This is a genomic window from Citrobacter sp. UYEF32 (genome assembly GCF_040546205.1).
Taxonomy (GTDB): domain Bacteria; phylum Pseudomonadota; class Gammaproteobacteria; order Enterobacterales; family Enterobacteriaceae; genus Phytobacter; species Phytobacter diazotrophicus.
Map to the genome: position 1 here is coordinate 56,435 of NZ_JBEPNI010000011.1, position 57,671 is coordinate 114,105.

Below are 57,671 nucleotides of genomic sequence, written 5' to 3' on the forward strand. Positions count from 1 at the left end.
TACCTCAATAAGATTTACCTCGGTTATCGTGCTTATGGTGTGGGTGCGGCGGCACAGGTCTACTTTGGCAAACCCGTCGACCAGCTCACCCTGAGTGAGATGGCGGTCATTGCCGGGTTGCCCAAAGCGCCATCCACCTTTAACCCGCTCTATTCGCTTGATCGCGCAACGGCTCGCCGTAATGTGGTACTGGCCCGTATGCTGAGCGAGGGCTATATCAGCCAGACGCAGTATGACCAGGCGCGCGGCGAAGCCATTGATGCGGATTACCATGCGCCGGAAATTGCCTTCTCGGCGCCGTACCTCTCAGAAATGGTGCGTCAGGAGATGGTGAATCGCTACGGCGATAAAGCATACGAAGACGGTTATCGTGTTTACACCACCATCACCCGTAAAGTGCAGTTGGCGGCGCAGGATGCCGTGCGCAATAACGTGATGGACTACGATATGCGCCACGGTTATCGCGGCCCGTCGAATGTGCTGTGGAAACCGGGCGAAAGCGCGTGGGACAGTAAAAAAATCACCGACACCCTAAAAGCGTTGCCGACCTACGGGCCGCTGGAGCCTGCTGTCGTGACGGCCGCCAATGCGCAAGAAGCCACCGCGATGCTGGGCGACGGGACCTCCGTATCACTGCATATGGACGGAATGCGCTGGGCACGCCCTTATCGTTCCGACACCGCACAGGGCCCAACCCCACGCAAAGTGACCGATGTGGTGCTGGCAGGTCAGCAGATTTGGGTGCGCATGGTAAATGAAGGCTGGTGGCTGGCCCAGGTGCCGGATGTTAACTCTGCCCTGGTCTCCATCAACCCGCACGATGGCGCCGTGCTGGCGCTGGTTGGCGGCTTTGATTTCAATCAGAGCAAATTTAACCGCGCCACCCAGGCGCTGCGTCAGGTTGGCTCTAACATCAAACCATTCCTTTATACCGCGGCGATGGACAAAGGCCTGACGCTGGCCAGTATTCTGAACGATGTGCCTATCTCCCGTTGGGATGCAGGGGCGGGTTCCGACTGGCGTCCGAAAAACTCGCCAGATGAGTATGCCGGGCCAATTCGCCTGCGTCAGGGGCTGGGGCAGTCGAAGAACGTGGTGATGGTACGCGCTATGCGTGCAATGGGGGTCGATTACGCCGCCGAGTATTTACAGCGATTCGGTTTCCCGGCACAAAACATCGTGCACACGGAGTCGCTGGCGCTGGGCTCCGCGTCGTTCACGCCCATGCAGGTAGCACGCGGCTATTCAGTCATGGCGAACGGCGGTTTCCTCATCGATCCGTACTTCATTACCAAAATTGAAAACGATCAGGGTAATGTTCTGTTCGAAGCCCGGCCAAAGGTCGCCTGCGCGGAGTGTAATATCCCGGTAATTTATGGGGATACACCGAAGTCAGACGTGCTGGAAAACAAAGATATGGAAAACGTCGCTATCTCTCAGGAGCAGCAGAATCCTTCCATACCGATGCCGCAACTGGAGCAAGCCAATCAGGATCTGGTGGTGAAGAGCGGTGGTCAGGAGTATGCACCGCACGTGATCAGTACGCCGCTATCGTTTTTAATCAAGAGCGCGCTTAACAGTAACATCTTCGGTGAACCAGGCTGGCAAGGCACAGGCTGGCGCGCAGGTCGCGATCTCAAACGTAATGATATCGGTGGGAAAACCGGGACCACCAACAGCTCGAAAGATGCCTGGTTCTCCGGTTATGGTCCGGGCGTTGTGACGTCGGTCTGGATCGGTTTTGATGATCACCGTCGCGATCTGGGACGCACCTCCGCGTCGGGCGCTATCAAAGATCAGATCTCGGGTTACGAAGGCGGCGCGAAGAGTGCGCAGCCAGCATGGGATGCTTACATGCAGGTTGTTCTCAATGGCGTACCGGAGCAACCGCTCACGCCACCGCCAGGTATAGTGACGGTAAATATCGACCGGAGTACAGGGCAACTGGCAAGTGGAGGCAGCAGCCGTCAGGAGTATTTTATTGACGGGACGCAGCCGACACAGCAGGCCGTGCACGAAGTGGGAACCACCATTATTGATAATGGCGAGACGCACGAATTGTTCTGATAAAAGCCTGCCAGGGCTCCCCGGATGGAACGCAAAAATGTTTTATCCGGGCGGGCCGCAGTTCTGACAGACATAAAAAAAGCGCTTACGCGCTTTTTTTATAACCTGCCCTGCCCTTTAAGCCACTCTCTTAATAAGAACAGCGCGCTTACATTGCGGGCCTCATTGAAATCAGGCTCTTCCAGCAAGTCCATTAAATGGGCCAGTGGCCAACGCACCTGCGGTAACGGCTCAGGCTCATCACCGGGCAGCGACTCCGGGTATAAATCCTCAGCGACCATGATATTCATTTTGCTGGAGAAATAAGACGGAGCCATGCTAAGTTTTTTCAGGAACGTTAATTCCTTCGCGCCAAAACCCACCTCTTCTTTAAGCTCGCGGTTGGCCGCCTCATACATATTTTCACCGGGATCGATCAATCCCTTGGAAAACCCCAGCTCATAAGATTCGGTACCCACAGCATATTCGCGAATGAGAATGATATGATCGTCTACAATAGGCACAATCATCACCGCTTCGCGTGACGAGGGACGCATACGTTCATAGACACGACGTACGCCGTTGCTGAATTCCAGGTCCACACTTTCGACGTTAAAAAGTCGTGAAGACGCGACGGTTTCAACGTTAAGAATGGTGGGTTTTTGCAATGATTCGCTCATTATTATCGGTCTTTCCAGAGATTACTGGCATTATTGTGCGACATGCGACACTGTTTCGGCAATGTTCTTCGCGCCTCATTTACATTCCTGTAACTTAGCAGAAGCTATTTCCCAAATAAACCTAAAAGTCAAGAGGTTGAAATAAAACTAAGAATTTGCTGATATTCGCTCTATTGCGGCTTTGCTACTATTTTGCATGTTGTCAGGCGCTCACCTATTAGACTAACGATTTGCCCGATAACGCTCCAGCCATATTCATTGAATTTACGGGAAAGGGTGCAACTGACTACACCTGCTAGTAAAAGTAAGATGGGGAAAGCATGAGCACCATTTTGATTTATTTCGCTGCTATGCTGGCCTGCGTATGCCTTGTTGGGTGGTTTTACAGAGCGCGATCGCAAAGACGATACCGCCTGCCACATCTGCAAGCTTTCGCTGGCGCGACAACCCGCAAATTAACTCCTGATGAGCGCAGCGCTGTTGAAAGCTATCTGGAATCGCTCTCCCGTACCCGTCAGGTACCGGGCCCGACCGGTGCGACGGCTGCCCCGATCTCCCTCACCCTCAACGCGCAAAGTAATACCGTCATCAGCGTCACCCGTGCGATCACCCGCTACGGGATTACGACCGATGCCCCGAACAAATGGCGCTACTATCTCGATTCTGTCGAAGTCCATCTGCCGCCGTTCTGGGAGCAGTATATCAATGACGAAAACAGCGTTGAGCTTATCCGTACCGACACTCTGCCGCTGGTCATTTCGCTAAATGGCCACGCCCTGAATGAATTCCGTCCGGAAGAACACAGCCTGGTGCCAGAACAGATTCCCTCGTCGCACTCAGCTATCCGCGGCGAAGAGACGGAGCAAATTGAGCTACTTAATATTCGCCATGAAACGGTGGAAGAGTATGCGCTGAGCCGCCCGGACGGTATGCGCGAAGCCTTACTGATTTCAACATCGTTTTTACTGTTCTTTTTCTGCCTGGTCACCCCGGACGTGTTTGTCCCGTGGCTTGCCGGTGGCGGAATTATGCTGCTTGCGGCCGGGCTCTGGGGCATCTTTGCACCGCCCGCGCAAACTGCGCTGCGCGAAATCCACTGCCTGCGCGGCACGCCCAAACGGTGGGGGCTTTTTGGTGAGAACAATCAGGAACAGATCAACAATATCTCGTTAGGCATTATTGATCTTATCTACCCAAAACACTGGCAACCTTTTATCGCCCAGGACCTGGGGCAACAAAGCGATATTGATATCTATCTCGATCGTCACGTGGTTCGACAGGGGCGCTTTTTATCGCTGCATGATGAGGTCAAGAACTTCCCCCTCCAGCATTGGGTGCGCAGCGCCGTGATTTCAGCCGGAGCGCTGCTGGTTCTGATTATGCTGCTGATGTGGGTTCCGCTGGATATGCCCATCAAGTTTACCCTTTCATGGATTAAAGGGGCGCAGACCATCGAAGCCACGAAAGTTAGTCAACTTGAAGAAGCAGGGCTGCGTATTGGTGACTCGCTAAAGATTCACGGCACCGGCATGTGTAGCATCCATTCGTCAAGCAACTGGAGTGCTCGCCAAAGTTCGCCTTTTGCGCCGTTCGACTGTTCACAAATTATCTGGAACGACGCGCCGCCGCTGCCCTTGCCGGAATCAGAAACCGTCACCAAAGCGACGGCACTGGTGGAAGCCGTCAACCGCCAGTTGCATCCGAAACAGGATGACGGCTCTCGCGTGAGCCCGGCGCTGCGTACGGCAATCCAAAAATCAGGCATGGTCTTACTGGATGATTTTTCTGAGATTGTGCTGAAAACGCAGGATCTCTGTTCAGCAGAGGATGATTGCCTGCGGCTTAAAAACGCGCTGGTTAATCTGGGGAACAGTAAAGACTGGGATACGCTGACGTCACGCGCCAGTGCGGGAAAACTCACCGGCGTGAATGTGTTGCTGCGCCCGGTCAGCGCAGAATCGCTGGATAACCTGGTCACCACCTCCACCGCGCCCTTTATTTTGCGCGAAACAACCCGCGCGGCACAGGCGCTTAACAGCCCGGCACCAGGCGGCTTCCTGATTGTGAGTGAAGAAGGAAGCGAGCTGGTAGATCAGCCCTACCCTGGTGTCGCGTTGTATGACTATCCGGCCGCCGAACAGTGGGCAGAGTTCCAACGCCTGGCGGGAATGCTGATGCAAACCCCTTTTACCGCCGAGGGCATCATCACCAATATTTCGACTGACGCCAACGGCACTCGTCATATCAGCCTGCACCGTATGCCAAATAGCACAACCGGGCTCTGGCGCTACGTCAGCACCGCGCTGCTGCTTCTGGCAATGATCGTCTGCTGCGTTTATAACGGCGTCCAGGCGCTGCGCCGCTACCATCGAAACCGCACGCGTCTGGCTGAAATTCAGCAATACTACGAAAACTGCCTGAACCCCGGGCTTATCCCCGCACCCGATAGCCTGACCTGATAAATGTCATGCGCGCCGGGTATGTTAACCTGTCGCGCATCGTTATTTCTGGCTGGAGTTTCTTATGCATTTTGATATCGACTGGCAGAACGTGGATACCGTTCTGCTGGACATGGACGGTACGCTGCTCGATCTCGCCTTTGATAATTATTTCTGGCAAAAACTGGTGCCGGAGACGTTTGGCGCAAAGCAGGGCATTTCACCCGCAGAGGCTCAGGCCATTCTTCGTCAGGAATATCATGCCGTTCAGCATACGCTAAACTGGTATTGTCTGGATTACTGGAGCGAACGCTTAGGGCTGGATATCTGCGCTATGACAACACAGCAGGGGCCGCGCGCCGTACTGCGTGAAGATACAGTCCCTTTTCTTGATGCGCTGCAAAAAAGTGGTAAGCGGCGCATTCTGTTGACCAATGCGCATCCGCATAATCTCGCGGTGAAACTTGAGCACACCGGTCTGGCATCACACCTTGATTTATTACTTTCCACCCACACATTTGGTTATCCGAAAGAGGATCAGCGTTTGTGGCAAGCCGTGGCGCAAGAGACCGGCTTAAACGCCGAAAGAACGCTGTTCATTGATGACAGTGAACCCATTCTGGATGCCGCCGCAAAATTTGGCATTCGTTACTGCCTGGGCGTAACCAACCCGGATTCAGGTCTGGCGGAGAAAAGCTATTTACGTCATCCTGGCATGAACGATTATCGCCACCTGATTCCCTCGCTGAGCGTGAAGGAGGGGTAATGAAAGAACAGTCAGCACCTGATGTTCGCCTCGATAAATGGCTGTGGGCCGCGCGTTTCTATAAAACACGCGCCTTAGCCCGCGAGATGATCGAAGGCGGCAAAGTGCATTACAACGGTCAGCGCAGCAAGCCGAGTAAAATCGTCGAACTGAATGCCACGCTGACGCTCAGGCAGGGCAATGACGAACGTACGGTGATTATTAAAGCTATTACCGAACAACGCCGCCCCGCCGCAGAAGCCGTCGAAATGTATGAAGAGACTGCGGAAAGCGTAGCGAAGCGCGAAAAAATGGCGCTGGCACGGAAGATGAATGCGCTTACAATGCCGCACCCCGATCGCCGTCCGGATAAAAAAGAACGCCGCGACCTGATGAAATTTAAATACGGTGACAGCGAGTAACGCGCACCCGCAAGAGAGAAAACTATGGCTCAACATGACCAATTACACCGTTACCTGTTCGAGAACTATGCCGTACGCGGTGAACTGGTAACCGTCTCCGAAACCTGGAAGCAGATCCTGGAAAACCATAGCTATCCGCAGCCAGTGAAAAACATTCTCGGCGAGTTGCTGGTCGCGACCAGCCTGCTGACTGCCACCCTGAAATTTGCGGGCGATATTACCGTTCAGCTACAGGGTGATGGCCCAATGAGCCTGGCCGTCATCAACGGTAACAACCGTCAACAGATGCGTGGTGTCGCGCGCGTACAGGGCGACATTGCTGACGATGCCGATCTGAAAACGCTGGTTGGCAATGGCTATCTGGTCATTACCATTACGCCAGAAGAAGGTGAACGTTATCAGGGCGTCGTCGGTCTGGAAGGCGATACGCTGGCAGCGTGTCTGGAAGATTATTTCCTGCGTTCCGAACAACTGCCGACCCGCTTGTTCATCCGTACAGGCGATGTGGAGGGTGCACCGGCTGCAGGCGGTATGCTACTGCAGGTTTTACCCGCACAGGATACCCAGGCGGTGGATTTTGAACACCTGGCAACGCTGACTGAAACGATCAAAGCAGAAGAGCTGCTTACGCTTCCGGCGCAGGATGTTCTGTGGCGTTTGTACCACGAAGAAGAAGTCACCCTGTACGACCCGCAGGATGTGGAATTCAAATGCACCTGCTCTCGTGAGCGCTGTGCTGGCGCATTAAAAACCCTGCCAGATGAAGAAGTTGACAGCATTATTGCCGAAGAGGGCGAGATCGACATGCATTGCGATTACTGCGGTAATCACTATCTGTTTAACGCCATGGATATCGCTGAAATCCGTAACAACGCCTCGCCTGCCGATCCGCAGGTCCACTAAGACCTTCCTTAATCGTCAGCAAAAGCGCCACCTGAACGGTGGCGCTTTTGCATAGCACGTCACGTTTCCGTTAAAATGTTTTCTGAAAGTCTTACGTAATTTACTTTCATGAAAGCGATTACAGTCACAAAGCTGCCGTTAAAAATATCGCTTTACGTCGCTTTAGTGACATTTTCTCGATTATTCTGGCTATTATTGCCAGAAACTGTGTCGCCACGTGACCCATGTCACAGCGTTTTCCGCGTTCCAGGGCTTGTCGAGATACGTAAATCTATGAGCCCCGTCGCGGTCAGGGAATGAGCAACAACCCTACAATTTCAGGCAGTACATATTGGCTAAGGAGTAGTGACATGCGCGTTAACGTTTTAACCCCGCAAGATCTCAAGGCTTATGGTATCAACGATGTTCAGGATATCGTCTATAACCCCGACTACGATACGCTGTATCAGGAAGAGCTCCGTCCAGACCTGGAAGGATACGAGCGCGGAGTATTGACGAATTCTGGTGCTGTCGCCGTCGACACCGGTATTTTCACCGGCCGTTCGCCGAAAGATAAGTATATTGTCCGTGATGACACCACCCGAGACACCGTCTGGTGGTCTGATAAAGGCAAAGGCAAGAACGACAACAAACCGCTCTCGCCCGAAGTCTGGCAACACTTGAAAGGGCTGGTGACGCAACAACTCTCCGGTAAACGTCTGTTTATTATCGACGCCTTTTGTGGCGCCAACGCGGATACCCGTCTCTCCGTTCGTTTCATCACAGAAGTCGCCTGGCAGGCGCACTTTGTGAAGAACATGTTTATCCGTCCGACAAACGAAGAACTCGCTGAGTTTAAACCTGATTTTATTGTCATGAACGGGGCGAAATGCACAAACCCGTTATGGAAAGAACAGGGATTGAATTCAGAAAACTTCGTTGCGTTCAACCTGACCGAACGCATTCAGTTGATTGGTGGTACCTGGTACGGCGGCGAAATGAAAAAAGGGATGTTCTCGATGATGAACTACCTGCTGCCGCTGAAAGGCATCGCATCGATGCACTGCTCGGCAAACGTCGGCGAGAAAGGCGATGTCGCCGTTTTCTTTGGCCTGTCAGGCACCGGGAAAACCACCCTTTCTACCGATCCAAAACGCCGCCTGATTGGCGATGACGAGCATGGCTGGGACGACGACGGCGTCTTCAACTTCGAAGGGGGTTGCTACGCAAAAACCATCCGACTGTCAGAGGAAGCGGAACCGGATATTTTCCACGCCATCCGTCGGGATGCTCTGCTGGAAAACGTGAGCGTACGCGCCGACGGCAGCATCGATTATGACGATGCCTCGAAAACAGAAAATACCCGAGTGTCGTACCCGATCTACCACATCGACAACATCGTTAAGCCCGTTTCAAAAGCCGGGCATGCAACAAAAGTTATCTTCCTGACCGCAGACGCATTCGGCGTGCTGCCGCCTGTTTCCCGCCTTACCGCAAGCCAGACGCAGTATCACTTCTTGTCAGGCTTTACGGCTAAACTGGCGGGCACGGAACGTGGCGTAACGGAGCCTACGCCCACCTTCTCCGCCTGCTTTGGCGCAGCATTCCTGTCGCTGCACCCTACGCAGTACGCAGAGGTGCTGGTGAAACGTATGCAGGCCGTCGGTGCGCAGGCATACCTGGTGAACACTGGCTGGAACGGGACCGGCAAACGCATCTCCATTAAAGATACGCGCGCGATTATCGATGCGATTCTGAATGGTGAACTGGATAACGCCGAGACCTTCACCCTGCCGATGTTTAACCTGGCTATCCCCACAACATTGCCCGGCGTGGAGACAAAAATCCTCGACCCACGTAATACTTACGCATCGCCGGAGCAGTGGCAGGAGAAAGCAACGCAACTGGCTAAACTGTTCGTCAGTAACTTTGAGAAGTATACGGATACCCCTGCGGGTGCCGCACTGGTGAGCGCCGGACCGAAGCTGTAACTTTCCAACGCAAGCCAAACAAAACCCGCCTTCAATTCACTGAAGGCGGGTTTTCTGTTAGTTCTCTTTGCCCGGCGTGTTCAGGCGAGTAATGGGAATCGGCAGCCAGGCACGGATCGACAAGCCTCCCCGCTCACTGGTACCAAGCTCAAGCAAACCGTTGTGGTTATCGACAATACGCTGAACAATCGCCAGCCCAAGACCCGTACCGCTGGTGCTACGCGCACTGTCGCCACGGACAAACGGCTGGAACAGATGTTTGCGCTGCTCCGGCTTGATGCCAGGGCCGTCATCCTCCACCTGGAACCAGGCGCGATTAAGCTCCGTACCGCTACTGACCTTGATCCAGCCATTACCGTAACGGGCAGCGTTCACCACCATATTGGCAACGGCACGCTTAATCGAAAGCGGGTGCATACGAACCAGAATTTCGCTGTCATTAAGCGCCGTATCAATTTCACGCTCATAGCCACTCTCGGCCGCTACCACTTCGCCCAGGACCGCGTTTAATTCGGCAATTTCCATCGGCATCTCCTGCCCGGTTCGCAGGTAGTCGATAAACTGCTCGATGATGGCGTTGCACTCTTCGATATCTTTATTGATCGATTCCGCAAGGTAGCCATCTTCTTCGGCCATCATCTCTGTGGCCAGACGAATACGCGTCAACGGCGTACGCAAATCGTGGCTCACCCCGGCCATCAGCAGGGTACGGTCATCCGCCAGTTGCTTGACCCCTGACGCCATCTGGTTAAACGCGCGCGTCACAGAACGCACTTCGGAGGCACCGTATTCACGCAGCGGCGGCGGAATATGTCCTTTGCCCACTTTTAGCGCGGCATGTTCCAGGTCGACCAGCGGTCGGTTCTGTATTCGGATAAACAGCCATGCGCCCCCTATCGCCAAAAGCATAATAGCCAGCGTGTAGCGGAACAGCGGGGAGAAATCGCCCTGATGAATTTCCGTCAACGGCACGCGTACCCAAATATTGGGCGACAGCCACGTTTTCAACCAGACAACCGGCGAACTCTTGTTAACCTCAACGCGCACTTCCGTTGGGCCACCCAGTTGCTGCGCCATCTGCTGGCTTAAAAATTCATAGTGCTGTGCCCAACGCAGGCCTGCGTCTTCTGCGGCTTCATTGGAATAGAGTGAGATACCGAGTTCGCGATAAATTTCACGGCGAAACGCCGGAGGAACCACCAGTTGTGTACCGTCCTCCAGTTGCAGTTTATCGGTCATCAACATACGAACTTCGTAGGCGAGAACCTTATTAAACTGCTGGAGGCTGGGCAAAATCGCGAAATTCAGCACCACGAGGTAGGTCGTCACAAGGCTGACAAACAGCAATGTGACGATCAACAACAGCGTGCGGGCAAAAGAACTGCGCGGTGAGAAGCGCATTCGCCTCATGCTTTAGAACCGTCCGGCACAAAGACGTAGCCCAGACCCCAAACGGTCTGAATGTAACGTGGGTGAGCCGGATCCTCTTCCACCATGCGACGCAGGCGGGAGATTTGCACGTCGATAGAACGCTCCATCGCGGAGTATTCACGACCACGCGCCAGGTTCATCAGCTTATCGCGCGACAGCGGCTCACGCGGATGGCTCACCAGCGCTTTCAGCACGGCGAACTCACCGCTGGTCAGCGGCATCGGCTCATCTTCGCGGAACATCTCGCGGGTACCGAGGTTCAGCTTGAACTTACCAAATGCGATAACCGCTTCTTCCTGCGAAGGCGCACCAGGCAGTTCATTTGCCTGACGACGCAGTACCGCACGGATACGCGCCAGCAGTTCACGCGGGTTAAACGGTTTTGGAATGTAGTCATCAGCACCGATTTCGAGGCCAACGATACGGTCAACTTCTTCCCCTTTCGCCGTCACCATAATGATCGGCATCGGGTTACTCTGGCTACGCAGGCGGCGACAGATGGACAGGCCATCTTCACCCGGCAGCATTAAGTCGAGAACCATCAAGTGGAATGATTCGCGGGTCAACAGGCGGTCCATTTGCTCCGCGTTAGCGACGCTACGAACCTGGAAGCCCTGCTCGGTAAGATAACGCTCAAGAAGCGCGCGCAGGCGCATATCGTCATCCACTACCAGAATCTTATAATTCTCTTGCATTGTTTTTACTCCCAAAGGTTCCGACAATTATGAATACGTATTCTAAAAAAGTGCGCGTCGAGGACCAGCTAAATCTGGTATAAATTCTAGTCGAAATTGTTACAAAGCATATTTAACAGTAGCTTATATGCACATTGCATCACAGAAATGATGATTAATCCGCACCTTAAGGGGCGGTGATTTGTAAAGAAATCAGAGAAAAAAGAAGGCCACGAAATGAAAACGCCCCTGATCACCCGAGAAGGCTACGACAAGCTGAAACAGGAACTGGATTTTCTCTGGCGTCAGGAGCGCCCGGAAGTCACCAAGAAAGTCACCTGGGCGGCGAGCCTCGGCGATCGCAGTGAAAATGCCGACTACCAGTACAATAAAAAGCGCCTGCGTGAAATAGACCGCCGCGTTCGCTATCTGACAAAGTGCCTGGAAAACCTGAAAATTGTCGATTACTCACCGCAACAGGAAGGCAAAGTCTTCTTCGGCGCGTGGGTGGAAATCGAAAATGACGATGGCAACACATTACGTTTTCGCATTGTCGGTTACGACGAAATTTTTGGTCGCAAAGACTACATCTCTATCGACTCGCCAATGGCGCGCGCGCTGCTGAAAAAAGAGGTCGGCGATGTCGCAGTGGTGCAAACGCCCGCCGGGGAAGCCACCTGGTACGTTAATGAAATCGAGTATGTAAAGTAACGCACCAGGAACTATCCGTTAGCCCCCGGCGCGACTGGCATTTTTCTGTCTCAGTCCGTATAACTATCCCCTGATTTTGTTCAGAAGATGATATTGAAATGATGAATGATTCGCTCTGCCGCATTATTGCGGGTGAACTTCAGGCCAGATCCGAACAGGTAGAAGCTGCCGTTCGCCTGCTTGATGAAGGGAACACCGTGCCGTTTATCGCGCGTTATCGTAAAGAAGTCACCGGCGGTCTGGATGACACGCAGCTGCGTAATCTGGAAACCCGCCTGGGATATTTGCGCGAACTCGAAGAACGCCGCCAGGCCATCCTGAAGTCGATTGGCGAGCAGGGTAAGCTCACCGATGAATTGAGCAAAGCCATCAACGGTACGCTCAGTAAAACCGAACTCGAAGATTTATATTTACCATACAAACCCAAGCGCCGCACCCGTGGGCAAATCGCCATTGAAGCAGGCCTTGAGCCGCTGGCGGATTTGCTGTGGAACGAGCCTTCACACGACCCGGAAAACGAAGCCGCAAAATACATTGATGCCGACAAAGGCGTTGCCGACACCAAAGCAGCGCTGGATGGCGCTCGCTACATCCTGATGGAGCGCTTTGCCGAAGATGCGCAGTTGCTGGCGAAAGTGCGTGATTACCTGTGGAAAAACGCCCATCTAGTCGCCACCGTAGTGAGCGGTAAAGAAGAGGAAGGCGCAAAATTCCGCGATTATTTCGATCACCATGAGCCGATTTCCACCGTGCCGTCACATCGCGCGCTGGCCATGTTCCGCGGCCGCAACGAAGGGGTATTGCAGCTCTCACTGAATGCCGATCCGCAGTTTGATGAGCCGCCAAAAGAGAGCCATTGCGAGCAAATTATTCAGGATCACCTCGGCCTGCGGCTGAATAATGCGCCGGCAGACAGTTGGCGCAAAGGTGTTGTCAGTTGGACATGGCGTATTAAGGTGCTGATGCACCTGGAAACCGAACTGATGGGTACCGTGCGTGAACGTGCGGAAGATGAAGCGATCAACGTCTTCGCCCGTAACCTGCATGACCTGCTGATGGCCGCACCCGCTGGCCTGCGCGCAACGATGGGTCTCGATCCGGGTCTGCGTACCGGTGTGAAAGTCGCCGTTGTCGACGGCACGGGTAAGCTGGTCGCCACTGACACCATTTACCCACACACCGGCCAGGCAGCAAAAGCTGCCGTGGTGGTCGCCGCGCTGTGCGAAAAACACAACGTTGAACTGGTCGCTATCGGCAACGGAACGGCATCGCGTGAAACCGAACGTTTCTTCCTGGACGTGCAGAAACAGTTCCCGAAAGTCACCGCACAGAAAGTGATCGTCAGCGAGGCCGGGGCGTCGGTCTATTCCGCCTCTGAGCTGGCGGCACAGGAGTTCCCGGATCTGGACGTTTCGCTGCGCGGCGCGGTTTCTATCGCCCGTCGTCTGCAGGACCCGCTGGCCGAACTGGTGAAAATCGATCCGAAATCTATCGGGGTTGGTCAGTATCAGCATGACGTCAGCCAGACCCAGCTTGCCCGTAAACTGGATGCGGTGGTGGAAGACTGCGTAAACGCCGTCGGCGTGGACCTGAACACCGCGTCTGTTCCCCTGCTGACTCGCGTTGCCGGTTTAACCCGCATGATGGCGCAGAATATTGTCGCCTGGCGTGATGAGAATGGTCAGTTCCAGAATCGCCAGCAACTATTAAAAGTCAGCCGACTGGGGCCAAAAGCCTTTGAGCAGTGCGCGGGCTTCCTGCGTATCAACCATGGTGATAACCCGCTGGATGCCTCTACCGTGCACCCGGAAGCGTACCCGGTTGTGGAACGTATTCTGGCGGCGACAGAGCAGTCTCTGCGCGATCTGATGGGCAACAGTAGCGGTCTTAAGTCACTGAAAGCGTCCGACTTTACCGACGAGCGCTTCGGGGTACCGACCGTTACTGACATCATCAAAGAGCTGGAAAAACCAGGCCGTGACCCGCGCCCGGAGTTCAAAACCGCCCAGTTTGCTGACGGTGTTGAAACGATGAATGACCTGCTGCCTGGCATGGTGCTTGAAGGTGCGGTGACCAACGTTACCAACTTCGGTGCGTTTGTGGATATCGGCGTGCATCAGGATGGCCTGGTACATATCTCTTCGCTTGCCGATAAATTTGTTGAAGATCCGCATACCGTCGTGAAAGCGGGGGATATCGTCAAAGTAAAAGTGCTGGAAGTGGACCTGCAGCGCAAACGTATTGCGCTGACCATGCGCCTTGATGAGCAGCCGGGAGACAGCAATTCACGGCGTGGTAATGGTGGCGCTCGCGAGGCAGGCAACCGCCCTGCCGCCCGTCCGGCGAAACCACGCGGGCGCGAGTCGCAGCCTGCTGGCAACAGCGCCATGATGGATGCGCTGGCGGCCGCCATGGGCAAAAAACGTTAAACCCTTCGCCCTCTCCTTCGGGAGAGGGTACTCCCCTTTCCATCTGTTCAAATCTAAACAAAGAGGTGTATTGCGTTATTTCTTACCTGCCAGTAACTCTTTGAATAATCTCTGGATTAATTTTCAAAATTATTAACTAATTTTATATTGGTTATATTTTAGTTAATAAAACCGCCTCATAACTCTTTATTATTTAAACTTTATTCTTATTATTAATTTAACCTTAAGTCCGGGTAATAAATTAAATATCCCTTCACTGTTTCTTATTTGTTATTGCAAACGGGAAAGGCAAAACAACATAAATTTTGAGCCATATCAACAATGGCTCGGATTGTGGTTCCGCTTTGCGCAATATCGCGGTTTAATAGTGATGATAAAAACTATTCTCATTATCATTGTATGAGTGGAGTGACACTCATTGCTGTGCTGGCTAACTAACTGGTTTCATGCGCTTTACTGGCGCATGGTGGGAATGTTGTTTGCGATACAGATAAGTAGGTCCTATGCAATTCTCTCCTGACAGTGCGTGGAAAATAACGGGGTTCTCTCGCGAAATTAGCCCTGCGTGGCGCCAGAAACTCCTCTCATTAGGCATGTTGCCCGGTTCATCATTTAATGTCGTGCGCGTAGCCCCCCTTGGTGATCCTATTCACATTGAAACCCGGCGCGTTAATCTGGTCTTGCGTAAGAAAGATCTCGCGTTTCTGGAACTGGAAGCCGTTTCCCGCTAATGGCCCGGCCATGAAAGAGAGAAAAGAACAATGAAAAAATTGACCGTGGGATTAATTGGTAATCCTAATTCCGGCAAGACCACATTATTCAATCAGTTAACTGGTGCGCGCCAGCGCGTGGGGAACTGGGCGGGTGTCACGGTTGAGCGCAAAGAGGGGCAATTCTCTACCACCGACCATCAGGTTACGCTGGTCGATTTGCCCGGTACCTACTCCCTGACCACTATCTCGTCACAGACTTCACTGGATGAGCAAATTGCCTGTCACTACATTCTGAGCGGCGATGCGGACATCCTGATTAACGTCGTGGATGCCTCAAACCTCGAGCGCAACCTCTATCTCACGTTGCAGTTGCTGGAACTTGGCATTCCCTGCGTGGTGGCGCTGAATATGCTGGATATTGCCGAGAAGCAAAAAGTCCGCATTGATATCGACGCCCTCTCCGCTCGCCTCGGCTGCCCGGTTGTTCCGCTGGTGTCCACCCGTGGTCGCGGTATCGACGCGTTAAAAATCGCGCTTGATCGCCATCAGAAAAATAAACAAATCGAGCTTGTTCACTATGCCCAGCCGCTGTCGCGTGAAGCCGATGAGCTGGCGCAAGGCATGGCCGCGGACATGCCCATCCAACAACGTCGCTGGCTGGGCCTGCAAATGCTGGAAGGCGATATCTACAGCCGCGCTTACGCTGGTGATGCCGCCCACAAGCTGGATATTTCACTGGCACGCCTGCAGGATGAAATCGACGATCCCGCACTGCACATTGCCGATGCCCGTTATCAAACCATTGCCGCCATTTGCGAGGCGGTCAGTAACACCCTGACGGCGGAATCCAGCCAGTTTACGGCAGCCGTTGACCGAATCATTCTGAACCGCTTCCTTGGCTTACCGATTTTCCTGTTTGTGATGTACCTGATGTTCCTGCTCGCCATTAACATCGGTGGTGCGTTACAGCCGATTTTTGATGCGGGTTCAGTGGCGATTTTCGTCCACGGTATCCAGTGGCTGGGCTATACGCTGCATTTCCCGGAATGGCTGACCGTTTTCCTGGCTCAGGGGCTGGGCGGTGGTATCAACACGGTGCTACCGCTGGTACCGCAAATCGGCATGATGTACCTGTTCCTCTCATTCCTTGAAGACTCCGGCTATATGGCACGTGCGGCCTTCGTCATGGACCGTTTGATGCAGGCGCTGGGGCTGCCGGGTAAATCCTTCGTGCCGCTGATTGTCGGCTTTGGCTGCAATGTTCCCTCAGTGATGGGGGCCAGGACCCTGGATGCGCCGCGTGAACGTCTGATGACCATGATGATGGCACCGTTTATGTCCTGCGGCGCGCGTCTGGCCATTTTCGCTGTCTTCGCATCGGCCTTCTTCGGCCAGCAGGGGGCGTTACTGGTCTTTTCGCTATACGTGCTGGGCATTGTGATGGCAATCCTTACCGGCCTGATGCTTAAACACACCATCATGCGTGGCGAAGCGTCACCGTTCATTATGGAACTACCGGTCTACCACGTGCCACACCTGAAAAGTCTGGTGTTGCAGACCTGGCAGCGTCTGAAAGGCTTTGTGCTGCGGGCCGGTAAAGTCATTGTGATCGTGAGCATTTTCCTCAGTGCTCTCAATAGTTTCTCTTTGAGCGGTAAAACGGTCGATAACATTAACGATTCTGCGCTGGCGTCAGTAAGCCGCGTCTTTACCCCCATACTGGAACCGATTGGCGTGCACGGTGACCACTGGCAGGCGACCGTTGGCCTGGTGACGGGGGCAATGGCGAAAGAAGTGGTGGTCGGGACGCTCAACTCACTCTATACCGCCGAACACATTCAGAAAGCGGAATTCAATCCCGCAGAATACAGTCTCGGCGATGAACTGATCGCCGCACTCGACGAGACCTGGAGCAGCCTGAAAAACACCTTCAGTCTGAGCGTACTGGCCAACCCTATTGAAGCCAGCAAGGGCGACGGTGAGATGGCAGAAGGCACTATGGGCGTGATGAGTGAGAAATTCGGCAGCGCCGCTGCGGCCTACAGCTACCTGATTTTCGTTCTGCTCTATACGCCGTGCATATCCGTAATGGGCGCCATTGCCCGTGAATCGAGCCGTGGCTGGATGGGGTTCTCCGTGCTGTGGGGGCTGAATATCGCCTATTCACTTGCCACGCTGTTCTATCAGGCCGTGAGTTTTGATGAGCACCCGGTTTACAGCCTCACCTGTATTCTCGCGGTGATCTTATTCAATGTCATCGTGATTGGCGGTCTGCGTCGCGCCAGAAGTCGCGTGGATGTGAATCTCCTGGCCAGCCGCAAAACCGTCGCCAGTTGTTGTGAAAGCCCGGCGGGCGATTGCCACTAAGGACACGAAACATGGCATCGTTAATTGAGGTTCGCGATATGCTTGCTTTACAGGGCCGGATGGAAATCAACCAGCTCTGTAACGCGCTGCATCTCTCCCGGCCAATGGCCGATGCCATGCTGACGCGCATGGAAGCCATGGGCAAAGCAGTACGGATTCAGGAAGAGGCGGACAGCTGTCTGAGCGGCGAGTGCAAACAATGCCCGGAAGGAAAATCGGCCTGCCAGCGTGAATGGTGGTCACTGACAGGATGCTGATAGCGGGTCAGGCGACCCGCTCATAACATTACTTATAGACATCCGCCGTGGCATGGATGTCTTTTTCATTCTTCTCGCCGCTGGTCACAACGAAATATTTGCCGCCCAGCTCATCCGCTTTTTTCGACAGCTCTTTTTTCGCGTCCATGGGTGCCGAGGTATCAGACGTGGTAATCGTCCCCACTTTTGTCAGATTCATACCCGCGACCTTATCTTTTTCGAGTTCCTGCGCTGCCATAACGCCAAACGACAGGGAGCCAATCACCAGAGATGCAACAATACCTGTAACAAGTTTCATAGACTTGATTCTCCTCGGTTTTTTTAGATTGTGATGCTGTGGTAAAGAAAGATAAGCCAACCGCAGCAACGCTCTGAGTATTGTCGTGAAACGGCATTTTTTCCAGGTGGCACAATAATTACACCGTGAAACTATTAAATTCTGTCAATGCTCTGCTGAAATCGTCCGGGTGAGAAATAAAAGGCGCATGGGCAGCTTTAGGAAATATCAGCGACTGGCTTTGTGGCCAGCGCGCATCCAGCGTGGCAACAATTTTGCGCGGCACCAGCCCATCTAATCGCCCGTAAAGCCGCAAGAAGGGAATCTCCAGCCCTGACAGCGCGTCGCGCAGATCTTCTGTTTTGAGGATCTCCAGCCCACCGTTCAGCACCTCTGTTGAGGGCATCGGTAACGACAATACCGCCTGCTTGAGCTGACGTGCATCCTGACGGGCTGTCTCCGTACCCATCGTCTGCAGAGCGAGAAAGCGCTCGACCGTACGTTGAAAATCCTCGCTGAGCTGTCGCTGGAAACCGGCCAGCACATCCGGTTTGATGCCAGGCCATTCATCCTGCGCGCCAAAACAAGGGGATGATGCAACCGTCACCAGGCCGCTGACGCGCTCAGGGGCAAGAAGCGCAACCTTGCTTGCGACAAGCCCGCCGAGGCTCCAGCCCAGCCAGACGGCGCGCTGCGGCGCCTGCGCCAACACACACTCCGCCATCTCTTGCAATGTCATTGCCGAAAATCCGCTACTGCGCCCATAACCCGGAAGGTCCACCAGATGCAGTGTAAATTGCGAGCGTAGTTGCGGCACAATGCAATCCCAAACCTGCGCGTTCAGCCCCCATCCGTGCAACAGCACAAGATGGCAATTTCCTTCGCCTTTGGTTTCCCACCAGATGTTGTTCATCAGTTATCGTTCTCTTTCATAAAACAGGGAGGGTGAACATGCTAACAGCGCCGGGCTTGTGCTGGCTATGTCGAATGCCGCTGGCGGTAGCGCACTGGGGCTTGTGTTCCTGCTGCACCAGGGCGGTAGTTGCCCCCCTGTCCGTTTGTCCAGTCTGTGGTTTGCCTGCCGCGAGCCGTACACTGCCTTGCGGCAGATGCCTGCAAAAACCGCCGCCGTGGCAACGTCTGGTGGCGGTCAGCGATTACGCATTGCCATTGAGTATGCTGGTGCATCAGTTCAAATTCGTGCGACGACCGGAAATGGCAAATGCGCTGGCCCGGCTGCTGGTACTGGCAGTCATCAACGCACGCAGAACAACACAGTGGCAGAAACCCGATATGCTTATCAGCGTACCGCTTTATCGGCATCGCCAGTGGCGCAGAGGATATAACCAAAGTGATCTGCTCTGTCGTGCGCTTGCCCACTGGTTATGCTGTCGTTATGAACCGAGCGCCATTGTCCGCATTCGGGCAACGTCCATTCAGCATCATCTCAGCGCCCGGCTACGCAAACGCAACCTGAAAAATGCCTTTCGCCTTGAATTGCCCGTCCAGGGACTCCATATGGTTATCGTGGATGATGTCGTTACGACCGGCAGCACCGTCGCGGAAATAAGTCGGTTGCTCCTGCGCAACGGCGCGGCGTCTGTTCAGGTATGGTGCCTTTGTCGAACCTTGTAGACCCTCGATGATGGGCGTATTATAACCAAGTAAAATAGTCAACTATTAGGCCATTGCTATGATCCGTATCTCTGATGCTGCGCAAGCGCATTTTGCTAAACTGCTGGCAAATCAGGAAGAAGGGACACAAATCCGTGTATTTGTGATTAACCCAGGCACGCCAAACGCTGAATGCGGCGTCTCTTATTGTCCGCCAGATGCAGTGGAAGCAACTGACACCGCCCTGAAATTTGAACAACTGACCGCCTATGTCGATGAGTTAAGTGCACCGTACCTGGAAGATGCGGAAATTGATTTTGTCACCGATCAGTTGGGTTCCCAGCTCACCCTGAAAGCACCAAACGCGAAGATGCGTAAAGTGTCCGAAGACGCGCCGCTGATGGAACGTGTTGAGTATCTGCTGCAATCGCAGATCAACCCGCAACTGGCAGGCCACGGCGGCCGCGTCACGCTGATGGAAATTACGGATGAAGGCTATGCCATCCTCCAGTTTGGCGGTGGTTGTAACGGCTGTTCAATGGTGGATGTAACGCTGAAAGAAGGGATCGAAAAGCAGTTGCTTAACGAATTCCCGGAACTGAAAGGTGTACGTGATCTTACCGAACACCAGCGCGGCGAGCACTCCTACTACTAAGCCGACTTTTATCTGATGCTCTCCCGATGCGGGAGAGCATGTTACCTGTATCTTTCCCCGCTATCTCGCGCCTCTTTTTTGCACTCATTTCCAGCCTGGAATATGACAGGCATCTCACTTCGTAAATTTTGACCCGCCGGGTGATTCTCTTTTCATGAATGTTACCCGTATCATCTGTGCCAGTACCAAAAATATAAAAACATCCAGCTATCCTTTTAAAAAGTGGATGTAAGGCATATCGGTACTCCAGCGCTTCGTTTTTACAGGGCTAAAACCTGCAATAACCGCTGAAAAACTGACGTTACCCATAACAAATTAAGGCCAGGTAAATCATGCCATTAGTCATCGTTGCTATCGGTGTAGTCTTGTTGTTGTTATTAATGATCCGCTTCAAATTGAACGGATTTATCGCTCTGATCCTGGTGGCACTCGCCGTCGGTATGATGCAGGGCATGCCTCTGGACGCAGTTATCAAATCTATCAAAGCCGGTGTAGGCGGAACGCTGGGCAGCCTTGCGCTGATCATGGGCTTCGGCGCCATGTTGGGTAAACTGCTGGCAGACTGCGGCGGCGCACAACGCATCGCCACAACGCTGATTGCAAAATTTGGCGAAAAACACATTCAGTGGGCCGTCGTACTGACCGGCTTTACCGTGGGTTTTGCGCTGTTCTATGAAGTGGGCTTCGTCCTGTTGCTGCCGCTGGTTTTCACTATCGCTGCCGCAGCCCGTATCCCGCTACTGTATGTGGGTGTCCCGATGGCGGCCGCGCTTTCCGTTACTCACGGTTTCCTGCCTCCACACCCTGGCCCGACCGCAATCGCTACCATTTTCCATGCAGACATGGGTAAAACGCTGCTCTACGGTACGCTGCTCGGTATCCCGACAGTGATTCTGGCCGGCCCGGTCTATGCTCGCTTCCTGAAAGGCATCGACAAGCCGATTCCTGAAGGGCTGTACAACAAGAAAACCTTTACCGAAGAAGAAATGCCGGGCTTTGGCGTCAGCGTCTGGACCTCTCTGGTACCGGTGGTACTGATGGCGCTGCGTGCGGTTGCAGAGATGCTGCTGCCGAAAGGCCATGCGATTCTGCCTTACGCTGAGTTCTTCGGCGATCCGGTGATGGCGACCCTCATTGCGGTACTGATTGCCGTCTTCACCTTCGGCCTGAACCGTGGTCGTTCCATGGACGACATCAACGAAACGCTGACCAGCTCAATCAAAATCATTGCCATGATGCTGTTGATCATCGGCGGTGGCGGCGCATTCAAACAGGTTCTGGTTGATAGCGGCGTGGATAAATACATCGCTTCGCTGATGCATGAAACCAACATCTCGCCAATCTTTATGGCGTGGTCAATTGCCGCTGTACTGCGTATCGCGCTGGGTTCTGCAACCGTTGCAGCCATTACCGCAGGCGGGATTGTTGCGCCGCTGATTGCCACCACTGGCGTGAGCCCTGAGCTGATGGTTATCGCGGTTGGTTCCGGTAGCGTGATTTTCTCTCACGTGAACGATCCAGGCTTCTGGTTGTTCAAGGAGTACTTCAACCTGACCATCGGGGAAACCATGAAGTCCTGGTCCGCACTGGAGACCATTATCTCTGTCTGCGGTCTGGTTGGCTGTCTGCTGCTGGGAATGGTGGTGTAAGTTCTACCGTCCAACTGGTTGTTAAAAAGAGAACCCGCCGAGTGGCGGGTTCTTTGTATTTACTTCTTCCCTGCCGCTTTCCGGCGTTTATCCAGGTCTTTAATCAGCTTGTTGACGTTCTCATCGGCAAACATTTTTTCCAGTGACACGGCGAGCTTACGCCGCCAGTTTTTGTACTGGTAGCTGGTGCCCGGAATGTTCACCGGTCCGGCCATATCCAGCCAGTCTTCCGGCTGCAGCCCAAGCAACGCACTATTGCTGTCAGCGATATAGCGTTGCATACCACGATTAAGTACCGCACTCATTGGCATACGTGAGGCTTTATGCCCTACCCGTTTTGGCAAACAACCATGGGCGTGGAGCGCATCCAGCAGCCCCTGTTTTGCCAGTTCGCGATCGAGATACAGCCCACGCAGCACCACTTCATCCGGGTACAGACCCAGCGTTTTACCGAGCGTCAGGTCACCACTTTCCCAGTATCCCCGCAGCGTCGGCAAATCATGAGTGGTCGCCACCGCCATTGACTGTGCCGGGTAAGCTTTAGGAGCACGGTAGCGCTTCTCGTGGTCATTTTCAAAATAGAGGACTTTGTAGGAGTAAACGCCGCTGTCGCGCAGCTTGCTGACGATCTCCACCGGCACCGTCCCCAAATCTTCGCCAATGACCATGCACTGATGACGCTGACTTTCCAGTGCAAGGATCGACAACAGGTCGTCCACCGGGTACTGCACATACGCCCCGTGATCTGCCGTTTCGCCATAGGGGATCCACCACAGGCGCAGCATCGACATCACATGATCGATACGCAGCGCGCCACAGCTTTTCATATTGGCGCGCAGCAGCTCAATAAAGGGTTCGTAAGCGCGCGCGGCAATAATGTGCGGGTCCATCGGCGGCAATCCCCAGTTTTGCCCCAGCGGGCCGAGAATATCCGGCGGTGCCCCCACAGAGGCTTTCAAGCAGTACAACTCACGATCGCACCAGGTTTCCGAACCGCCTTCGGCAACGCCCACGGCGAGATCCCGGTACAACCCAATAGGCATATTGTGGCCCTGGCTCTCCTGCCAGCACTCGGCAAATTGCGTATACGCCAGCCACTGCAACCACAGGTAAAAGTTCACTTCATCGGCATGGCTTTCGCAAAAGGCTTTAACCGCCGGGCTGTCGGTTGACTGAAAATCTTCCGGCCAGGCAGGCCAGCCCCAACGTAGCGGATCTTCTTTCACCTGGTTGGCATGTAGCGCATCAAATGCCGCCTGCCAGTACAGACTTTCCCCCTCTTCCTTCACGAAGGCGTGAAACGCAGCGCGCAAATCGTCATCATCTTTACGCTGTGAAAACTGCACCCAGGCCAGGCGTAATGCCGCCAGTTTGAGGGCGGTCACACCTGCGTAATCGACAAACTCCGCGTCGCGAGCGGCATCCAGCGCCTTGCGCGTCGTAGGGAGTTTCCACCACGCCTGCGCCTCTTTGCTCAACTGAAAATCTTCTACCGCATTAACATCGATATAAATGATATTCAGCCAGCGGCGAGATGAAGGGCTGTAGGGGCTGGCGCTTTCCGGGTTGGCCGGATAGAGGGCGTGAATAGGGTTCAGGCCGATGAACGCGCCACCGCGCTGCCCCACCTCGCCCAGCATGACTTTCAGATCGCCAAAATCGCCGATCCCCCAGTTACGCTCAGAACGCAAGGTATAAAGCTGTACACACGCCCCCCAGAGTTTTTTCCCTTCCAGCAGCGCCTGCGGTTCATAGCAGCGCTTTGGGGTAACAATTAAGCGACAATGCCAGCTCTGCTCACTTTGCCGCAGCGTCAGGGTGTGATACCCCTGCGGTAACTTCGTTGGCAGGGTGAGGTTTTTCCCTGCGTCGACCAGGCCTTTATGCTGCTGACCGTCTTCGGTGGTGATTATCCAGTTGAAAGTACCGTTTCCCTCAATCGGCAATGACTTCTTCTTTCCCTGGGTGTGCACCAGCACATTCGGGACCGGCGTTACCGCGACAGATGTCGCGGTAACAGCGTGCATAGCGTCAAGCAAACGTCGTTTGGTTTCCGCACCAATAGACTGTGGTTTGCCATGCGCATTGATGTAATCCGGGCTAATTCCCGCCGCCAGTGCGGCATTATCAAGACGTTTGCTCACTATGGCGTTTCCTTAGCGTTTTGCCTGCCAGATACGTGTTTGGTAATCACGGATCGAACGATCCGAACTGAACATGCCGCAACGTGCGGTATTCAATATTGTAGCCCTCGTCCAGGCTTCTTCATCGCGATAGAGCGTATCAACCCGTTTTTGCGCTTCAACGTAGGCGGCGAAATCCGCCAGAACCAGATAGGGATCGCCGCCCTGCTTACCGATGCTGTGCAGCATCTGGTCGAACGCATGCTTGTCGCCCTCGCTGTATTTGCCGCTCTCAAGTTCTTTGAGCACCGCATCCAACAGCTTGTCTTTCTTACGCCATTTCACCGGATCGTAGCCTTTGGCTTTCAACGCCTTCACCTCTTCCACGGTATGACCGAAGATGAAGATGTTCTCATCGCCAACCTGCTCGGCAATCTCCACGTTGGCACCGTCAAGGGTTCCGACGGTGAGCGCACCGTTCAGCGCCAGCTTCATATTGCCGGTACCCGAGGCCTCTTTACCTGCGGTAGAAATTTGTTCAGACACATCTGCCGCCGGGATAAGACGTTCCGCCGCCGAAACGCAATAATCCGGCAGGAAAACCACTTTCAGCTTATCGCCCACCGTCTTATCGTTATTGATTACAGCAGCCACTTTATTGATGGCGTAAATGATATTTTTCGCAAGGTAGTAGCCCGGCGCGGCTTTCGCACCGAAGAGGAATACGCGTGGTACGCGGTCTGCCTGCGGATTTTCACGAATCTCTTTATACAGCGCCACAATATGCAGCAGGTTCAGATGCTGGCGTTTATATTCATGCAGGCGTTTGATTTGAATATCAAACAGCGCATGCGGATTGATCTCAATGCCAGTACGCGCTTTGACGAACGCCGCAAGCTGCACCTTATTTTCCTGTTTGATAGCGCGATATTGCGCGCGGAATTTCGCGTCGTCGGCAAATTTCTCCAGATTAATAAGCTGGTCGAGATCGTTCGCCCACTCATTTTTCAGCGACTTATCCAGTAATGCCGCCAGCGCCGGGTTGCACTGTTTAATCCAGCGACGCGGCGTAATACCATTAGTGACATTGTGGAATTTCGTCGGCCACAGTTGGTGATATTCCGGGAACAGATCTTTGACGACTAAATCTGAGTGCAGTGCCGCAACGCCGTTCACCGCAAAGCCGCCAACGACACACATATTGGCCATCCGCACCTGTTTGTTGTGCACCACCGCCAGTTTCGCCCACACGTCCTCATCGCCAGGCCAGGTTTGCTCAACCAGTACCTTAAAGCGATCGTTAATCTGTTTGATGATTTGCATATGGCGCGGCAGCAGCGCTTTTACCAGTTTTTCATCCCAGCACTCCAGCGCTTCCGGCATCAGCGTATGGTTGGTGTAGGCGAAGGTTTTGCTGGTAATAGCCCAGGCGTCATCCCAGCTCAGTTGATGTTCATCAATCAGCACGCGCAACATTTCCGGGATCGCAATGGTCGGATGCGTATCGTTAAGCTGGATAACTTCAAAGTCCGGCAACTGGGCAATTTTGCGCCCGGCCAGGTGATGACGACGCAGAATGTCCGCCACGGAGCAGGCACACTGGAAATATTGCTGCATCAGACGCAGCTTCTTGCCCGCCTGGTGGTTGTCATTCGGGTAGAGCACCTTGGTCAGTTTTTCTGCATCGATACCCTGCTGCTCGGCACGCAGGAAATCACCGTCGTTGAATTTGGTCAGATCGAACGGGTGCGCATGGGTCGCCTGCCACAGTCGCAGCGGCTGCGCTACGCCGTTACGATAACCCAGTACCGGTAAATCCCAGGCTTCGCCGACAATCGTAAATTCCGGCGTCCAGTGGCCGTCTTTACTCACTTTACCGCCAATGCCCACCTGCACGTTCAATTGCGCATTATGGCTAAACCAGGGGTAGCTGCGACGCTGCCAGTCATCCGGCGCCTCTTTCTGCTGACCATCGTCAAAAGACTGACGGAACAAGCCATACTGATAGTTCAGGCCATAGCCGGTGGCAGACTGGCCTACCGTTGCCATCGAGTCCAGGAAGCACGCCGCCAGACGCCCTAACCCACCGTTACCCAGCGCCGGGTCGGTTTCTTCTTCCAGCAGATCGCTCAGATTGATACCGCTTTCCTGCAGAATATCGCTCACCTCTTGATACCAACCAAGGTTGAGCAAGTTGTTACCTGTCAGGCGGCCAATCAGAAATTCCATTGAAATGTAGTTTACATGACGCTGGTTTTTCGCCGGTTTAGCCAGCGGCTGTGCCACCAGCAATTCTGCCAGCGCGCCGCTAACGGCCTGCCACCACTGGCGAGATGTCATCTCCTGGGCTGTGTGCAAACCAAAATGTTGCCACTGACGCGTCAGGGCCGCCTCAAATTGCGCTTTGTTAAACGTGGGCTTTGACATAGAAAATTCGGATCCTGTAATTGAAAAAACAACGTTAGCGCTAGTGTGCCAGGCTCATGAAACGACTTCCTCATCCTGCCAGGGATTCAACGGGGAGGAGCAGCAGGGATGAGCGAAAAGTGTGATCTCTGCCACCTAAAGTTAGCTGTTTTTTTAAGCATTCTTCAAGCATTTACTGTTTCAAGCGGGAGGAAAAAACACGGCGATGCGTCGTTCACTTACCGTGGGGATAACGGGGGGAGAATGTCAAAGAATTGAAATATTGTTTCAGGGAAATTATCACTCGCGGCATCAACATAATTTGAGTAAATAATATTTTCTTAAATGATAATTTCGCCTTTTGCTATTTGTGCGATTACCTCGCCGTTTTGGGAAATATTTCACCAAAGCCCCCAAAAGATGCAAAACTATTTCGCCTTATTTTGACGCGTTTTGCTGCAAATCGGGCTGCATACCCTTTCGCCACGGGTGCTGTCTCTTTTTTCGCAACTCAAATAGAAATGTGACATAGTGCAAATTCACAATCGTCAGATCCGGACATAACTTGCAATAATTCGGAATTTATCCGACCTTATTTATATTAATTACGAAGCGCAAAAAAAATCGTTTTTCCCCTTTGTCCTCACAGTGAAGTGATAACTATGTTGATTCCGTCTAAATTAAGTCGCCCGGTACGCCTCGACCATACTGTCGTTCGTGAGCGTCTGTTGGCTAAACTTTCCGGCGCGAACAATTTTCGGCTTGCGCTGATCACTAGCCCTGCTGGGTACGGAAAAACAACGCTCATTTCCCAATGGGCTTCCGGTAAAAATGACGTGGGCTGGTTTTCGCTGGATGAAGGCGACAACCAGCAGGAACGTTTTGCCAGCTATTTCATTGCTGCTATTCAACAGGCCACGGGTGGGCATTGCGTCACCAGTGAGGCAATGGCGCAAAAACGCCAGTACGCCAGCCTCTCCTCCCTCTTTGCTCAGTTGTTTATTGAGCTGGCAGAGTGGCAACGCGCGCTCTATCTGGTGATAGATGACTACCACCTCATCACCAACCCGGTGATTCATGAAGCCATGCGTTTCTTCTTGCGCCATCAGCCGGAAAACCTGACGCTGATTGTGCTGTCGCGCAATTTACCGCAGTTAGGCATTGCCAATCTGCGCGTACGTGAACAACTGCTGGAGATCGGCAGCCACCAACTGGCCTTTAATCATCAGGAAGCGAAGCAATTTTTTGATTGCCGCCTGACTTCCCCCATCGAAGCGGCAGAGAGCAGCCGTCTGTGTGATGACGTTGCCGGCTGGGCCACCGCGCTCCAACTCATTGCCCTTTCCGTACGCCAGAATCACAGTGCCGCGCAGCAATCCGCTCGTCGTCTGGCGGGGATCAACGCCAGCCATCTGTCCGATTATCTGGTGGATGAGGTGCTGGATAATGTCGATGCCAGCACGCGTCTGTTCTTACTGAAAAGTTCGCTATTGCGCTCGATGAACGATGCGCTGATTGTCCGTGTCACCGGCGAAGAAAATGGTCAGATGCGGCTGGAAGAAATTGAGCGCCAGGGATTGTTCCTGCAGCGCATGGATGACTCCGGCGAATGGTTCAGCTACCACCCGCTGTTCGGCAATTTCCTGCGCCAGCGCTGCCAGTGGGAACTGGCGACTGAACTACCGGAAATTCATCGCGCGGCGGCAGAAAGCTGGATGGCACAGGGATTCCCCAGCGAAGCCATCCACCACGCGCTGGCGGCGGGCGACGGCATTATGTTACGGGACATTCTGCTGCATCACGCCTGGGGCTTATTCAACCATAGCGAACTCAGCCTGCTGGAAGCCTCGCTGAAAGCGCTACCGTGGGAGAGCCTCCTGGAGAACCCGCGCCTGGTGCTGCTACAGGCCTGGCTGATGCAAAGCCAGCATCGCTACAGCGAAGTGAATACCTTGCTGGCCCGTGCCGAACAGGAGATGACCACCCAAATGGACGCCTCCCTGCACGGTGATTTCAACGCATTGCGCGCGCAGGTCGCGATCAATGATGGCGACGCCGCCGAAGCGGAACGCCTGGCGATGGTGGCGCTCGATGAACTGCCGCTTGCCAATTACTACAGCCGTATTGTCGCCACGTCGGTACACGGTGAAGTGCTGCACTGCAAAGGGCAACTGACCAACTCGCTGGCGTTGATGCAGCAAACCGAGCAGATGGCGCGCCGCCATGACGTGTGGCATTACGCCTTGTGGAGCCTGATTCAGCAGAGCGAAATTCTGTTTGCACAAGGGTTCTTGCAGGCTGCCTGGGAGACCCAGGAAAAAGGCTTTGTTCTGGTGCGCGAACAGCACCTTGAGCAGTTGCCGATGCACGAGTTCTTACTGCGCATTCGTTCGCAATTACTCTGGGCCTGGGCACGTCTTGACGAATCCGAAGCCGCCGCTCGCCAGGGGATGGAGGTTCTCGCCTCCTTCCAGCCGCAGCAACAGTTACAGTGTCTGGCGCTGGTGATTCAAAATTCGCTGGCTCGCGGTGACCTGGATAATGCTCGCGCGCATTTACACCGTCTGGAGAACTTGCTGGGTAACGGCCAGTATCACAGCGACTGGGTGTCGAACGCCGATAAAGTCCGGGTGATTTACTGGAACATGACGGGCGATCGTAAATCAGCAGAGCAGTGGCTTCGCCAGACGCCTAAACCCGAATTCGCCAATAACCACTTCCTGCAAGGGCAGTGGCGCAATATCGCCAGAGCGCAAATTCTGCTTGGCGATTTCGACCCGGCTGAAATGGTGCTTGAAGAGCTCAACGAGAATGCCCGCAGCTTGCGCCTGATGAGTGATTTGAACCGCAACCTGCTGTTACTGAATCAGTTGTACTGGCAGTCCGGGCGTAAAAACGACGCACAGCGCGTGCTGCTTGAGGCACTGCAACTGGCCAACCGCACCGGGTTTATCAGCCACTTTGTTATTGAGGGCGAGGCCATGGCGCAGCAACTGCGTCAGCTCATTCAACTCAATACACTGCCGGAACTGGACCAGCACCGCGCGCAGCGTATTCTGCGTGACATCAACCAGCATCACCGGCATAAGTTCGCCCATTTTGACGAGAGCTTCGTTGAACGCTTGCTGAACCATCCGGAAGTGCCGGAGTTGATCCGCACCAGTCCGCTAACCCAGCGAGAGTGGCAGGTATTGGGGCTTATCTACTCAGGCTACAGCAATGAGCAGATCGCCGGTGAACTCGCCGTGGCGGCGACTACCATTAAAACGCATATCCGTAATTTGTATCAGAAGCTGGGGGTTGCCCACCGTCAGGATGCCGTATTGCATGCCCAGCGGCTGCTGAAAATGATGGGGTACGGTGTCTGAGTATCTGGTCGGGCTGCGCAACGCCGCCCGACGCGACTGCTTAGCATAACTCTAACTGGACGTTATTACTGGTGATCACCTGCATGACGCCAGCGGGTGGCATGATGTCGGTGTACACGGCATTGACCATACTGATACTGCCCATGTTGACCATCGCGTTGCGTCCAAACTTCGAGTGATCCACCACCAGCATCGCATGGCGCGAGTTTTCAATGATCGCCCGTTTGGTGCGCACTTCATGATAGTCAAACTCCAGCAGCGAACCATCAGCGTCAATGCCGCTGATGCCAAGAATGCCGAAGTCCAGACGGAACTGAGAAATAAAGTCCAGCGTGGCTTCGCCGACAATCCCACCGTCACGGCTACGCAACTCACCGCCAGCGAGGATGACGCGGAAATCTTCTTTTTTCAGCAGCGTGTTCGCCACGTTGAGGTTGTTCGTCACCACGCGTAAATCGCTGTGATCGAGGAGCGCGTGCGCCACGGCTTCCGGGGTGGTGCCAATATCAATAAACAACGTTGCGCCATTTGGGATCTGACTGGCCACTTTACGGGCAATCCGTTCTTTTTCTGCCGTTTGCGTCGCCTTACGATCGTGCCAGGAGGTATTGACGGAGCTGGAAGGTAGCGCGGCCCCCCCGTGGTGGCGCAGGATTTTGTTTTGATCGGCCAGATCGTTCAGATCGCGGCGAATAGTCTGCGGACTTACCGAGAATTGCTCTACCAGTTCTTCCGTGCTGACATATCCCTGCTGTTTAACCAGTTCAATGATCGCGTCATGACGTTGTGTTTGTTTCATGAAATGTCTCTGGATAATTATGTTCGTTTTCGCGCATTCAATGTATCTACCAGCGCCATCGCAAGGCCAATCAACAGCCCGCCGGTGTGTGCGCCGATAGCCGTATCCACTGCTGAGATGCCAAACCAGTCAGCAACCAGTAACACGACCGTAAAAATAGCCAGTCCACGAGGAAGCCAGACCGGGCGTTGCGGGTCCAGCTCACCACGTAGCCACACATAACCAATCAATGCATAGACCACACCTGACAAACCGCCAAACCACGGGCCAGCCAGTTTGTACTGTAAAAAGCCGCTCAGTAACGCGCTGATAAGGGTGATTACCACCAGCTTGCCGCTTCCCAGGCGTTTTTCCACCGTTCCGCCAAGATACCACCACCAGAACAGGTTAAAGATGATATGAACCAGCGAAAAGTGCATTAGCGCATGGCTAAAATAACGCCAGGCTTCAAATTGCACCGAGGCATCGTAGGGCCAGGCAAGCCAGACCATCACATCCTGATCGCTATACAGACTCATCAAAATAAAGACCAGGACGCAGGCCGCGAAGACAGCGAGAGTCATTGGCCCACCCCGTTCCCTCAGCGCCGCGCGCAGGGTAAAACCACGGTACTGCAAACCGCTGCCCGTCTCGCCAGATTGCCAGCTTGCGGCGAGATAACGCGGATCGGTGGGGTTTTCCAGAAAACGCGCCAGTTCAGCTTTCACGCGCTCTGCCTGGCTTTCGTCCGCCAGCCAGATATCGCATTGTGAGTGGTGTTGAATGGTAAGAATGACGCCCTGGGTTTGCATGTAATCAACAAACGCCTGGGCGATACGCGGATTGGTAAATGATGTAATCATCAACATGGCAGGCGGTCGCTTTGTCCCTGGAAAAGAGCACAGTATAGCGGCAGAGTCTTCACTCTCTAAAGGGATCCCTGCTCGACTTCCGCTGGAAAGTGACGGTGCCAGGCATCAAAGCCGCCATCAACACTGAATACCGCATCATAGCCTTGCTGGAGCAGGTATTGCGCCGCGCCTTTACTGCTGTTGCCGTGATAGCACATCACCATCACCGGGGTATCGAAGTCGGTTTCGCGCATAAACGCACCGAGGGTGTCGTTTGTTAAATGAAAAGCGCCCGGCGTGTGGCCAATCGCATAGCTTTGTGGGTCACGAATATCAACCATTACCGCCTGCTTAAGCTGCAGTTTCTGGTGGGCCTCTTCAACATTAATACAGACAAATTGATCCATTCTGATCTCTTTTCTTTTTCGTATGGCAGGTGGTACGCCTGCTTCCTTTCCACACGTTCAGGGAGGAAAAAACAGGCAACATAAGTTTACCGCTTAGTGTACGTCCTCCAGGCGGAGAAACACCATTATGTTATGTATATCACTCTAAATTGTTTTTCTGATGTTACCAAAAGCGCGATCTTTTGCTATTATGAGCGATATCGAACATTTGTGAGCTTTAACGAAAGCGCGTGAGGGCAGCATGGAAACCAAAGATCTGATCGTTATTGGCGGGGGCATCAACGGTGCCGGTATCGCGGCAGACGCCGCCGGGCGAGGTTTATCCGTGCTGATGCTGGAAGCCCAGGACTTAGCTTGCGCAACTTCCAGCGCCAGCTCAAAATTGATTCACGGTGGCCTGCGCTACCTTGAACACTATGAGTTTCGGCTGGTTAGCGAGGCGCTGGCCGAGCGCGAAGTGCTGTTAAAAATGGCACCGCACATCGCCTTTCCGATGCGTTTCCGCTTACCGCATCGCCCGCACTTACGTCCGGCATGGATGATCCGTATCGGTCTTTTTATGTACGACAACCTGGGTAAACGCACCAGTTTACCCGGATCGCAAAGTTTGCGTTTTGGCTCAGAATCGGTCCTCAAACCTGAAATCGTGCGCGGTTTCGAATATTCTGACTGTTGGGTCGATGATGCCCGTATGGTCCTGGCGAATGCGCAGATGGTTGTGAAAAAAGGCGGCGAAGTGCGTACCCGTACGCGCGCTGTCTCAGCAAAACGTGAAAACGGTTTGTGGATTGTTGAAGCGGAAGATATCGACACCGGGGAAAAATTTAGCTGGCAAGCACGCGGTCTGGTCAATGCCACCGGCCCATGGGTTAAACAGTTCTTTGATGACGGGATGCATTTGCCGTCTCCGTATGGCATTCGTCTGATCAAAGGCAGCCATATCGTGGTGCCACGCGTTCATTCACAGAAGCAGGCTTATATTCTGCAAAACGAAGATAAACGTATCGTCTTCGTGATCCCGTGGATGGATGAGTTCTCCATCATTGGTACAACCGATGTGGAATATAAAGGCGACCCGAAAAACGTCGAAATCGACGAAAGTGAAGTGAATTACCTGTTGAAGGTCTATAACGCGCACTTTAAAAAGCAACTGACGCGCAATGACATTGTCTGGACTTACTCCGGCGTGCGCCCGCTGTGTGACGATGAGTCCGACTCCCCACAGGCAATCACTCGCGACTACACGCTGGATATTCACGATCAGGACGGTAAAGCGCCGCTGCTGTCCGTCTTTGGCGGCAAGCTTACGACCTACCGCAAGCTGGCTGAACATGCGATGGAAAAACTGGCCTCCTACTATGAAGGTATCGGCCCGGCCTGGACCAAAAACTGTGTATTGCCTGGCGGGGAGCTGGGGGGCGATCGCGATGACTACGCCGCGAAACTGCGTCGTCGTTACCCGTTCATTACCGAGTCGCTGGCCCGCCATTATGCCCGGACTTACGGCAGCAACAGCGAGCTGATTCTGGGGCAGGCAGGCTCAATTGAAGACCTGGGCGAGCATTTCGGCCATGAGCTTTACGAAGCCGAACTGCGTTACCTTGTTGAGCACGAATGGGTGCGCCGTCTGGACGATGCTATCTGGCGTCGTACCAAACTGGGCATGTGGCTCAATGCCGAGGAGCAGTCCCGTGTGGCGCAGTGGCTGACCCGCCACAGCAAAGCGGAATTATCGCTGGCCTCTTAATCTTGAATGCCCCCGCTGACGCGCTTTCAGCGGGGTTCTTTTAGAGATACTAGTTTGCCGGACTGTGCAACGGCACGTACCCCACATCCTCCACCAGCGCCTGCCCCTGCGGGCTTAAAAACCACGCCACCAGCTTTTGCGTTTCCGCCGTTGGGTTTTCACGCGTCACCATGTAAACATCCACAACGAAAGGGTATGTCTCGTTACGAATGTTCTCTTTCGTCGGCGCGACGCCATCGATGGCTAATAACTTGATACCCGCATTGGCATTCATCTTCGTGGCATAGTAGCGGAAGGTGTAACCGATTGCCCCTTTGCTGTTTTGGTACTCAGCCACTTTACGGATCACGCCCCCCATTCCCCTCGCCACTTCGGTCTCTTTTGGCGGCAGCATGGGCGTCTCTTTCATTACTTTCGCCAGCATCGTGGACTGACTTCCGGAATCTTCCGGCCGTTGCCAGACTTCGATATCACGCGCGTCACCGCCCACGTCGCTCCAGCGTGTCGTTTTGCCACTGAAAATGTCGCGCACCTGCTGCTGAGTCAGACTGTCGACAGGGTTATCGGCATGTGTAATGAACACAAAGGCTTCACGAGCAAACGGCGTGTAGGTCAGATTGACGTTCGCCGCCTGTGCCCGCTTTTTCTGCCCCTCAGAAGGTTGGGCGACAAAGATGATATCGGCTTTATCGGCAATAATATTTTTATAGGCGTCTGGCGTGCGTGACAGGGACAGGCAGCAGGCCTGAATACCATAAGAGGTCATGTCTTGCGGGAAACGGTTCAGCGCAAAGAAGGCCGAGGCGTATAGCGGGTAGGCTGCGGTCGCACCATCAAGGCGTGGGTGTTTGTCCGCGAAGGTAAAAGGAGCGGCACCGCGCAACGCCGTGAGTTTGTTATTGGGCCTGTCAGGGTAATAATCCCAGCGATCAAGAGATTCACTGACGGCATGCTCACTTGTTACCCGAGGGAATTTCTTCTGTCGTAACGCCGCCTGCCAGCAGGCCACCAGACTCAATATAATCAGCGCTAACACCAGCAGATTTCGCAAGCAAAGCGAGGCGCGAGAATCGGGCGCGTAGCGATGACGCCAGTAACAGCCGAGGGTAAAGCAGGCCTGGGTACCCACCGGGATAATCACCATCGCCCAAAACCAGCCGGTTAACAGCGCAATAAGGTTAATGCCCATCCAGGGTAGACCGAGTTTAAACATTATCCCGAACCAGCGGCTGCTAAAGCCCAGGCCAGACCGCTGCATAATGACTATCCAGCACAGCAATACGAGCAGCGCAGGCAGCAGTAACAAACTCTGGCGTAAGGCATTGTTCTCTTTCGGTTGGGTAAAGCGCGCCCACAGCCAGCCCATAAGAAACATCATGACGCCACCCAATGCGTAAAACACACATGTGGCGATATCACCATTCGCAAATGAGCGTGAAAGATCCAGCGCAATAAGCGCTTTTTTGAGTAACTCCTGGACAAATAGACACGCCGCCGCCGCGCCATGTGCTAACAACGGAACGCCAATAAACATCAATAAAAGCGATCTTACCCACCATCCGAATCCCATATCCTGCCACCTCATCCTTGTTTGTCGGCCAATTATAAAGGCGCGGCCTGGCAGCTCATCCCCCTGCATATTCTGAAAAAAAACGGAGCCCTGGGGCTCCGTGAGATATTTATGGCGAAAACGAAGGTGACTTACAGGCGTACCGGATCGATATGCCAGATCTGCTCGGCATACTCCTGAATCGTTCGGTCAGATGAGAAGTAGCCCATATTAGCGATGTTGTGCATCGCCTTCATGGTCCACTCTTCCGGGTTACGATAGAGCTCGTCTACTTTGTCCTGACAGTCAACGTAGCTGCGGAAATCGGCCAGTACCTGATAATGGTCGCCAAAGTTAATCAGCGAATCCACGAGATCGCGATAACGACCTGGCTCATTCGGGCTGAACAGGCCGGTCGCAATTTGCGTCAGTACCTGATGCAGCTCCTCATCTTTTTCGTAGTATTCACGCGGCGAATAGCCTTTACGGCGCAGCTCTTCAACTTCTTCGGCGGTATTACCAAAAATGAAGATGTTATCCGCCCCCACATGCTCAAGCATTTCTACGTTCGCACCGTCCAGCGTACCGATGGTCAACGCGCCATTGAGGGCAAACTTCATGTTACTGGTGCCGGACGCTTCCGTCCCTGCCAGCGAGATCTGCTCAGAAAGATCCGCCGCCGGAATGATCACCTGCGCGAGACTCACGCTGTAGTTGGGAATAAAGACCACTTTCAGCTTATCGCCAATCTGCGGATCGTTATTGATCACCGCCGCCACATCATTGATAAGGTGAATGATGTGCTTCGCCATGTAGTACGCCGACGCCGCTTTACCGGCGAAGATATTGACGCGTGGTACCCATTCTGCGGTTGGATCTGCTTTGATACGGTTGTAGCGGGTGATCACGTGCAGCACATTCATCAACTGACGCTTATATTCGTGGATACGTTTGATCTGCACATCGAAGAGCGCTTTCGGGTTGACCACCACATTAAGCTGCTGGCCTATTACCGCCGCCAGACGCTTTTTGTTCTCCAGCTTGGCATGGCGAATCGCCTGGTTCACCGTCGGGTAGTCGATATGCTGTTCCAGCTCGCTGAGCTGGCTCAGATCGGTACGCCAGGTGCGGCCAATATTCTCATCCAGCACGCCTGACAGCGGCGGGTTCGCCAGTGCCAGCCAGCGACGCGGTGTGACACCGTTGGTCACGTTCGTAAAGCGCATCGGGAAAATGTTGGCGAAATCGGCAAACAGGGACTGCACCATCAGGTTGGAGTGCAATTCAGACACGCCATTCACTTTATGGCTCACCACCACGGCCAGCCACGCCATGCGCACGCGACGCCCGTTCGACTCATCGATAATCGACACACGACTCAGCAGGCCAATATCGTTAGGGTACTGTTCCTGAATGGTTTTCAGGAAGTAGTCATTAATTTCAAAGATGATTTGCAGGTGGCGCGGCAGGATCTTACCGAGCATATCAATCGGCCAGGTTTCCAGCGCTTCGCTCATCAGCGTGTGGTTGGTGTAGGAGAACACCTGGCAGGTCACCTCGAACGCTTCATCCCATGAGAATTTATGCTCATCAATCAGCAGACGCATCAATTCAGGGATCGACAATACCGGGTGGGTATCGTTCAGGTGAATCGCGGTTTTCTCCGCCAGATTGGCGTAGGTTTTGTGGAGCTGGTAATGGCGGCTCAAAATATCCTGAACGGTTGCCGACACCAGGAAGTACTCCTGACGCAGGCGCAACTCCCGGCCAGAATAGGTCGAGTCATCCGGGTAGAGCACGCGAGATACGTTTTCGGAGTGGTTTTTATCTTCCACCGCCGCAAAATAGTCACCCTGGTTAAATTTACCCAGGTTGATTTCGCTACTCGCCTGCGCATTCCACAACCGCAGGGTGTTGGTCGCGTCGGTATCGTAGCCAGGAATAATTTGATCGTAGGCCACGGCCAAAATCTCTTCGGTCTCCAGCCAGTTAGACTTTTTGCCTTCCTGCTGCACGCGTCCGCCAAAACGCACTTTGTAGCGGGTGTTATGGCGTTTGAATTCCCATGGGTTACCGTATTCCAGCCAGTAATCCGGGGACTCTTTTTGCCGGCCATCAACAATGTTCTGCTTGAACATGCCGTAGTCGTAGCGAATACCATAACCGCGTCCAGGCAGCGCCAGCGTTGCCAGAGAATCCAGGAAGCAGGCCGCAAGACGCCCTAACCCCCCGTTACCCAATCCTGGGTCGTTTTCTTCGTCAATCAGCTCTTCCAGATCCAGCCCCATCTCTTCCAGAGCGTTTTTGACATCGTCATAAATACCTAATGACAACAAGGCGTTGGAAAGGGTGCGGCCAATCAAAAACTCCATCGACAGGTAGTAAACCTGGCGCATTTCCTGAGAGAGCTGTGCACGGTTGGAACGTAACCAGCGTTCTACCAGGCGGTCACGCACCGCAAACAGCGTGGCGTTCAGCCACTCATGTTTGTTGGCGATGACCGGATCTTTACCAATGGTAAACATCAGCTTGTAGGCGATCGAATGTTTTAACGCTTCGATGCTCAGTGTGGGTGATGCATATGTAAAAGGTGCATTCATACAAGTGATTCCTGGAAAACTATTTCAACCGATAGTAAAGATCGCGATAGGATTGCGCGGCGACCTGCCAGCTAAAATCCATGCCCATCGCCTGGCGCTGAACAAAACGCCAGAGAGAGGGACGGGACCACAACACGAAAGCACGCCGAATCGCGCGAAGCAGCGACCAGGCATTACTGTCTTCAAATACAAAACCACTGGCGATTCCATCTGCCAAATTCTCCAATGAGCTATCGGTCACGGTATCCGCCAGCCCGCCCGTGCGACGAACTAACGGCAACGTGCCGTACTTCAATCCATAAAGTTGCGTTAACCCACACGGCTCAAAACGGCTCGGAACCAGGATGACATCCGCCCCGCCCATAATGCGATGTGAAAACGCCTCGTGATACCCAATTTGCACGCCGACTTGCCCTGGATGTTCCGCCGCCGCCGCAAGGAAACCTTCCTGCAGAACCGGATCGCCCGCACCAAGTAGCGCCAGTTGCCCGCCTTGCTCCAGCAAACCGGGTAATGCCTCCAGCACCAAATCCAACCCTTTCTGGCTGGTTAAGCGACTCACTACCGCAAAAAGCGGCGCTTTGTCGTTCACTTTCAGCCCCATGGCGATCTGTAGCTGGCGTTTGTTCTCCGCTTTTTCCTCCAGCGTATCCCGCGTATAACGCGATGAAAGCAGCAGGTCTGTTGCCGGATCCCAAATTTTTTCATCCACGCCGTTCAGAATACCGGACAGGCGCCCTTCAACTTGCCGCTGACGCAGCAGCCCCTCCATGCCGTAGGCAAACTGCGGCTCGGTAATTTCGCGAGCGTAGGTTGGGCTGACCGCCGTAATATGATCGGCGTAATAGAGACCGGCTTTCAGGAAAGAGATCTGTCCGTTGAATTCCAGCCCATGCATATTAAAGAACGACGATGGCAACTGTATTTCACTCATATGTTGCGCGTAATACATCCCCTGATAAGCCAGGTTATGTACCGTGAACACAGACTTCGCCGGTCTCCCCTTCGCCGCCAGATAAGCGGGCGCCAGCCCTGCATGCCAGTCGTGGGCATGGACGATATCGGGCCGCCAGAACGGGTCCAGCCCGCTGGCCATCTCTGCGCCGACCCAGCCAAGCAAGGCAAAACGCAGAACGTTATCGGTATAAGCAAAAAGATTGGTATCGTGATACGGGCTCCCGGGACGATCGTAAAGATGCGGCGCATCAATTAAGTAGATCCCCACCCCGTTGAAATGTCCGAACAGCAATGAAATACGACCAGCAAATGTATCCCGCCGCGAGACCACTTGAGCATCAGTCACGCCGCGACGAACATCCGGGAATGCAGGCAGCAAAACGCGCGTATCAACGCCATCGGCAATTTGCGCCGCAGGCAATGCGCCAATAACATCAGCCAGACCACCGGTCTTCAGCAACGGAAACATCTCAGAACATACATGTAAAACCTGCATTATCGCTCCTGTCAAAACCGCTAACACTTAGCGGGCGCTAGCGGGAAAAACAGCGCGCGGACCCCTTCCGCGCAAGGTTATCTCGATGCTGTTACTCTTGTTGCAATTTACGCAGCATTTCGCGCGTCACCAGTACGATGCCCTCTTCGGAGCGGTAGAACCGGCGGGCGTCCTCTTCTGCGTTTTCACCAATGATCGTCCCTTCCGGGATGACACAGGCCCGGTCAATAACGCAACGCCGCAAGCGACAGGAGCGTCCGACCCAGACCTCCGGTAAAAGAACTGCAGAGTCGATATTGCAGAACGAATTCACACGTACCCGTGAGAACAATACCGATTGCACCACTACCGATCCGGATATCACACATCCACCAGAAACCAGTGAGTTCAGTGTCATACCGTGACTTCCCGATCTGTCCTGAACAAATTTCGCCGGTGGTAAAGATTCATTATAGGTACGTATTGGCCAGTTACGGTCATACATGTCCAGTTCAGGTACAACTGATGCGAGATCGAGGTTTGCTTTCCAGTACGCTTCGAGGGTTCCTACGTCACGCCAGTAGGGTTCTGAGTCAGGGTCCGAATGCACACAGGATAATGGGAAGGGATGTGCATAAGCCATGCCAGACTTGGTTATCAGCGGGATGATATCTTTGCCGAAATCGTGACTGGAGTTTTCATTCTTGTCGTCTTGTTCAAGCAACTCGTAAAGGTACTCAGCATCGAAAACATATATCCCCATGCTGGCGAGCGATTTCGTGCTGTCATTGGGCATAGAAGGCGGGCTGGCGGGTTTTTCAACGAACTCGATAACTTTGTCGTTTTCATCCACAGCCATAACGCCAAACGCGCTTGCCTCTTCGATGGGCACCGGCAGACAGGCCACGGTGCAACGCGCACCTTTTTCGACATGATCAATAAGCATGCGTGAATAGTCCTGCTTATAGATATGGTCACCGGCCAGAATGACGATGTACTCCGCACCATAGCGGCGAATGATGTCGAGGTTCTGCGTGACCGCATCGGCGGTGCCGCGATACCAGCTCTCACCATGCACACGCTGCTGCGCAGGTAGCAGATCGACAAATTCGTTCATCTCTTCGTTGAAGAAGGACCAGCCACGCTGAATATGCTGCACCAGCGTGTGGGATTGATACTGCGTGATCACACCAATACGACGAATACCGGAGTTAATGCAGTTGGATAATGCGAAATCGATAATACGGAACTTACCGCCGAAGTGAACCGCGGGTTTGGCGCGTTTTTTTGTCAAATCTTTAAGGCGGGTCCCGCGCCCTCCCGCAAGTATCAGGGCTACAGATTTTAATGGCAGCTGGCGCGCTAACATTAAGGGATCGTTCTTATCTAATCTAACCATGACTAACTCCTTTTTTATGACCTTTCAAAGACGCACACTCCGTGCGCGGGCCCATGCCAGACAGCCATCACTACCGGATTATCCTCACCGGCAAACGGAGGAACAGCACGCCATTCCCCTTCTGGTAGCACAATCTCAGCAACGTCATGCGTGCCGTTAATCGCCAGCAGTACACGATCGGACAGCAGGATTTGCAGGCGGTGGACACCGCTTTGCCACTCCGCAACGCTGAGAGGTTGCGCTTCCTGATTAAGCCAACGCACGTTGCCATCGCCCTCTTCCCACCATGCATCCCGGGTTAAGGCGGGAATGCGCTGGCGAAGGTGAATCAACGCGGCGGTAAATGCCATTAGCCCACTGTTTGCGTTTTGCCAGTCAAGCCAGGTCAACGCATTGTCCTGACAGTAAGCGTTGTTATTACCGTGCTGGCTATGACCATGCTCGTCACCGGCCAACAACATTGGTGTTCCTTGGGAAAGTAGCAGTGTTGTTAACAGGGCATGGACGCTTGCTCGCCTCCTTTCTGTCACGTCAAGACTGCTACTTAACCCTTCTATACCATGATTATTACTGTGGTTATTGTTAGTACCGTCGCGATTTTCCTCGCCATTCGCTTCGTTATGCTTATGTTTGAAACTCACGCAGTCACGCAACGTAAACCCGTCATGCGCCGTCACCAGATTGACCGACGCGTGGGGCAGACGCCCTTCGCGACGGAACATATCGCTGGATGCGGCAAAACGCCCGGCAAATTCCCCAGGCGAGAGTGACTGCTCCAGCCAGAAGCGGCGGGCAGCATCACGAAAATGATCATTCCATTCGGCAAATAAGGGCGGGAAATTACCCACCTGGTAACCGCCTTCGCCAATGTCCCACGGCTCCGCAATAAGCTTCGCCTGCGAAAGTAACGGGCAGTTTTTAATTGCCTCGAACAAGGGCGCCTGCTGGCTAAATCCCGGCGTGCGCCCCATAACCGTTGCCAAATCAAAGCGAAAGCCGTCGATATGGAACGTCTCAACCCAATATTTCAGACAGGCCAGGGTATAGGCCACGCCGCTTGGGTTGTTCAAATTCAGGGTGTTACCGCAACCGGTCCAGTTTTCATAATCACCGTCGCCCCTTATCCAATAATAGCTACGGTTATCAATTCCGCGCAGGGAGAGCGTCGGACCATGCAGGTCAATTTCAGCGCTGTGGTTAAGCACAATATCGAGGATGACCTCAATACCGTTTTGATGCAGGGACTTAACTGCCTCACGAAACTCATTGATGGCTAACTCAGGAGAGGTGGCATAACGCGGGTCAAGTGCAAACAGCGCCAACGGGTTATAGCCCCAGTAGTTGCTTAACCCCAGACGTTGCAGACGCGGCTCGCTGATAAAATGCGCCACCGGCATCAGTTCCAGCGCGGTGATACCCAGCGTCTTGAAGTGATTGATCATGACCGGATGACCAAGGGCTTTATAGGAACCGCGGATCTCTTCTGGCAAATCCGGGTGCAGCCAGGTCAATCCTTTGACATGGGCTTCATAGATGACCGTATTGCCCCATGGCGTGCGTGGCGCGGCATCATTCCCCCAGTCAAACGCGTCATCCACGACCACGCTTTTCGGCGCGATTGCCGCGCTGTCATGCGGATCAGGAGCGTCATAGCCGCCGTGCAGCAATGGGCTGTCTTTCACGTCACCGTCGACACGGCGCGCACAGGGATCGAGCAGTAACTTCGCCGGGTTAAAGCGATGCCCCTGCCCCGGTTCCCACGGACCGTGTACGCGATAGCCATAACGCGTACCAGGCCGCGCATCTGCCAGGAAACCGTGCCAGACATCGCCGCTGCGGGCGGGCAAGTCATAACGTTGTTCGTTGCCTTCGTCATCAAAAATGCACAGTTCGACTCGCTCCGCATGTGCTGAAAATAGCGTGAAATTCACGCCATTTCTCTCTACATGGGCCCCAAGTGGCGTCGCGTTGCCTGCGGTCAGTTTGGTCATCACCCCTCCCGCACAAACCAGACAGTTGCCAGCGGCGGGATCGTCACAGAGAGAGAGTGCGCCCTACCGTTCACCGGGATCTCATCGCTCTGTACACCACCGCCATTGCCGGCATTGCTGCCGTGGTAGTGCATCGAGTCCGTGTTCAGCTCTTCACGCCAGCGCCCCGGCTGGTTGATACCAAAGCGGTAGTTATGGCGCGGAACCGGTGTGAAATTGCTGACGACAATGATCTCGTTGCCGGCTTTATCGCGACGTACAAAGACAAACACCGAGTTCTCATGGTCATCCACCACCAGCCATTCAAATCCATACGGGTCGAAATCCAGCTCATGCAACGCTTTGTGATGACGGTAGACGTGGTTCATATCCCGCACCAGACGCTGCACGCCGTGGTGCCAGTTATCGCCCCCTTCAAGCAGATGCCAGTCGAGGCTACTGTCATGGTTCCACTCACGCCCTTGCGCAAACTCGTTACCCATAAACAGCAGTTTTTTACCGGGGAAGGCCCACATCCAGGCGTAGTACGCGCGCAGGTTGGCAAACTTCTGCCATGCATCGCCGGGCATACGGTCAAGAATGGATTTCTTGCCGTGTACCACTTCGTCATGGGAGAGCGGCAACACGAAATTTTCCGTGTAGTTGTAGAGCATGCCGAAGGTGAGTTTGTCGTGATGGTGTTTGCGATAGACCGGATCGAGCTTCATGTAATCCAGGGTGTCATGCATCCAGCCGAGGTTCCACTTGTACCAGAAGCCCAGGCCGCCCAGTGATGGCGGACGCGAGACGCCGGCAAAGTCGGTGGACTCTTCTGCCATACTCACTGCGCCAGGAACCTGCTCGCCGAGGATACGGTTGGTGCTACGCAAAAATTCGATGGCCTCAAGGTTTTCCCGACCACCAAATTCGTTGGGGATCCACTCGCCTTGTTTACGGCTGTAATCGCGGTAAATCATGGAGGCGACCGCGTCCACGCGCAGAGCGTCAATACCAAAACGCTCAACCCAATAGAGCGCATTGCCCACCAGATAGTTGCTGACTTCGCGGCGACCATAGTTATAAATCAGGGTATTCCAGTCCTGATGGTAACCTTCACGCGGATCGCTGTGTTCATAGAGCGCGGTTCCGTCAAACTCGGCCAGGCCAAAGTCATCGGACGGGAAATGACCGGGCACCCAGTCCAGAATCACGTTCAACCCGGCAGCGTGTGCCGCTTTGATAAAGTAGATAAAGTCGTCGCGGGTGCCAAAGCGGCGCGTCGGGGCATAGAGACCCGTCGGCTGATAGCCCCAGCTTCCGTCAAACGGGTGCTCATTAACAGGCAGCAGCTCCAGATGGGTGAACCCCATCCATTTTGCATACGGCACCAGTTGGTCCGCCAGCTCGCGGTAGCTCAGCCAGAAATTATTGTCCGTGTGGCGACGCCATGACCCCAAATGCACCTCATAGATGGAGATGGGCGCATCAAACTCATTGGCCTTTTTACGCGCCTCTGTCTGCTCTACCTTTTCCGGCAGATCGCAAATCATGGAGGCCGTTTCCGGGCGCATCTGGGCTTCAAAGGCATACGGGTCAGATTTGATCCGCAGATTGCCATGCGCATCAATCATCTCAAACTTATAGAGCTGGCCGTTGTGCGCCCCCGGAATGAAAAGCTCCCAGATACCGCTTTCACGACGCAGGCGCATCGGATGGCGGCGACCATCCCAGTAGTTGAATTGCCCGACCACGGAAACACGGCGGGCGTTTGGCGCCCAGACAGAGAAGCGAGTCCCGGTTACGCCGTCCATCGTATCGGCATGTGCGCCCAGCGTTTCGTAAGGCCTGAGGTGGGTACCTTCGGAAAGCAGCCAGGCGTCCATATCCTGAATCAATGGACCAAAGCGGTAAGGATCGTCGATAAGATTTTGCTGGCCATGCCAGATAACGGCTAACTGGTAGCGAAAGGGGTTTTTGCGGCGCGGCATAACGCCACTAAAGAAACCACGTGAATCAAGGCAATCCAGATTGCCCACTTTGCGCCCGGTTTTGGGTTCGATTACCCAGACCTCGGTCGCATCAGGTAATAATGCGCGAACTTCCAGCCCGGCTTCCGTCTGGTGCATGCCGAGTACGGAAAAGGGGTCTGCAAAATGGCCTTCAATTAGCGCATTAATCACGTCTCTATCTACAAAAACAGACATGGTTTAATCCTTGTTGTCTCTGTCACACCTTCCCGGCAAGGTTATACGCCCAGCTGTGACATTCTTTTTGACCTGAACGGCGCAAGCACATAATGTGCATCCTCTCTGCTCCGTCCCACCTTCAGGCAAGATGCGTAAACACCCCACTTAAAGCATAGCCAACGCTTTATCTGACTCCCGAGAAAAATATCAACATCTGCGTACACTCCGTTAATACGCAAAAAAAAGGGGTGACAAGCACCCCTTTTTAAATAAATTTTTGATTACGCCAGTTGGCGTAGTATGCGGCGTAGCGGCTCCGCTGCGCCCCACAGGAGCTGGTCCCCTACGGTGAATGCGGAGAGGAAGTCTGACCCCATATTCAGCTTACGCAGACGCCCTACAGGGGTCGTCAGCGTGCCGGTTACCGCCGCAGGCGTCAGTTCGCGCATGGTGATTTCACGGTCGTTCGGCACCACTTTCGCCCATGGGTTATGGGCCGCCAGCAGCTCTTCGATGGTCGGGATAGACACATCTTTTTTCAATTTAATGGTAAATGCCTGGCTGTGGCAGCGCAGTGCGCCAACGCGGACACACAGGCCATCAACCGGAATCGTGGTGGTTGTGCCCAGAATCTTGTTGGTTTCAGCCTGGCCTTTCCACTCTTCGCGGCTTTGGCCGTTATCGAGCTGTTTGTCGATCCACGGAATCAGGCTGCCTGCCAACGGCACGCCGAAGTTGTCGACAGGCAGTTCGCCGCTGCGGGAAAGCTGGGTGACTTTGCGTTCGATATCGAGGATGGCAGACGCCGGGTCTGCCAGTTCAGCAGCCACGAGGCCGTGCAGTTGCCCCATTTGCGCCAGCAATTCACGCATATGACGCGCACCGCCGCCGGAAGCCGCCTGATACGTCGCCACAGAAACCCATTCAACCAGATCATTGGAGAACAGACCGCCCAGTGACATCAGCATCAGGCTGACAGTACAGTTGCCGCCAACGAAGGTTTTGATGCCTTTGTTCAGACCGTCGGTGATGACAGCCTGGTTCACCGGGTCAAGAATGATGATGGCGTCATCTTTCATACGCAGAGAAGAGGCAGCATCGATCCAGTAACCCTGCCAGCCGCTTTCACGAAGCTTTGGATAAATTTCGTTGGTATAATCGCCGCCCTGGCAGGTGACAATGATGTCGAGGGCCTTCAGCGCTTCCAGATCGAATGCGTCCTGCAACGTACCGGTAGACTTACCGCCGAACGTCGGGGCTGCCTGACCAAGCTGGGAAGTTGAAAAGAAGACCGGGCGAATGGCGTCGAAGTCGCGCTCTTCTACCATGCGTTGCATGAGTACGGAGCCGACCATTCCGCGCCAACCGATAAAACCAACATTTTTCATAGCGTATTTCCTGCGAAGGTGTGTGCTGTTAGTGCGAGCCAGTATCCAACTGGCGCTAATAGTCCACCTTACAAAATGCACGCAAAGTCGCAAGTGAAATTAATCAATGATGGGCAAGCCATCAGAAATACCGCTAATCAGCGGCAAAATGGGTAATTGATAATGAGCGAAATCATTTCGGTGGCAGTGTTGTTGATCCTGATTATGGACCCTCTCGGGAACCTGCCGATATTTATGTCAGTACTCAAGCATACTGAGCCGAAGCGCCGCCGAAAAATCATGATTCGCGAGCTGCTCATCGCACTGGTGTTGATGCTGGTTTTCCTCTTCGCGGGCGAAAATATTCTGGCGTTTCTCAACCTACGCGCCGAAACGGTTTCGATTTCCGGCGGCATCATCCTGTTTCTGATCGCCATTAAGATGATTTTCCCCAGCGAGTCCGGCAGCAGCATGGGGCTGCCGGCGGGTGAAGAACCGTTTATCGTACCGCTGGCGGTTCCGCTGGTGGCCGGGCCAACGCTGCTTGCCACCCTGATGCTGCTTTCACACCAGTACCCTAATCAGATGGGCCATCTGGTGATTGCGCTGTTGATAGCCTGGGGCGGTACCGTGGCGATCTTGCTGCAATCATCGCTGTTCCTGCGTTTGCTCGGCGAGAAAGGGGTGAACGCGCTGGAGCGTTTAATGGGGCTGGTTCTGGTGATGCTCGCAACCCAGATGTTCCTGGACGGCATCCGCCTGTGGATGAAGGGCTAGGTAAAAGCAAAACGGCAACGGAGGTAAAAGCAAAACGGCAACCTGAGTTGCCGTTTTTGGTGTTTGCTCCCTCTCCCCGAGGGAGAGGGCCGGGGTGAGGGCATCAGACCGCACCAGAATAAAAGCAAAAAGGCAACGCAAGTTGCCGTTTTTGGTGTTTGCTCCCTCTCCCTGTGGGAGAGGGCCGGGGTGAGGGCATCAGACCGCACCAGAATAAAAGCAAAAAGGCAACGCAAGTTGCCTTTTTTAGTGTTTGCTCCCTCTCCCCGTGGGAGAGGGCCGGGGTGAGGGCATCAGACCGCACCAGAATAAAAGCAAAAAGGCAACGCAAGTTGCCTTTTTTAGTGTTTGCTCCCTCTCCCTGTGGGAGAGGGCCGGGGTGAGGGCATCAGACCGCACTCCCCTAAACAGTAGAATCAACTCAACAACGTAAACGCAATCATCCCGACAATCGCCCCTGTGGTGCCCAGAATCGTTTCCATTAACGTCCAGGTTTTCAGCGTCTGCGCTTCGGTGGCACCGGTAAACTTACCGAACAACCAGAAACCCGCATCATTCACATGGCTCACCACAATGGAACCACCCGCGATACAAATCGACAGGGCCGCCAGTTGCGCACCGGAAAAATGCAGTTGCTCAATCACCGGCATCACCAGACCCACCGCCGTCAAACAGGCAACGGTCGCCGACCCCTGAATAATGCGCACGGCGGCTGCCAGCACAAAACAGGTCACGGCAATCGGCAGCCCCATACCGGTCAGCGCTTCGCCCAGCGCCGGGCCAACACCGGAATCTACCAGCACCTGCTTGAATACGCCGCCCGCACCAATCACCAGCAGGATAATCCCGGCAGGCTGCAATGCCTGACCGCAGATCTCCATGACCCGGTCTTTCGCCATGCCCTGGCGAATCGCCAGACCGTAGATTGCCACCAGGCAAGCCACCAGAATCGCGGTGAACGGGTGACCGATAAACTCCAGCCAGTTGTAGAGGTCCGAACCCTCTGCCACAAAACGTGCAGCGATAGTTTTCAGCCCCACCAGCACCAGCGGCAGCAGAATCAGCGACAGACTAAAGCCGAATGACGGCATTTTACCCTCGCCCAGATGCGGCTCAGTGATGTCGTCGGGGATATGCAGCGCGACATAGCGGCTGATAAAGTTGCCCCACAGCGGCCCGGCGATCAGCATTCCAGGAACGGCAGCGCACAGCCCAATCAGGATCATCCAGCCAAAGTCGGCGTGCATCTGGGAAGCCAGCAGCATCGGCGCAGGCCCAGGCAGCAGAAACGCTGCGGCTGCCGCCACGCCCGCAAATAGCGGAATCACCAGCTTCACAAGGTTAGTACCGGTATGGCGCGCCATAGAGAAGGCAACGCTTATCAGCAACACCACCGCCACTTCAAAGAACAGCGGCAGCGCGCAAATCAACCCCGCCAGGCCAATCGCGAAATGCGCGCGATTGTGACCAAAAGATTTGAGCATCTTCACGGCAATCTGATCGACCGCGCCGGTCTCATGCAGAATTTTGCCGAACATCGCCCCTAAAGCCACCACGATGGCGAGGAAGCCCAGCGTCCCGCCCATCCCTTTTTCCATGGTCGCCGCAATCTTGATCAACGGCATACCGGAAAAAAGCCCTGCACCAATAGAAACCACCATCAAAGCAACGAAAGCGTGCATACGCGCTTTCATGACTAAAAACAGCAGCAGCAACACAGAGCCAACTGCTGTTAAAACAAGCGTCAATGTACTCACAACAAACTGCCTTTATTTGTTAATCACTTCAATTGTGCTGGCGACAACACCTTCCAGGGGCTGGTCAATGTCAACGATCAGTACGTCGCGCTCATCCGCACCCGGCTCTTCCAGGGCTTCAAACTGGGTCACCAGCATTTGCGTTTTAAAGAAGTGGCCTTTACGCGCTTTCAGGCGGCTTTCGATAACATCGAAGTCCCCTTTCAGGTAGATAAAGGAGAGATTAGGGTTGCCGTCACGCAGCAGGTCGCGGTAACGCTTTTTCAGCGCCGAACAGACAATCAGCGACACTTTGTTGGTGCGCTGCATTGCAAAGGCCGCATCGTTGAGCGCCTGCAACCAGGGTTTACGGTCATCGTCATTCAACGGCTCGCCTGCGGCCATTTTCATGATGTTGGCGCGTGGATGAAGGAAGTCGCCGTCAAGAAACGCGGCATGGAGTTGATGCGCCACTTCACTGGCGACAGCGGATTTACCACTGCCAGATACGCCCATCAGGACATAGACGTGGTGATCATGGTTAGTCGTGCTCAAAGCGTAGCTCCCACAGGTACAAAGTAAATTGTTACGGGTAACAGTTATCGGTAACATTGTCCTGCCGGGGTAATGGATAAGCAATAACCATTCGTGCCAGAAGTGAATAAGTGTGAGCTACTTCAAATTTGTCAGACTAAATAGATCCACCCGGTGACAATGTGAAACCTAAATCTAACAATTTTGGCGTAACAGATTCACCACGAATGCGCGCCAGCAGGCGTTCTGCACCAATACGTCCCATACGTTCACGCGGCGTAAGGACGCTCGCCAGACGCGGCTCCATTACCTGGCCAATGTCGTGACCGTGGAACCCGGCGATCGCCATATCATCAGGAACTTTCAGCCCCAAACGCTGGCATTCGAACGCCGCGCCGACCGCAAGGTCATCGTTGGTGCAAAAAATTCCGTCCAGTTGCGAGTATTCGCGACGCGCCTGCCGCATAAGCTCAATGCCCGCGGTATAGGACGAGGACTGTTCTACCATCACGCTGTATGGCGTCAGACCCGCATCAAGCATCGCCTGCTCATACCCCTTCTGTTTGATGATAGTACGTTCGTCGAGACGTGCGCCCAGGTAGGCCACCCGGCGATGACCACGTTCAATAATGGCCGCCGTCATCTGCCGCGCCGCTTCAAAGTTGTCGAAGCCAACGGCGATGTCCAGGCAAGGCGACTTGCTGTCCATCAGTTCAACAACAGGGATACCCGCCACTTCAATCATTTTCAGCGTGCGAGGCGTATGGGTACGTTCAGTGAGGATAAGGCCGTCAATATTCCACGACAGCATCGATTCAAGCCGCTCTTCTTCCAGCTCAGGCTTATAGCCGAAGTGCGCCAGCATGGTTTGATAGCCAAACGCATCCGTCACGCTTTCGATGCCGCGCAGGACTTCTGCGAACACCTGGTTGGTTAAAGAGGGAAGCAGCACGCCAACCGCACGGCTGGTGGCATTGGAGAGAATATCCGGAGCCCGATTCGGAATGTAGCCCAGTTCATCAAGTGCAGCCGCTATTTTAGACCGAAGCGCCACGGAGACTTGCTCCGGGTTGCGTAAAAATCGGCTGACCGTCATTTTGGTCACGCCAACGCGATCGGCCACATCCTGAAGTACGGGTCTTTTCTTTTTCATCGTCCTGAATTGATAAACGGGGAAACATCAGGCCAGTTTATCACGGACAGCACGCAACCTTCTGGTGTTAACCAGAAGGTTGCGTCATTTATTTAAGCCCGATCAAACTGGCGGCAGGTCGAAAAGTAAAATTTCGCTGTCGCTATCGGCATGAATGGACAGAGCCTGCTCGTCCCAGATGGCCAGGCCATCGCTGGTGGTCGCTTTCGTGCCGTTAATGGATACCTCACCTTTCACCACCTGAATCCAGATTTTGCGGTCTGCAGAAACCTGATACACAGACTGCTCATCTTTCAACAGCGCCCAGCGATAAAGCTCCATGTCCTGATGCACTTTCAGCGAACCGTCGCGAGCATCCGGCGACAGCACCAGTTGGCGGCCCTGCGTTGCATCAAAGCGGCGTTGTTCGTAACGCGGCGTGATGCCATTTTCTTCTGGAATAATCCAGATCTGGTACAGACGCAGCGGTTCAGTGGCGCTGGGGTTGTACTCAGAGTGCCGCACGCCGGTGCCAGCGCTCATGATCTGGAACTCACCCGCCGGAACCTGTTCTTTATTGCCCATGCTGTCCTGATGCTCGACCGCGCCTTGCAGTACATACGTCAGGATTTCCATATCTTTATGGGGATGGGTGCCAAACCCCTGCCCGGCATCGATCACGTCGTCGTTAATCACGCGCAGTGCAGAAAAACCCATAAAGTTTGCATCGTAATAGTTGGCAAACGAAAAGGTATGCCAGGAGTCAAGCCAGCCATGATTTGCGTGGCCACGGTCGTTTGCTTTGCGTAAATAAATCATGTTTTCACCCTCATGTTCGTTTCGATGGAGTAAGTGTGGACCCGATCGCTGACCAATCATAGAGGGTGAAAATTGACTCCTCTGTTCAAAAAAAATGAAAGACTTTTGTAACCTTAAGACCACTTATTTTGCGAGGGTTACCGTGGATGGAGAGGCCTGTTCGAAGGCGCGCTCCAGGATCTCCAGGTTGGTCAGAACATCAGATTCCTTGACGTAATTATCCGCCCCGGTGGTCAACGTGGCATAGAGCGCATCATAGACCCGGCCATAGTCACCAATTTCCGGTTTCAGCTCCTCACGCACCGTTTCACCCGCGTCATTCACATACTCCAGCACGCCGATACTGTCATCTGCCGCAAATCCCGCTTCACCAGGCATGATATTGGCCTTCAGGCTGGTCTCCTGCTGGTCGATGCCGTACTTGATAAATGATCCTCTGGTCCCGTGGACAATAAACTTCGGATAGTCGATTTTGACCAGATAGCTGGTTTTTACGATGGCTTTCAGATCGCCATAAAAGAGCTGCGCTTCAAAGGTGTCATCCGGGTTGGCCTTGTTGCGCAGGCTACGAATGTCATACGCCACATGGTCCGGGCGACCAAACAGTGAAATAATTTGATCCATCGTATGCACGCCAAGCCCGTAGAAGGATCCGTCCTGCGGCAGGCCAGGTTTCGTTTCTGCAACCGGGCGGTAGTAATCGAAGTGGCTCTCCACTTCAACAATTTCACCTAACTTGCCGCTCTCAATGGCTTTTTTGGCCATCAAAAAACAGGTGTCAAAGCGGCGATTCTGATACGGCGTGACGGTCAGGCCTTTGCTTTTTGCCAGTTCAAAGAGGGTGACGGCTTCGGCAATCGTTGGCGTGAATGGCTTTTCTACCAGCACGTTTTTCCCGGCTTCCAGCGCCCGTTTCGCGTACTCAAAATGGCTGTCCGCGTGGGTACAAACGATGACCAGACTGACCTGCGGATCATTGAGCACCTCATCAAGATCGCTGGTGAAGTGAATATGCTGATACTGCGGATGCTGTTCTTCCGGTTTCGCATGGCGGCGAAAGATATGTGCCACATGCCAGGTATCTTTGCGATTCAGAACGTAAGGGAGGTGGTAGCGGGTGGTGCTTTTACCAAAGCCGATAAATGCGCAATGCAGAGTCATAATGCTGTCCTTGTTTAGCGTCGCAGCCTTAAACCTTAGCGCAAGACGCCCACCGATAAAAACCACTGTCATCAACGAACAAGACATACAGCCAAATCATTCTGAACTTACGATGCATTTACCGTGATTATAAAAGCAGAATAAACAACCACTTCCATTCTTAAAATCCTCTGACACGTCTTGATCTCATTGACCAAATTGCCGATAAAAGTGCCGCGAAAAGCAGGATGTTTCTCGCAATAACGGGTCAGCCACACATCGGGCTGGCTGCCATGGAAAGCGGCTCAGGGAAGTATGCATGGACAGAAAATATCTCCTGCTAAACCTCACCCTTCTGGTCTGGCTGTTTGCGCTTTTGGCCTGGTGCGTCGGCGCATCCTCGCTGGCGCGTTACGCAGGACTGCTGGCCTTTGCCACCTTTAGCGCTTTTATCCTGAGAGGATTCATAACAGGCATGTTCAAAAAACATAAAAACAGCGAAAACCCCGGCGCGATAGCTGCCACCCCTTCTACCGTTAATCAACACCAGGCCGAGACGGAAACATCTACGGTGATCGCCCGTGATGTTCATCTTGAAGGCAATATTGCTTCATCCAGCCCGGTGTACGTTTACGGCAGTGTACGGGGTGATATCGACGTGAAAGAGAGTCTGGTCAACGTCATGCGTGAAGGACGGGTCGAAGGCAACATTAACTGCCAGCAATTGATTATCGACGGCGCCGTGACAGGCCAGTGTACGGGCGATACGGTAGATATTGCCGAAAACGGTACGCTAACCGGCACGCTGGTTTATCGCACGCTGAGCATAAAACAGGGCGGCACCTTTACAGGCCAGGCGGAACTGCATGCCCCACGACAGGGGCAGACGAACGTTGTGGGGCTGGTGCTCGACACCACCACGGAGGGCACAAGCAAAAAGGCTGAGGGAAAACGCAGGTAAAAAAAAGCCAGCACCCGGCTGGCTAAGAAATACTGGAAGCAATGTGAGCAATGTCGTGCTTTCAGGATTACCGCATCGGTTTCCCTGAACGCATGGCAATAATAATCATTATCATTCGCACTTGTCTACCCTTTTTTGCAAAAAATGGCAGTTGACGCACTTTGCAAACTTCGTGATGTTGAAGAGGATATTTCACTAAAAGAGGAAAAAGGAATGAGTGACATTGTGATACGCCATATTGAAGCCAGCGATGCAGAAGCATTACGCCACATCAATTCACATCCTGGGGTGTATCACGACACGCTACAAATTCCTCATCCTTCCATGGCGATGTGGCAAGAAAGGGCCGCCGTCAAACCAGGCCGACGCCACCTCGTCGCCTGTCTTGATGAAGAGGTCGTCGGACACCTGGCTCTGGATATCATGGAAAATCCCCGGCGCGGCCACGTTGCCACCTTTGGAATTGGCGTTTCAGCGGAAAAGCATGGGCGTGGCGTAGGCAGCGCGTTAATGCGCGAAATGGTGAACCTGTGCGACAACTGGCTGCGAATAGAACGTATTGAATTGACCGTCTTCGTTGATAATGCCCCGGCGCTGACGCTGTATCAGAAGTTCGGTTTTGAAATTGAAGGAACCGGAAAGCGCTTCGCCCTGCGCAACGGCGAATACGTGGATGCCTATTTTATGGCACGGATAAAACAGTAAGCCTCCACGATTAACAAACCGCTCAACCCATCCCCTCTCCCTTTCAGGAAGAGGGGATTGAGAAACTTAATATCCCGCCGTTAAATCATCCACCGTACGCGGGTCAGACGCACCGTACAACGTGCCGTCCGGGCCAACCATAATGCTCTGCGTACTGCCCATCGCCTCTTTCACAACAACCTTCTGCCCTTTCTGCTCAAGCAGCTTGAGGGTGTCCGGGCTAAAGCCTTTTTCGACGCGCAGCTCATCCGGCAGCCACTGATGATGAAAGCGCGGGGCGTTGGTCGCCTCGGCGACGTTCATCCCAAAATCGATGCTGTTTACCACGATTTGCAGCACAGTTGTGATAATTCGGCTACCGCCAGGACTCCCCGTAACCAGCCAGGTTTTCCCGTCTTTCACCACGATAGTCGGCGACATGGAGGAGAGCGGACGCTTGCCCGGCCCTACCGCATTCGCATCGCCCCCCACCAGCCCATAGACATTCGGCACGCCAGGTTTGGCCGAGAAATCATCCATTTCGTTGTTCATCAGGATGCCAGTATTTCCCGCCACAATCCCGCTACCAAAGGTTGTGTTGAGGGTGTAGGTCACCGCGACGGCATTACCGTCTTTATCCACCACCGAATAGTGCGTTGTTTGTTTACTCTCGTAGGGCTCAAGCTTGCCCGGACGAATCTGGCTCGATGGCTTCGCTTTATTGACGTCGATTTGCTGAGCCAGCGATTTTGCATAATCCTTGTTGGTCAGCGCCTGCCAGGGCACCTTCACAAAATCCGGATCGCCAAGGTATTCAGACCTGTCGGCATAGGCGTATTTTTCCGCCTCCGCCATTACCTGCAAGGTATCCGCGCTGCCGAAGCCATATTTTGCGAGGTCAAAGTTCTCAAGGATATTGAGGATCTGCACGATATGGATCCCCCCGGAAGAGGGCGGCGGCATGGAGAAAACCTGGTAGCCGCGATAGTCGCCGCTGATGGGGGTGCGCTCGACGGCTTTGTAATTGGCCAAATCTTCTTTGGTGATCAGCCCGCCGTTTTTACTCATCTCCTGAGCAATCTGATCGGCAATCGAGCCTTTATAGAATGCGTCCGGGCCTTTTTCAGCAATCATCTCCAGGCTCTTTGCCAGGTTCGCCTGAACCAGTTTGTCGCCTTTTTTCAGGGGCTCGCCGTCTTTCCAGAAAATGGCTTTGCTGTTTTCATGGTTTGGCAGCACTTCACTGCCATAGGTTTTGAGATCGTCAGCCAGGGCGTCATTCACCACGAAGCCCTGCTTTGCCAGCTTAATGGCCGGCTGTACGACTTTATTCAGCGGCAATGTGCCATATTTTTCCAGCGCCAGCGAAAAGCCCGCCACTGTGCCCGGCGTACCGGAAGCTAAGTGTGACGTGAGAGACTTTTTGCTGTCCGGGTTGCCCTGGTCGTCAAGAAACATATCGCGCGTTGCTGCTGCCGGGGCCATTTCACGAAAATCAATTGCGGTCGTTTTGCCATCTTTGGTACGGATCATCATAAACCCGCCGCCACCGAGATTACCGGCCTGCGGGTGCGTTACGGCCAGCGCATAGCCAACCGCCACGGCGGCATCCACGGCGTTGCCCCCCTGTTTGAGGATATCGACGCCAACACGGGTTGCGGTTTCGTCAACGGACGCCACCATCCCCTGTTTCGCACGAACCGGATGAAAGACATCCGCCTCAACGCCATACGACACCGGAGCCGGTGCCGCAACGGGCGGAGGTGCCGCCGCAACGCTAAAACATCCTCCCGCCATCAGAGCGGCTATCGCCACCCAACGCGCAAACTTCTGTTTCATCATCGTCGTTCTCCTGAGAAGGGGCTACAGTCCCCGCTTAAGTCTGGTTCAGAACTCCTAAAAGATCATCGTAGTGCGTGAAACGGAGTAAACTTAGAAGAACCTTCAGAAGGAGGAGAAGATGATGAAACGACTATTTATTCTGGCCGCGTTCTTGCCATTGGCCGCTTTCGCACAGCCGCTCAATACCACCAATAACCCGAACCAACCGGGTTATCAGATACCGAGTCAGCAGCGAATGCAGACGCAAATGCTTAATCAGCAACAGCAGCAAAAAGGGATGTTAAATCAGAATTTGCAGACGCAAACGCGCCTGCAACAGCAGCATCTGGAAGCGCAAATTAATAATAATTCCCAGCGGGTAAGGCAGGCGCAGCCGGGGGAGCTCGATCCGGGTACCCAGCAGATGCTCCCCAATACAAACGGCGGCATGCTGAACCAAAGCGTTAATAACGATGCGACACTGGGTCAGCAGCAACATATGCTGCCCGCTAACCAGGCCGGCAGCAGCATGCTGAATCAAAACCATACCAGCACGCCGCAAGCGAATATCCCGCTAAAAACCGTTACGCCTTAAGGCTGAAAATCTGGTCCGATGACTTCAATGTTGTCGGTACAGATGCAATCAACGCCCCAGCGTAGCAGTTGAGACGCACGCTGCGGGCGATTGACGGTATAAACCAGAATATGTAACCCGGCATCCCGCAGCATATCCACGCGTTCTTCATCAAGAAGCGTGTGATTAAGATGGATGGAGAAACATTCCAGACGGGTGGTCAGTTCCCGCCAGTCATCGCGCCATTCATCCAGCAGCAACCCCCGAGGTAGTTCCGGTGCCGCCGCTTTCGCCGCCTCCAGCGCATCAATTTCAAACGACGACAGCAGCGGTGTCGGCATATCAGCCCAGAGTTCGCGCGCCGCGAGTGCCACCACTTTGCCCGTCAGCGAGCCAGTGCCGGTCGTCGGTTTAATCTCGATATTCGCCATCATGCCGTACTGACGACAGCGGTCGGCAACCTGCGACAGCAGCGGCAGCGGTTCACCTTTGAATTCGCCGCCAAACCAGCCGCCTGCGTCTACTTTCAGCAGATCGTTCCATTCCAGATCCCCGGCAACACCCCAGCCGTTGCTGGTACGCTCGAGATTATCGTCATGCAGCAGAAAAATATGCCCGTCTTTCGACAACTTCGCATCGAACTCGATCATTGTGTGACCGTAGCGAGCGCCCACATCAATTGCCGCCAGCGTATTTTCCGGGGCGAGTTTCCCACCGCCACGATGGGCGGCGACGTGGGGGTAAGGCCAGTTGCTCATACACGTTGTCCTGTTTCACCGTCAAAAAGGTGCAGGTGATTCTCCGGCAAATGCAGCCACAGCGTACTGCCCTGCTTCGGTCTGTCCTGATGTGCAAGGCGCACCACCAGCTTATGGTCGCCCCAGCGACCGTGGGCCAGGTTGTCTGCGCCAAGCATCTCAAGCGTATCCATCACCAGCGGTACGCCACCTGCGGACTGTGAGCTTAACGCAATATGTTCCGGGCGGATACCCAATGTCATTTTACGCCCGGCATAGCCCCGGTAGTACCAGTTAATGGGCAGAGCCATACCGCTATCCAATTCAAAATGGGTACCGGTGTTGCTGATACGCCCATCCAGCAAGTTCATCGCCGGGCTACCGATAAAACTCGCCACAAAGCGGCTGGCCGGTTTTTCGTACACCTCTACAGGTGTGCCGATCTGTTCCGCCACCCCTTTATTCATCACCATCACGCGCTGCGCCAGCGTCATTGCCTCTACCTGGTCGTGGGTCACGTAGAGCGACGTCGTTTTCAGGCGACGATGCAAATGCTGCAGTTCCAGCCGCATCTGGACGCGTAGTTTCGCAT

The 57,671-nt window shown here is 53.9% G+C and carries 45 protein-coding genes (2 of these 45 running past the window's edge); 20 read left to right on the forward strand and 25 right to left on the reverse strand.

Translation table 11 applies throughout. The features are described 5' to 3' along the window. Positions 1–2,067 carry the 3' portion of a peptidoglycan glycosyltransferase/peptidoglycan DD-transpeptidase MrcA gene (gene mrcA / locus ABIB59_RS24365; protein WP_079497005.1) on the forward strand. Its footprint begins 486 nt before the window's first position, so the window shows 2,067 of its 2,553 coding nt (coding positions 487–2,553); the start codon falls outside the window, past its left edge; the stop codon is at positions 2,065–2,067. Positions 2,068–2,165: 98 nt separating this feature from the next. On the opposite strand, the gene nudE is transcribed toward mrcA, so the two are convergent. Next, complete coding sequence (gene nudE, locus ABIB59_RS24370) at positions 2,166–2,726, reverse strand: ADP compounds hydrolase NudE (protein ID WP_041851386.1); 561 nt, start codon at positions 2,724–2,726, stop codon at positions 2,166–2,168. Between the two features lie 320 nt (positions 2,727–3,046). Here nudE and ABIB59_RS24375 point away from each other — a divergent pair, with 320 nt between their 5' ends. The 5 genes from ABIB59_RS24375 (at position 3,047) to pckA (ending at position 9,204) form a co-directional block, all read left to right on the forward strand. Beyond that, positions 3,047–5,185 (forward strand): intracellular growth attenuator family protein, encoded by a 2,139-nt coding sequence (locus tag ABIB59_RS24375; protein WP_079497004.1) that lies wholly within the window; start codon positions 3,047–3,049, stop codon positions 5,183–5,185. A gap of 64 nt (positions 5,186–5,249) precedes the next feature. Beyond that, complete coding sequence (gene yrfG, locus ABIB59_RS24380) at positions 5,250–5,930, forward strand: GMP/IMP nucleotidase (RefSeq protein ID WP_041851384.1); 681 nt, start codon at positions 5,250–5,252, stop codon at positions 5,928–5,930. Continuing rightward, entirely contained in the window at positions 5,930–6,331 is a 402-nt protein-coding gene (gene hslR, locus ABIB59_RS24385; RefSeq protein ID WP_041851383.1) for a ribosome-associated heat shock protein Hsp15, read from the forward strand. Before yrfG ends, hslR begins: the two co-directional genes overlap by 1 nt. A gap of 24 nt (positions 6,332–6,355) precedes the next feature. Continuing rightward, positions 6,356–7,234: an Hsp33 family molecular chaperone HslO gene (hslO, locus tag ABIB59_RS24390; RefSeq protein WP_041851382.1), complete on the forward strand. Its 879-nt coding sequence runs from the start codon at positions 6,356–6,358 to the stop codon at positions 7,232–7,234. Between the two features lie 350 nt (positions 7,235–7,584). Beyond that, positions 7,585–9,204 (forward strand): phosphoenolpyruvate carboxykinase (ATP), encoded by a 1,620-nt coding sequence (gene pckA, locus ABIB59_RS24395; protein WP_041851381.1) that lies wholly within the window; start codon positions 7,585–7,587, stop codon positions 9,202–9,204. A 57-nt stretch (positions 9,205–9,261) separates the two neighbouring features. Here the strand turns inward: pckA and envZ are convergent, their stop codons facing one another. Both envZ and ompR read right to left on the reverse strand, forming a co-directional pair. Beyond that, entirely contained in the window at positions 9,262–10,614 is a 1,353-nt protein-coding gene (gene envZ, locus ABIB59_RS24400) for a two-component system sensor histidine kinase EnvZ (RefSeq protein WP_041851380.1), read from the reverse strand. Further along, on the reverse strand, positions 10,611–11,330 hold the full coding sequence (ompR, locus tag ABIB59_RS24405; RefSeq protein WP_001157751.1) for an osmolarity response regulator transcription factor OmpR: 720 nt from the start codon (positions 11,328–11,330) through the stop codon (positions 10,611–10,613). Before ompR ends, envZ begins: the two co-directional genes overlap by 4 nt. Before the next feature lie 216 nt (positions 11,331–11,546). Here ompR and greB point away from each other — a divergent pair, with 216 nt between their 5' ends. The 5 genes from greB (at position 11,547) to feoC (ending at position 17,786) form a co-directional block, all read left to right on the forward strand. Continuing rightward, positions 11,547–12,020: a transcription elongation factor GreB gene (gene greB, locus ABIB59_RS24410; RefSeq protein ID WP_041851379.1), complete on the forward strand. Its 474-nt coding sequence runs from the start codon at positions 11,547–11,549 to the stop codon at positions 12,018–12,020. A 98-nt stretch (positions 12,021–12,118) separates the two neighbouring features. Then, positions 12,119–14,449 carry a Tex family protein gene (locus ABIB59_RS24415; protein ID WP_110295383.1) on the forward strand — a complete coding sequence of 777 codons (2,331 nt, stop codon included), beginning with the start codon at positions 12,119–12,121 and terminating at the stop codon, positions 14,447–14,449. Between the two features lie 503 nt (positions 14,450–14,952). Further along, positions 14,953–15,180 (forward strand): ferrous iron transporter A, encoded by a 228-nt coding sequence (gene feoA / locus ABIB59_RS24420; RefSeq protein WP_041851377.1) that lies wholly within the window; start codon positions 14,953–14,955, stop codon positions 15,178–15,180. 30 nt (positions 15,181–15,210) lie between these two features. Further along, entirely contained in the window at positions 15,211–17,529 is a 2,319-nt protein-coding gene (feoB, locus tag ABIB59_RS24425; RefSeq protein WP_079497002.1) for a Fe(2+) transporter permease subunit FeoB, read from the forward strand. 11 nt (positions 17,530–17,540) lie between these two features. Further along, the gene (feoC, locus tag ABIB59_RS24430; RefSeq protein WP_354037380.1) at positions 17,541–17,786 is read left to right on the forward strand and encodes a [Fe-S]-dependent transcriptional repressor FeoC; all 246 of its coding nucleotides are present in this window, start codon (positions 17,541–17,543) and stop codon (positions 17,784–17,786) included. 28 nt (positions 17,787–17,814) lie between these two features. Here the strand turns inward: feoC and ABIB59_RS24435 are convergent, their stop codons facing one another. Further along, on the reverse strand, positions 17,815–18,084 hold the full coding sequence (locus ABIB59_RS24435) for a YdgH/BhsA/McbA-like domain containing protein (RefSeq protein ID WP_041851374.1): 270 nt from the start codon (positions 18,082–18,084) through the stop codon (positions 17,815–17,817). A 118-nt stretch (positions 18,085–18,202) separates the two neighbouring features. Beyond that, the gene (gene bioH, locus ABIB59_RS24440; protein ID WP_107223564.1) at positions 18,203–18,976 is read right to left on the reverse strand and encodes a pimeloyl-ACP methyl ester esterase BioH; all 774 of its coding nucleotides are present in this window, start codon (positions 18,974–18,976) and stop codon (positions 18,203–18,205) included. A gap of 38 nt (positions 18,977–19,014) precedes the next feature. On the opposite strand from bioH, the gene gntX reads away from it, so the two are divergent. The 3 genes from gntX (at position 19,015) to gntT (ending at position 21,981) form a co-directional block, all read left to right on the forward strand. Beyond that, complete coding sequence (gntX, locus tag ABIB59_RS24445) at positions 19,015–19,698, forward strand: DNA utilization protein GntX (protein WP_107223565.1); 684 nt, start codon at positions 19,015–19,017, stop codon at positions 19,696–19,698. 58 nt (positions 19,699–19,756) lie between these two features. Further along, on the forward strand, positions 19,757–20,332 hold the full coding sequence (nfuA, locus tag ABIB59_RS24450) for a Fe-S biogenesis protein NfuA (RefSeq protein WP_041851371.1): 576 nt from the start codon (positions 19,757–19,759) through the stop codon (positions 20,330–20,332). 332 nt (positions 20,333–20,664) lie between these two features. Next, the gene (gntT, locus tag ABIB59_RS24455) at positions 20,665–21,981 is read left to right on the forward strand and encodes a gluconate transporter (protein ID WP_041851370.1); all 1,317 of its coding nucleotides are present in this window, start codon (positions 20,665–20,667) and stop codon (positions 21,979–21,981) included. A 59-nt stretch (positions 21,982–22,040) separates the two neighbouring features. Here the strand turns inward: gntT and malQ are convergent, their stop codons facing one another. Beyond that, positions 22,041–24,128 (reverse strand): 4-alpha-glucanotransferase, encoded by a 2,088-nt coding sequence (gene malQ / locus ABIB59_RS24460; protein WP_354037410.1) that lies wholly within the window; start codon positions 24,126–24,128, stop codon positions 22,041–22,043. A 9-nt stretch (positions 24,129–24,137) separates the two neighbouring features. Then, positions 24,138–26,531: a maltodextrin phosphorylase gene (gene malP, locus ABIB59_RS24465; RefSeq protein WP_107223566.1), complete on the reverse strand. Its 2,394-nt coding sequence runs from the start codon at positions 26,529–26,531 to the stop codon at positions 24,138–24,140. A gap of 641 nt (positions 26,532–27,172) precedes the next feature. On the opposite strand from malP, the gene malT reads away from it, so the two are divergent. Further along, positions 27,173–29,878: an HTH-type transcriptional regulator MalT gene (malT, locus tag ABIB59_RS24470; RefSeq protein ID WP_041851367.1), complete on the forward strand. Its 2,706-nt coding sequence runs from the start codon at positions 27,173–27,175 to the stop codon at positions 29,876–29,878. A 40-nt stretch (positions 29,879–29,918) separates the two neighbouring features. Here malT and ABIB59_RS24475 read toward each other — a convergent pair whose 3' ends face one another. The 3 genes from ABIB59_RS24475 to glpE are packed head-to-tail and all read right to left on the reverse strand — an operon-like array spanning position 29,919 to position 31,914. Then, the gene (locus tag ABIB59_RS24475) at positions 29,919–30,677 is read right to left on the reverse strand and encodes a DeoR/GlpR family transcriptional regulator (RefSeq protein ID WP_041851366.1); all 759 of its coding nucleotides are present in this window, start codon (positions 30,675–30,677) and stop codon (positions 29,919–29,921) included. A gap of 17 nt (positions 30,678–30,694) precedes the next feature. After that, positions 30,695–31,525, reverse strand: a complete 831-nt coding sequence (gene glpG / locus ABIB59_RS24480) for a rhomboid family intramembrane serine protease GlpG (RefSeq protein ID WP_354037383.1) — start codon at positions 31,523–31,525, stop codon at positions 30,695–30,697. Positions 31,526–31,584: 59 nt separating this feature from the next. Next, positions 31,585–31,914 (reverse strand): thiosulfate sulfurtransferase GlpE, encoded by a 330-nt coding sequence (gene glpE, locus ABIB59_RS24485; protein ID WP_041851364.1) that lies wholly within the window; start codon positions 31,912–31,914, stop codon positions 31,585–31,587. Between the two features lie 241 nt (positions 31,915–32,155). Between glpE and glpD the strand changes: the two genes are divergently transcribed. Beyond that, positions 32,156–33,661: a glycerol-3-phosphate dehydrogenase gene (gene glpD / locus ABIB59_RS24490; protein ID WP_041851363.1), complete on the forward strand. Its 1,506-nt coding sequence runs from the start codon at positions 32,156–32,158 to the stop codon at positions 33,659–33,661. Positions 33,662–33,710: 49 nt separating this feature from the next. On the opposite strand, the gene ABIB59_RS24495 is transcribed toward glpD, so the two are convergent. From ABIB59_RS24495 to asd, 7 genes are all read right to left on the reverse strand, one after another. Then, entirely contained in the window at positions 33,711–35,231 is a 1,521-nt protein-coding gene (locus ABIB59_RS24495) for a PstS family phosphate ABC transporter substrate-binding protein (protein ID WP_317077273.1), read from the reverse strand. Between the two features lie 131 nt (positions 35,232–35,362). After that, the gene (gene glgP, locus ABIB59_RS24500) at positions 35,363–37,810 is read right to left on the reverse strand and encodes a glycogen phosphorylase (protein ID WP_041851361.1); all 2,448 of its coding nucleotides are present in this window, start codon (positions 37,808–37,810) and stop codon (positions 35,363–35,365) included. A 19-nt stretch (positions 37,811–37,829) separates the two neighbouring features. Next, positions 37,830–39,263, reverse strand: coding sequence for a glycogen synthase GlgA (gene glgA / locus ABIB59_RS24505; RefSeq protein ID WP_041851360.1), 1,434 nt, complete (start codon positions 39,261–39,263; stop codon positions 37,830–37,832). A gap of 91 nt (positions 39,264–39,354) precedes the next feature. After that, positions 39,355–40,641 (reverse strand): glucose-1-phosphate adenylyltransferase, encoded by a 1,287-nt coding sequence (gene glgC, locus ABIB59_RS24510; protein WP_041851359.1) that lies wholly within the window; start codon positions 40,639–40,641, stop codon positions 39,355–39,357. Between the two features lie 14 nt (positions 40,642–40,655). Further along, positions 40,656–42,632: a glycogen debranching protein GlgX gene (gene glgX / locus ABIB59_RS24515; protein WP_354037387.1), complete on the reverse strand. Its 1,977-nt coding sequence runs from the start codon at positions 42,630–42,632 to the stop codon at positions 40,656–40,658. Next, complete coding sequence (gene glgB / locus ABIB59_RS24520; RefSeq protein WP_041851357.1) at positions 42,632–44,815, reverse strand: 1,4-alpha-glucan branching enzyme; 2,184 nt, start codon at positions 44,813–44,815, stop codon at positions 42,632–42,634. Before glgB ends, glgX begins: the two co-directional genes overlap by 1 nt. Positions 44,816–45,078: 263 nt before the next feature. Next, complete coding sequence (gene asd / locus ABIB59_RS24525; RefSeq protein WP_041851356.1) at positions 45,079–46,185, reverse strand: aspartate-semialdehyde dehydrogenase; 1,107 nt, start codon at positions 46,183–46,185, stop codon at positions 45,079–45,081. 162 nt (positions 46,186–46,347) lie between these two features. On the opposite strand from asd, the gene ABIB59_RS24530 reads away from it, so the two are divergent. Next, the gene (locus tag ABIB59_RS24530) at positions 46,348–46,941 is read left to right on the forward strand and encodes a YhgN family NAAT transporter (protein ID WP_041851355.1); all 594 of its coding nucleotides are present in this window, start codon (positions 46,348–46,350) and stop codon (positions 46,939–46,941) included. 416 nt (positions 46,942–47,357) lie between these two features. Here ABIB59_RS24530 and gntU read toward each other — a convergent pair whose 3' ends face one another. From gntU to ABIB59_RS24555, 5 genes are all read right to left on the reverse strand, one after another. Continuing rightward, positions 47,358–48,698, reverse strand: coding sequence for a gluconate transporter (gene gntU / locus ABIB59_RS24535; RefSeq protein WP_041851354.1), 1,341 nt, complete (start codon positions 48,696–48,698; stop codon positions 47,358–47,360). Positions 48,699–48,710: 12 nt separating this feature from the next. After that, on the reverse strand, positions 48,711–49,232 hold the full coding sequence (gene gntK / locus ABIB59_RS24540) for a gluconokinase (RefSeq protein ID WP_064572416.1): 522 nt from the start codon (positions 49,230–49,232) through the stop codon (positions 48,711–48,713). 136 nt (positions 49,233–49,368) lie between these two features. Beyond that, positions 49,369–50,364: a gluconate operon transcriptional repressor GntR gene (gene gntR / locus ABIB59_RS24545; protein ID WP_041851352.1), complete on the reverse strand. Its 996-nt coding sequence runs from the start codon at positions 50,362–50,364 to the stop codon at positions 49,369–49,371. Between the two features lie 102 nt (positions 50,365–50,466). After that, positions 50,467–51,162 carry a pirin family protein gene (locus tag ABIB59_RS24550; RefSeq protein WP_041851351.1) on the reverse strand — a complete coding sequence of 232 codons (696 nt, stop codon included), beginning with the start codon at positions 51,160–51,162 and terminating at the stop codon, positions 50,467–50,469. A 123-nt stretch (positions 51,163–51,285) separates the two neighbouring features. Next, the gene (locus tag ABIB59_RS24555) at positions 51,286–52,323 is read right to left on the reverse strand and encodes an oxidoreductase (RefSeq protein WP_041851350.1); all 1,038 of its coding nucleotides are present in this window, start codon (positions 52,321–52,323) and stop codon (positions 51,286–51,288) included. A gap of 298 nt (positions 52,324–52,621) precedes the next feature. On the opposite strand from ABIB59_RS24555, the gene ABIB59_RS24560 reads away from it, so the two are divergent. Further along, positions 52,622–53,263 carry a bactofilin family protein gene (locus tag ABIB59_RS24560; protein WP_079496995.1) on the forward strand — a complete coding sequence of 214 codons (642 nt, stop codon included), beginning with the start codon at positions 52,622–52,624 and terminating at the stop codon, positions 53,261–53,263. A gap of 213 nt (positions 53,264–53,476) precedes the next feature. Continuing rightward, positions 53,477–53,968, forward strand: a complete 492-nt coding sequence (yhhY, locus tag ABIB59_RS24565) for an N-acetyltransferase (RefSeq protein ID WP_041851348.1) — start codon at positions 53,477–53,479, stop codon at positions 53,966–53,968. Between the two features lie 66 nt (positions 53,969–54,034). On the opposite strand, the gene ggt is transcribed toward yhhY, so the two are convergent. Then, positions 54,035–55,789, reverse strand: coding sequence for a gamma-glutamyltransferase (gene ggt / locus ABIB59_RS24570; protein WP_354037391.1), 1,755 nt, complete (start codon positions 55,787–55,789; stop codon positions 54,035–54,037). A 121-nt stretch (positions 55,790–55,910) separates the two neighbouring features. Here ggt and ABIB59_RS24575 point away from each other — a divergent pair, with 121 nt between their 5' ends. After that, complete coding sequence (locus tag ABIB59_RS24575) at positions 55,911–56,363, forward strand: DUF2756 family protein (RefSeq protein ID WP_041851447.1); 453 nt, start codon at positions 55,911–55,913, stop codon at positions 56,361–56,363. On the opposite strand, the gene ugpQ is transcribed toward ABIB59_RS24575, so the two are convergent. Both ugpQ and ABIB59_RS24585 read right to left on the reverse strand, forming a co-directional pair. After that, positions 56,360–57,100 carry a glycerophosphodiester phosphodiesterase gene (ugpQ, locus tag ABIB59_RS24580; RefSeq protein WP_335256627.1) on the reverse strand — a complete coding sequence of 247 codons (741 nt, stop codon included), beginning with the start codon at positions 57,098–57,100 and terminating at the stop codon, positions 56,360–56,362. The two genes, ABIB59_RS24575 and ugpQ, sit on opposite strands and share 4 nt — an antisense overlap. Then, positions 57,097–57,671: the 3' portion of a sn-glycerol-3-phosphate import ATP-binding protein UgpC gene (locus tag ABIB59_RS24585; RefSeq protein WP_071194963.1), read on the reverse strand. It continues 499 nt past the right edge of the window; 575 of the gene's 1,074 nt are visible here — the last part of the coding sequence; the start codon falls outside the window, past its right edge; its stop codon occupies positions 57,097–57,099. The genes ugpQ and ABIB59_RS24585 overlap by 4 nt, the downstream gene beginning before the upstream one ends.

Bases quoted from the DNA above. Each gene is read 5' to 3' on its own strand.
- nudE (WP_041851386.1), bottom strand. From the start codon at position 2,726: ATGAGCGAATCATTGCAAAAACCCACCATTCTTAACGTTGAAACCGTC.
- ABIB59_RS24375 (WP_079497004.1), top strand. From the start codon at position 3,047: ATGAGCACCATTTTGATTTATTTCGCTGCTATGCTGGCCTGCGTATGC.
- yrfG (WP_041851384.1), top strand. From the start codon at position 5,250: ATGCATTTTGATATCGACTGGCAGAACGTGGATACCGTTCTGCTGGAC.
- hslR (WP_041851383.1), top strand. From the start codon at position 5,930: ATGAAAGAACAGTCAGCACCTGATGTTCGCCTCGATAAATGGCTGTGG.
- hslO (WP_041851382.1), top strand. From the start codon at position 6,356: ATGGCTCAACATGACCAATTACACCGTTACCTGTTCGAGAACTATGCC.
- pckA (WP_041851381.1), top strand. From the start codon at position 7,585: ATGCGCGTTAACGTTTTAACCCCGCAAGATCTCAAGGCTTATGGTATC.
- envZ (WP_041851380.1), bottom strand. From the start codon at position 10,614: ATGAGGCGAATGCGCTTCTCACCGCGCAGTTCTTTTGCCCGCACGCTG.
- ompR (WP_001157751.1), bottom strand. From the start codon at position 11,330: ATGCAAGAGAATTATAAGATTCTGGTAGTGGATGACGATATGCGCCTG.
- greB (WP_041851379.1), top strand. From the start codon at position 11,547: ATGAAAACGCCCCTGATCACCCGAGAAGGCTACGACAAGCTGAAACAG.
- ABIB59_RS24415 (WP_110295383.1), top strand. From the start codon at position 12,119: ATGATGAATGATTCGCTCTGCCGCATTATTGCGGGTGAACTTCAGGCC.
- feoA (WP_041851377.1), top strand. From the start codon at position 14,953: ATGCAATTCTCTCCTGACAGTGCGTGGAAAATAACGGGGTTCTCTCGC.
- feoB (WP_079497002.1), top strand. From the start codon at position 15,211: ATGAAAAAATTGACCGTGGGATTAATTGGTAATCCTAATTCCGGCAAG.
- feoC (WP_354037380.1), top strand. From the start codon at position 17,541: ATGGCATCGTTAATTGAGGTTCGCGATATGCTTGCTTTACAGGGCCGG.
- ABIB59_RS24435 (WP_041851374.1), bottom strand. From the start codon at position 18,084: ATGAAACTTGTTACAGGTATTGTTGCATCTCTGGTGATTGGCTCCCTG.
- bioH (WP_107223564.1), bottom strand. From the start codon at position 18,976: ATGAACAACATCTGGTGGGAAACCAAAGGCGAAGGAAATTGCCATCTT.
- gntX (WP_107223565.1), top strand. From the start codon at position 19,015: ATGCTAACAGCGCCGGGCTTGTGCTGGCTATGTCGAATGCCGCTGGCG.
- nfuA (WP_041851371.1), top strand. From the start codon at position 19,757: ATGATCCGTATCTCTGATGCTGCGCAAGCGCATTTTGCTAAACTGCTG.
- gntT (WP_041851370.1), top strand. From the start codon at position 20,665: ATGCCATTAGTCATCGTTGCTATCGGTGTAGTCTTGTTGTTGTTATTA.
- malP (WP_107223566.1), bottom strand. From the start codon at position 26,531: ATGTCAAAGCCCACGTTTAACAAAGCGCAATTTGAGGCGGCCCTGACG.
- malT (WP_041851367.1), top strand. From the start codon at position 27,173: ATGTTGATTCCGTCTAAATTAAGTCGCCCGGTACGCCTCGACCATACT.
- ABIB59_RS24475 (WP_041851366.1), bottom strand. From the start codon at position 30,677: ATGAAACAAACACAACGTCATGACGCGATCATTGAACTGGTTAAACAG.
- glpG (WP_354037383.1), bottom strand. From the start codon at position 31,525: ATGTTGATGATTACATCATTTACCAATCCGCGTATCGCCCAGGCGTTT.
- glpE (WP_041851364.1), bottom strand. From the start codon at position 31,914: ATGGATCAATTTGTCTGTATTAATGTTGAAGAGGCCCACCAGAAACTG.
- glpD (WP_041851363.1), top strand. From the start codon at position 32,156: ATGGAAACCAAAGATCTGATCGTTATTGGCGGGGGCATCAACGGTGCC.
- ABIB59_RS24495 (WP_317077273.1), bottom strand. From the start codon at position 35,231: ATGGGATTCGGATGGTGGGTAAGATCGCTTTTATTGATGTTTATTGGC.
- glgP (WP_041851361.1), bottom strand. From the start codon at position 37,810: ATGAATGCACCTTTTACATATGCATCACCCACACTGAGCATCGAAGCG.
- glgA (WP_041851360.1), bottom strand. From the start codon at position 39,263: ATGCAGGTTTTACATGTATGTTCTGAGATGTTTCCGTTGCTGAAGACC.
- glgC (WP_041851359.1), bottom strand. From the start codon at position 40,641: ATGGTTAGATTAGATAAGAACGATCCCTTAATGTTAGCGCGCCAGCTG.
- glgX (WP_354037387.1), bottom strand. From the start codon at position 42,632: ATGACCAAACTGACCGCAGGCAACGCGACGCCACTTGGGGCCCATGTA.
- glgB (WP_041851357.1), bottom strand. From the start codon at position 44,815: ATGTCTGTTTTTGTAGATAGAGACGTGATTAATGCGCTAATTGAAGGC.
- asd (WP_041851356.1), bottom strand. From the start codon at position 46,185: ATGAAAAATGTTGGTTTTATCGGTTGGCGCGGAATGGTCGGCTCCGTA.
- ABIB59_RS24530 (WP_041851355.1), top strand. From the start codon at position 46,348: ATGAGCGAAATCATTTCGGTGGCAGTGTTGTTGATCCTGATTATGGAC.
- gntR (WP_041851352.1), bottom strand. From the start codon at position 50,364: ATGAAAAAGAAAAGACCCGTACTTCAGGATGTGGCCGATCGCGTTGGC.
- ABIB59_RS24550 (WP_041851351.1), bottom strand. From the start codon at position 51,162: ATGATTTATTTACGCAAAGCAAACGACCGTGGCCACGCAAATCATGGC.
- ABIB59_RS24555 (WP_041851350.1), bottom strand. From the start codon at position 52,323: ATGACTCTGCATTGCGCATTTATCGGCTTTGGTAAAAGCACCACCCGC.
- ABIB59_RS24560 (WP_079496995.1), top strand. From the start codon at position 52,622: ATGGACAGAAAATATCTCCTGCTAAACCTCACCCTTCTGGTCTGGCTG.
- yhhY (WP_041851348.1), top strand. From the start codon at position 53,477: ATGAGTGACATTGTGATACGCCATATTGAAGCCAGCGATGCAGAAGCA.
- ggt (WP_354037391.1), bottom strand. From the start codon at position 55,789: ATGATGAAACAGAAGTTTGCGCGTTGGGTGGCGATAGCCGCTCTGATG.
- ABIB59_RS24575 (WP_041851447.1), top strand. From the start codon at position 55,911: ATGAAACGACTATTTATTCTGGCCGCGTTCTTGCCATTGGCCGCTTTC.
- ugpQ (WP_335256627.1), bottom strand. From the start codon at position 57,100: ATGAGCAACTGGCCTTACCCCCACGTCGCCGCCCATCGTGGCGGTGGG.